Raw genomic sequence first — 55,440 nt, 5'->3', positions numbered from 1 at the left:
GTTAGCGAGACCTGGCTTCGCGAGGTGGACGATCAACCGCTCGACCTCGTCGACGCCGTCGAGTCCGAACTGGGAACCATCGACGACGGAACCCGGTTCGGCGACCGCGACGAGCGGTCGTTCGCCGTCGTCGATCTGCCGACGGACCTGGTCGACGCCGCCGAGGGTATCGATCCCGAGCGCGTGCGAGCTATTTTCGACGGTCACACCGTCGCCTTCGCGACCGAAAACGGCGGCAGTCGCGTCGGGTCGGCGGTCGCAGTTCCCGGCTCCGACCCCGGTCCCGACGACGGCGCGCCCGACGCGCGGGAGTCAATTATCTCCGAACTGGCAACGGTCCTCGAGGAAAAGTACGAAACGGTAACGGTCGAAGACGACGCTGTCGTCGCCGAGCAGACGGCTTTCGACCCCGAACTGGCCCGCACGACCGGCGTTCCCGAAGGCCCGAAGTTCGGCGCGCTCGCAAACGGCAAGTCCGTTACCGTCGACGGCGAAACCATCAGTCCCGAGAGAGTTCAGCGCGAACAAACGGATCGCTTCCCGATATAATTCGAGCGAACGCATGGTAATGGTGGGTATCGACGTCCTGTGTCGGGTTTCGTCGCACAACTCGAGTGACAGTAAGCCGCCCCTACCGTGTCAGACAGTCGTCTGACGTGTAGGGGAAAGGTAATTATGCTCCATCTTTTAGACACGGCCAAGAATGGACTCCATTATCGACGACGCCATCGACGAGGCCGAAGACGGGGAGCCGTCGGCGGTCCCGGACGAGGGCCAACCACAACAGTCGCCGAGCGGAGACGACGCAAGCAACCGAACGGGAACGATGACCGACGACGAACTGGAAGACGTCCTTCAGGACCTCCAGACAGACATTACCGTCGTCGGCTGTGGCGGTGCCGGCGGCAACACTATCAACCGCATGCACGAGGAGGGTATCCACGGCGCGAAACTCGTCGCCGCCAACACCGACGTCCAACACCTCGTCGAGATCGAAGCCGACACCAAGATCCTCATGGGCGAGGAGAAGACCGGCGGCCGCGGTGCCGGTTCGCTTCCCCAGGTCGGCGAGGAAGCCGCCCTCGAGAGCCAGCAGGACATCTACGACGCCATCGACGGCTCCGATATGGTCTTCGTCACGGCCGGACTCGGCGGCGGAACCGGAACCGGTTCGGCTCCGGTCGTCGCCAAAGCCGCCCGCGAGGCCGGCGCCCTGACGATTTCGATCGTCACGACGCCGTTTACCGCGGAGGGAGAGGTTCGACGCACGAACGCCGAAGCCGGCCTCGAGCGGCTTCGTGACGTCTCCGATACCGTCATCGTCGTCCCGAACGACCGCCTGCTCGATTCGGTCGGCAAACTGCCCGTCCGCCAGGCGTTCAAGGTCAGTGACGAGGTCCTGATGCGCTCGGTCAAGGGCATCACGGAACTCATCACGAAACCCGGCCTCGTCAACCTGGACTTCGCCGACGTTCGAACCGTCATGGAACGGGGCGGCGTCGCCATGATCGGGCTTGGCGAAGCCGACTCCGAAGCCAAGGCCGAAGACTCGGTCAAAACCGCGCTGCGCTCGCCGCTGCTCGACGTCGATATCTCGGGCGCGAGCTCCGCGCTGGTCAACGTCACCGGCGGCAACGACATGGCCATCGAGGAAGCCGAAGGCGTCGTCGAAGAGATCTACGACCGGATCGACCCCGACGCGCGCATCATCTGGGGGACCTCGATCGACGAGAGCCTCGAGGGCAGCATGCGGACGATGATCGTCGTCACCGGCGTCGAGTCGCCACAGATCTACGGCCGACCGGACGGCGAAGCCGTCCAACCCGAAGCGCCCGCACAGGGCGACGACATCGACTTCGTCGACTGATCGGCGCTCGGGACGCTGACGCGGTTTGCGATCTACGGAGGCGGAGGAGACCATCGGGAGGAGTCCATTTTCACCATCACCGGCGTTTTCAGCGCGATACCTGACAGCAACTGCCAACTGGTAACCTGCAACCGACTCGAGTCGCGCTTGCACGCTATGGCCGACGGCTCCCGAAAACGTTCTTGCGGACGACGCCAGTCGTGAGAGATAGATGGCTACACTCGAGCGATTGTGTCTACACGAATCAGTCGGAACGAAGCTGCCGGAGACGGCGTTTCTCGAGGCGTTCGACGACCTCGAGGTTCGCGTCGAACTCGTCGGCGACGGCGAACCCTACACCGAAGCGGACGCCGTCGCGTCGTTCGAACCGCGCCCGGAATTCCTCGAGGCGGGCTGGGTCCACTGCATTCGCGCGGGGTACGACGCGTTCGATACCGACGCCTACGAGGACGTCGGCGTTCCGCTGACCAACAGCTCCGGCATCCACGGCGACACCGTCGGCGAACTCGCCGTCGGATACATGCTCTCACTGGCGCGACTGCTCCACACCTATCGGGATCGGCAACGGGATCGAGAGTGGCACGACCCGGCCTACGAGCGCCCATTTACGATTTCGGGCGAACGACTCTGTGTCGTCGGGCTCGGAACCGTCGGCCAGGGAATCGCGAAACGGGCCGACGCGCTCGGCATGGACGTCGTTGGCGTTCGTCGCTCGGATGATCCCGTCCCATCCGTCTCGAAACTCTACGACCCCGGTGCGCTCGAGGCTGCCGTCGCCGACGCGCGGTTCGTCGCGCTCGCGGCCCCGCACACGCCGGCGACGGAGGGGATGATCGACGCGGACATTCTCGATGCGATGCGGTCGGACGCGTACCTGCTCAACGTGGCTCGAGGACCGCTCGTCGACGAAGGGGCGCTGATAACGGCCCTGGAGGCGGAAACCATCGCCGGCGCTGCACTGGACGTCTTCGAGCAGGAGCCCCTCCCCGCGTCGTCGCCGCTCTGGGGGTTCGAAAACGTCATCGTGACGCCACACCGCGGGTCCGCGACGAACCGCTACCACCACGATATCGCCGAGTTGGTCCGCGAAAACGTTCGCCGGTTCCGGGCGGGCGAGTCGCTGAAAAACCGCGTGGCGTGATGAGTGTGTTCCTGCCCCAGGATAGGTCACGTTCGGCCACGACGGGTCGGGAATCGTCCTGATTACGCACTCGAGGGGCGCGTCCAACGACGACAGAAGCGGCTAGCTAGTCGGTTACGGATCGGCTGGTTACAACTGGTCGTTGAACGGCCACAACTCAGTCATCCGCAGCCGCAGCCCCGCCCGCTTCACCGATCTCGCCCTCCAGATCGCTCTCGATGCTTGGCGGGTACTTCCCGCGGTCGAGTTTCAGATCCGACTGCGGCCGAGCCATACACGTAAGCGCATAGTTCTCGGCTTCTTCCTCGGTCAGTCCCCGCGCCGCGGGCTGGGTAACCTCGCCCTCGAGAATCTCGGCCGAGCAGGCCAGACACATCCCGACGCGACACGAGTACTCCTGGGCGATACCCTCCTCGAGACAGCGACTGAGAATCGTCTCCTTGTCGGTACAGGTGATCGTCTCACCCGTCCCGACGAATTCGATCGTGTACTCTGTCATACAGGCTGCTACGAAAGACCTCACTAAAACTCTTTATTCACATTTGTCGTGACAGAAGCAACGAAAATACCGTGAGAGGACCCGTCAGAACGGCTGCACTCCTCGAGCACGTCGCCGATCACGTCGAAATCGACCGGCGGAGCACGATTGTGCCCTCGCCGATCCCACAAATAACACATAAAACGTTTTCTTCCCGTGGGGTCCACACAGTTGATATGAGCACGCAGGAGCAGTCGACGGCCACCACCTCGTCCGACCGCCGGTCGCCGGACGTGGTCGTCGTCGGTGCCGGGACTGCCGGATGTTACGCCGCAGCGACCGTCGCCCGGGAGGGATACGATGCCGTCGTTCTCGAGCGCAAGACCGAGCACGAAGCCGGTCATATCGCCTGCGGGGACGCGTTGAAGGGTGCAGACGCCTTCCCCGATGCGATTCCCAAGTCGAAACTCGAGCCCGCATTTACGAACACGGGCGTCGACCACGGCCGCTTCGAGATTCCCCAAGAGGACACCGTCCTCGAGATCCCCGTCCCCGGCGAGTTAGCCGTCATCGACCGCTGGGAGTACGGCCGCCGAATCATCGGCGGGGCGGGCGATACCGGCGTCGAGTTTCACTACGACACCGTCGTCAAGAACGTCACGCAGGCCGACGACGGCCGCGTGACGGGCGTCGAAGCGATCCGAAAGGGCGATCCGATCACGTACGAGGCCGACATCGTCATCGACGCTGCGGGCTCGCTCTCGATCCTCCAGGACAACGTCGACTTCTCCGACTCCACGTTCGATACGAACGTCAACTACTCGCACTTCTGTTCGGCCTACCGCGAGATCGTCCACGTCGAGGAGCCGGTCGAGTGGGACGACGCGCTGGTGTTCAAGCCCACCGAGCGCGCGGCGGGTTACCTCTGGTACTTCCCGCGCACTGACACCGAGATCAACGCCGGTCTAGGTTTCCAGATGACCGAGGAGCCGATGCAGCTCGTTGAGGACCTCAAACGCGACCTCGAGAACCGTCCCGAGTTCGCGGGTGCTAAAGTCGAAGATAAACTCGGCGCTGCGCTTCCAACGCGTCGGCCCTACGACTCGGCCGTCCACCCGGGCTACATGGCCGTCGGCGACGCCGCGGGCCACGTCAACCCCACCACCGGCGGCGGCATCGCCGGGGCCGCTTACGCCGGCAAGTACGCCGCCGATCAGGCGATCGAAGCACTCGAGACGGGCGACTACAGCGAGGCAACCTTCTGGGAGTACAACGAGCGCGTGATGGACCACTTCGGGGCCCGCTACGCCGCGCTGGACGTCTACAACATCCTTTCGACGGCGGTCGACGTCGACGATCTGATGGGGCTGCTCGCGGCCATGCCCGGCGACAAACTCGCCGAGGCGCTCTACTCGGGGAGTACAGATATCGGCCTGAAACTCAAACTCGAGTCGCTGATCAAGAGCCGCGGCCACTGGGGCACCATCTGGAACCTCTACCAGACCAAGCGCTGTGCCGACGACCTGCTGGCTCACTACGAGCAGTACCCCACCAGCCCCGAAGGGCTCGCAGGGTGGCAGGATCGACGCGACGAACTGATGGAGACCGTCTACGAGACGACCGGAGCGGAGCCGAAGTACTAACGCCGAAATTCACACAGAAATTTTACTCTGTGGTCTTGCGCGTTCACGACACTGGCCCGATCGCGTTGTCCCTCGAAAATGACAATTAAAATCACCTTCGGGCTGTATTCCGATATCAATCAACTCATGACATAAATACATTTTGGCCAAAAACCTACTCAGTTAGGGCATATCGCTATTTCTGTCGTCTGCTTGTATCGTGTTGATGGTAGAAAACCACACACGCCGACGTGCACTGTCACTGATCGGCACGACCGGGGTCATCGCAGTTGCGGGTTGCTTGGGCGGCGACGACGCAGCGGACGACGATACGGGCGACCACGCCGACAACGGATACGACGATGACGAGCACAGCGACGACGAATACGCCGACGAGATGGACGACCACCAGGCGGGCGTCCGGGTCGCTCACCTCTCCCCCGACGCGCCGAACGTCGACGTCTGGGTCGACGGCGACCCCGTCCTCGAGGACGTCCCCTACCGCGCGGTCAGCGACTACCTCGAGCTTCCACCCGAGACGTACGACGTGATGATCACGGCCGCGGGCGACGCCGACACCGTCGTCTTCGACGACGCAATCGAGGTCGGCGACGGCGACTTCACGATCGCCGCTCTGGGCGAACTCGCCGAGGAGAACCAGCCGTTCGCGCCGGCCGTCCTCGAGGACGACTTGAGCGACCCCGGCGAGAACGCGCGGGTCCGCCTCGTCCACGCCTCGCCCGACGCCCCCGCCGTCGACGTCACCGCGGGCGACGGCGAGACGGTGCTGTTCGAGGACGCCGCCTTCGGCGACGCCGCGGCCGTCGAGGTTCCCCCTGACGCGTACACCCTCGAGGTCCGCCCCGCGACCGAGGACAACGACGGCGACGTCGTCGCGACGTTCGACGTCGAACCCGTCGCCGGAACCGTTTACTCGGCCTTCGCGGTCGGCTACCTCGAGCCCGAGACGGCTCCCGCTGACGAGCCGTTCGACCTCGAAGTCGTCGTCGATAACGAGATGGACGAACACGACGGTGAGATGGACGACGACAAGCACGACGACGATTACGAGGACGACAAGCACGACGACGATTACGAGGACGACAAGCACGACGACGAACACGCCGACGAAGACGACGGCTACTGATCGCCGGCCGCCGCCGAATCCGGCGTCTCGAATCGCAGCCGTTCGATCCGCTTTTTTGTTGGTGGATGCGTTCCGAGTAGCCGTCGCGCCACGAATCGCCTCGAGCGGTTGAAAAATCGGTGTTCCTCCCACGGCGGCGGCACGATCGAGAACGCGGCCGCGGTGCGGTGGCGTCGCAGATCACGCACGGGTCGCCTGGCGACCGACCGGTCGAGCGTCTCGAGCGCGCTCGCAAGCGCCGTCGAATCGCCTGTAATCGCGACGGCCCCGTCGTCGGCGGCGTACTCCCGGTAACGAGCGACGACGATCACACACCAGCGCGAAAGGGCCTGCAGCGCGAACGCGAGCAGTTCGAGGTAGCCGCCGCCGTCGTACCGCTCGATGAACGCCTCGGCTTTCGCCGCCGGAACGGTCATCACCGACATGACCGCAGCGTCGCGATTGGCGACGTGTGCGAGTTCGTGGGCCAGTACTGCCTCGAGCTCTCGGGAATCGAGTTCTTTGACCAACCCGCGGGAAAGGATGATCGTCGACGTCGCGGGCCGGTAGCCAACCGTGAGCGCCGTGGGCGTTCGCGTCACGGCGATTTTGACCGTCGGCGTCGGGACCCCGGCCTGCTGTGCCAGTCGGTCGACGCGGCGACGAACGTCCGCGAGTTCAGGATCCCGTTCGAGATCGTCCGAGAGGTCGACCGAGTCGTCGAGCGTGCGAAGCACGGCGACGTCGCCGGTCAGTTCGGACCGAACGGTATGTACGAAGTGCGACCCGACGACGACCAGGCTCGCGACGACCGGAAGGGGCAGGATATACAGTTCGACGCCCACCGACTCGACGAGCCAACGACTCGCGACGACGAGTGCGAGCAGCACGCCGCCGATCCCGACGAGTGCTCGAGGACTCAGCCGTCGACGAACGGACTCGAGCGCCGTTCCCAGTTCCGACGCGACGGTATCGATGTCGTACTCGAGGTCGTCCCTGTGAGCCACCCGGAACGCGTGGAAGCCCGCGAAAAGCACCGCGAGATAGCAAGCGACGCCGACGATCGCTGCGAGCGTCGGGACCGAGCCGAGGGCGGGGAGAACCGTCCCGAGTGCGGCCCAGTAGACGAGTCCCCCGAGCAGCATAACGAACAGGAACTCGACGACGAGCAGGATTAGTAACGCGGCGAGCAAGATCGTGCTGGCCACGAGCATACGGGCCCAGAGTCCGAATCGGACGCGGCGGGTGGAGGATCCTCGCATGGGGTCGACCGAGTTGCTCCCGACTACAGCCTCATCGTATATAATCGCTTCACTGTCACGTCTGCGTGTCCGCGGAGGAATCGGCTACGGATCCTGCCGACACCGAGCCTCATCGCAAAACGGGCCGATCAGCTCTGTTCGTGGCTGATCCGATCGATCGCACCGGCGAGGACGTCGATGCCGTGGCCGATACTCGGCTCGTCCACGTCGAAGGTTGCGGTGTGGTGGCCGCCGGGATGGTCCGTGCCGACGCCGACGTAACAGGCTTTCCCGCCGTTTTCCTGGACCGTCTGCATCAGGAAGGTCGCGTCCTCGCTGCCGCCGAGTTCGTCGCGCTCGAGGACGCTTTCGACGCCGGCGGTCGCCCCCGCGACGTCGGCGACGATCGAGACGAGTTCCTGGTCGCTCGTCGCGCTCGGAGCCTCCGCACCCGTCCCGAACTCGACCTCGCACTCGTGCATGTCGGCGGCGCTCCGAATCACGTGGCGCGCCTTGGAGTCCATGTACTCCATCAGTTCGGTCGTTTCACCGCGAACTTCGGCGAGAATGCGCGCCTCTTCCGGGATGACGTTAGCGGCGCTGCCACCTTCCGCGATCCCCGCGTTGACCCGCGTTTTGCCGTCGTTGTGCCGCGGAATCCCGTAGAGGTTTTGCACGGCCGTCGCCATCGCCTGGACGGCGTTGCGGCCTTGCTCGGGGTGGCCGCCCGCGTGAGCGGGTTCGCCGGTGAACTCCGCCTCGAGGTGTTTGACCGCGAGGAAGCCGTCGATGCCCGCCACGACTTCGCCGGTCGGGTGGTCGAGTCCGATGTGAGCCGCGAGCAGATAGTCGACGTCCTGTATGTGTTCCCCCTTGGCCATCGATTTCCCACCGCCGACGACCTCCTCGGCGGGCTGGAAGAACACCTTCAGCGTTCCCGAAAAGTCGCTCTCCGCGACCTGCTCGAGCACGCCGATCCCGATGGTTGCGTGGGCGTCGTGACCGCAGGCGTGCATCGCGCCCTCGTGTTCTGAGCGGAAGCCTTCCGCGGCGGGAACGTGGTCGGGATCCTCGCTCTCCGCACGCGGGAGGCCGTCGATATCGACTCGGAGCCCGACCGTCGGTCCCTCGCCGCGTTCGAGGACCGCCACCGCACCCGTGTAACCGCCCTCGAGCGATTCGAGGATCTCCTCGTCCGCTCCAGCCTCGCGGGCCTGCTCGTACCACGCGGTCAGTTCGGCGTCGCCGGGGACGGCCATCCGGTGGTCGCCCGCGATAGCGTCGGGGCCGATGTGGAGTTCGTCGAGATCGTCGCCCAGGCGCGCCTCGAGTTCTTCGACGATTCGTGCGGTCGTGTAAAACTCTCGCCAGGCGGGTTCGGGTCTGCGGTGAAGATCTCGGCGAACCGAGATCAAGTCGTCCGTACTCATACCCTGACTCTCGTCTCGGGTGGTGAAAATGGTACCGACCGCGGCGGCGTACGTCGTGTATCAGCTAACAGACACAACGAGAGAGCGAAGAGTCAGTTCCCACGACCCGCGCCGTGGATCTGCTCGACTTCCGCCTCGATGTGGACCGAATCCGGGAAACTCTGCTGGGCGATGTTGCGCGCGAGATTATCGTGACCGTGAATCTCGAGTTCGCGGGTGAAGACCGTGTAGTTCCACGAGGAAAACTGGCGGTCGTCGTCCGCGTGAAGCCGACACTGCTGGGGGACCGAGAGCTTCTCGGGCGGGTGGGAGTGGGGACCTTTCAGGGCGGCACCCTTGCGCTCGGCGTTTTCTTTGATGTCTTCGACAATGCCGTCGAGGGCGGCTCGATCGCCGCTCTGCAGCGTGAGCCGGGTAACGAAGGTCATGGATGTATTGTCCAATCGTCAACGGCCGGGGCGTAAAAGCTTGCTGAGATGGGGCCGCGAATCCGGCTTCAAGGAACGTATTTCGGGTTTCGACCGGTACTGTCGTCGCAATCGGTACGGCAAATTCCGTATAGACTGGACGAACAGTCCGATATTCTCTTAACGTCGCATCTATTAATCCACTTAATGGCAGTCGAAGCTACGAGCGCAGGCGCGATCCTCTTCCGCGATACGCGGGGCCGGCGCGAGTATCTTCTACTCAAGAGCCGCCCAGGCGATTGGGAGTTCCCCAAGGGCGGTGTCGAAGGAGATGAAGAGCTACAACAGACGGCGATCCGCGAAATAAAGGAAGAGGCAGGTATCGATCAGTTCCGACTACTCGACGGCTTTCGCGAGGACTACAACTACGTCTTCGAGGCGAACGGCACGACGATCCACAAGACCGTTCACCTCTTTATTGCGAAATCGTTCGAAGCGAGCGCGGAACTCTCAAACGAACACCGCGACCTCCAGTGGCGCGACTACGAACAGGCGGTAAACACCGTCACACAGGACGGTCCGCGCGAAATACTCGAGCAGGCTCACGGATTCTTAGACGAACACGAGCAGGAGGCAGAAGAGTAGGCCGCCGACGCTCGTCTTGCAGTCGGAGTCGATTCGCGACGAACGCCATCCCACAGCGTATCGACTGTCGATTTACGGCGTCGCGTCGTTTGATACTGTCTGCTCTCAGTCATTTCCGCTGGGACCGCAGGATGGCTTGCGGTCCCACCGGTACATCGTTACAGCAAACCGTATGACTCCGTCTCTCCGACGAGATCGGCTCTTCGGCGGTCTCCGATGGGGTTTCCAATCTCGCTCGATAGTCGGACGGGTCTCGGTCGCCGCCAGCAACTTTATCGGGTGACCGCGTGACCGTACGGCCGACACAGATGCACCCCGTCGAGGACGCGCGTTCGTCGCCGGGCCGCAGCGGTTGGCGCAAGCGGACGCTCATCGGCAGCGCCCTCGTCCTCGGCGCGATTCTCGTCGTTCCACTGGTCGCGCTCGTCGGCTACTACGTTCGCACCCTCGAGACGGCTCTCCGTGGCGCGGACGAACTCCCCGCATTCGACGACTGGGGATCGCTCCTCGCGACGGGTACAGCCGGTTTGGCGATCGCCCTCGCGTATCTGCTCGTCCCGCTGCTGGCTGGGGCCGTGCTGGCGTTTGCAGTCGGCGTGGGTGGCTACTACGGGCTCGCCGGGCTGGCACCGCTGGTCGGCGGAAACGAGGACCTAATCTGGGGACTTAGCGCCATCGCAGCGCTGCTCGCTGCTCTGTTCGCGTTCAGTATTATCGGCGCGACACTGCTGCTTTATTACGTCCTGCCGGCGGCGTTAGCACAGTACGCGGCGACGGGATCGATTCGCGCGTCGTTCGACCGGAGGGCGTTGTGGCCCGTCGTCTCGAGTGGCGACTACTTCCTCGCGATGGCCGCGTTCCAGGTCGTGGCGCTGGTGGTTCCGATCCTCGTCGCGGCGGCCCTCCTGACGGTCCTCGGCGCGGTCGCGGTCCCGCCGATGCTCTTTTTCGTCGGACTCGTTAGTTGCCGGTTCCTCGGACGCTCGATCGCTGGAACGCTACCCACGAAAATGGAAACGACGACTGTAGGTCCCGCAGACACGCCTGTTTCGGTGGACGATTGACGCAGGTCGCTCGACTATCGTCCTAACCGAGCCTGTGTACCACAGACCCCCAGCTATCGTCCGCTCAAGTATCCACTGCCTGTCAGTGGCTACGATGGCAACCCGCCCCGGTTGGGGGTCGACCACGACCTATCGAGTAGCGCTTTTACTCGCTCGCTACGAACGTCTTCCGTGGACCACACTGCCGAGTTCGGATTCGAACTCCGGACCTGTCGCTGGGCTGAACGCGAGTGGTCGCCCGACGGATCGGCCGGCGACGCTGCCGTCCTCGTCGCTCGCCAACTCGGCACCAAACGACGCCGATGGGATACCATCGTCCTCGAGTGCGACCCCGACGCCCTCCTCGAACGAGCGAAATTCGGCGCGGATCGACTCGATGGCGACCTCCTCCACATCGTCCGGAACGCCCCCGACGAATGGTCGTACTACCGCGATTGTCTCCCGGATCCCGGCTACCCGTGGCGCTACGTCCGCGAGGCGATTCATCGGGCCGACGACCGTGACATCCTCGAGACCCGAAAGAACAGTAATCGCATCGAGATCCGCCGAAAGTGGCCCTATCCCGACTGGCTCGAACGAATCGTCGCGATCGAGAACAAGCCGGATCTCGACGGCAGCGCGGCCCGCGCGCTCGGCTCGCAACTCGAGTACGACGTCGCGGTGGGGCTGGCCGACGAGGTCTGGGTGGCCACCCGCGAGACGGGCGACGCCGTCGAACCCGCGCTGTTCGAGGGGCTGCCCGTCGAGGCGGGAATCCTCGCGCTCGAGCCCGAATCCCTCGAGGGGTCGGTCGAGTGGTACCCTCGAACGCTCGCGGTCGAGGAGCCCGGAACGCGCATTCTCGAGCGACCCGCCGGCGGCGAGCGAGACGGGTCCGCGGCTCGGTTCGAGTACGTCGATCCGGAAACGAAAGCCGAGACGCGCCTCGCCATCGCCGAACGCGCCTACGAACGCGGCTGGCGCTCGTTCGTCGATACCATGCGTCCCGACTGCCGTCACTTCGAGTTGCGCGCTCGAGACGGCAGCCAGTTGCGCCCCTACTGCGGTGCGAAAGGGCGGTGTCAAACGGCCGCCGAGTGTTCCGGGAACTGCCCCGAGTTCGAGCCCGAGCCGCCGGTCTGGCGGACGCAGGGGTGGCCGATCGAGGGCGGGCCGGGAACGCGCTGTCGACGACTCCTCGAGGATCGACGGCGGCGACGGCGACCCGGGCTCGAGCCGACGAACGAGTGACGCTCATTTGGCCTCTTTTCTCCCGTGGGGAAACTCCGTTCCCGTCCGCGTGATGGTGTACCGCTGGTGATCAACAATCTCGTCACCGATCGGCGCCCAGCTTCGAAGACGGTCGTGGTTCTGCCTTCCGATATCCTCGGTGAACGTCTCTATCCCCCGCCAGCGGCCGTTTCCCCTCATTGCTGATCGCGACGACCTCGATCTCGAGACGATCGAATGCGAGCCCAGTCGGTGCGATCGCACACTCGCCCGCGTAGCTGTTCCCCATCCAGTATGGCTTGCCGAGTACGAACCCGATCCGTCCCGTTTCCCGGACCCACTCGAGGAACAACTCGGTGTAGCTCGCAAGCTTGTCGCCGATCGTAATAGCATACTGCGGCGCTTCGCGGTCGTTTCAGCTGTCTTCTGCGCCGCTCAGTTGCTCGTGGCTTACAGTTCGTAGCCGTCCACGCGATCGTGATCGAACCGTCCTCGGACGAGCAAGTCGGTCTCGAGCGTTTCGGGGAACATGCGACGTTGAGTCGTAACGACTACACAAATAGCTACGTGACCCTCAAATAACGGGTGAGAGTGCATAAAACGGCTCTCGAGGCCGTCGATGCCTGCTCAGGTTTCGTTACTTCGTTGACGAGCCGACGATCCCTGGAACCTCCGCAGGCGACGCGTCCCGGGTATCCCCCGTTCGCGACTCGAGTTCAACCTCTCCTGTCTCGCGGTAACGGTTCCCGAGGATGACCTTCCAGGGCACACCCAGCAGATCGCTTTCGGCGAACCGTTCGCCGATCGTCCGGTCGGTGTCGTCGAACAGGAGCACGTCGCCCTCGAGACGCTCGTACAACTGATCGGCCACCTCGCGAAGGTCACCGTCATACTCGAGGGGAACGATCGCGATGTCGAAGGGGCCGACGGTGCCGACAGCGGTGTCGGGCCAGCGACAGCCGTCTTCGTCGCCGTGCTGTTCAACGAGGGTGTGAACGAGTCGTTCGATACCGATGCCGTAGCTTCCCATCACCACGTCCCGCTCGCCGCCGTCGGCCGTGTCGATCGTCAGATCCATCGGTTCGGAGTAGCGCGTCCCGAGTTCGAAGACGTGGCCGATCTCGATTCCCTCGCCGGCCTCGAGCCGACGCCCGCAGTCGGGACAGGCGTCGCCGGCCGACAGGTCGCTGCGGGGTGACTCGTCGGTGACGCCGAACCGGCAATCCGTGGCAGGACACCACCGAAGGGCGACGGTCCCCTCGTCGGCGACTGCGACGAACTCCTCCGAACTCGAGCCGCCCATGATGCTGTTGGCGGCCGTCGTGATGGCGAACTCGAGGTCGAGCGCGTCGAAGATCCGGACGTAGGCCTCGCGAACGCCGTCGTAGTACTCGGCGAGCGAGTCGCGGCTCGCGTGGAGGCTGTAGGCATCTTTCATCGTGAACTCTTTCGTCCGAACGAGGCCGTTTCGTGCGTGGTCGTCGCGATACTTGGTCTCGACTTGATACAGCAACAGGGGGAGGTCGTCGTAGGAGCGAACGATCCCGTCGACGAGGTGTGCGACGCCCTCCTCGTGGGAGGGCGCCAGACACATCCGTTTCCCGTCGCGGTTCTCGACGGTGAACATCTCTCCCTCGAAGCTTTCCCAGCGACCGCTCCGTCGCCAGACCTCACTGGCGTTTAGCGAGGGGAGGCCGATTCGCTGGCCGCCGATGGCATCCATCTCTCGCTGGACTACGGAGACGACGTTCTCGCGGACGCGCTGTCCCGTGGGGGTAAAGCCGTAGAGCCCGCTGCCAAATTGGCGGATGAGACCGGCCCGTAACGTCCGTGCGACGGTCTCGTTTTCGTGGCTGTCCGCGTCGCGACTCGTGAATAGGAGCGTCTCGCTACGTCGCATCGAGATCACCCTCGTTACTTCGCCTCTCGCCACCACAGCAGTCGCTGTGGGCGTTTGGGACCAACCGGTTGACTACTCGAGGAGAACCAGTACTGTCGTTACGATCGTCGCGGAACCCAGCCGCGGGCCGCGCCGGACCCGCGGTTGCTGAGCCGTACAGTTCGAGACATGCAACTCACATGTCGAAAGCCGACGGGAAATAGATTGGGGTAACTGGGGATCAGTCGGAGATGTCGACCTCGAGGTCCTCGCGCTCGACGGTGAGTCGGAACGTCGGAACGGTGCGGTACTCGACCTCGACGACGCCCTTGCGTCGGAGACTCTGAAGTCCGGAGCGGACGGCTTCGGACTCGGGATCGACGTCAAACTCGTCTCGGAGTTTGTGCAACACCGAAACGACACTCTCGGACTCTTCTTTGGGGCCGGCCAGTACCGCGACGATCTGCGATTGGAGTTCAGGCACGCGAATTCGCGACGGAACGCCGTCGTCGTCGGGATGGCTCTCGATACCTGGTTCGACGTCGACGAGGTCGGCCGCTTCGGCCGTCGCGCGGATCAGGCTGTTGTCGTCCCGGTAGTAGTAATCGCCCAGTTCGTTCTCGAGATACTGGTGGACCTCGCTGCCGCTCTCCATGCTCCACCGGTCCTGGAGCTCCGAGTTCTTCGTCGGCTGTAGTTCCACTACATCTGCCAACCGTTCCGTGGCCTCCTCCGAGAGCGTCATTGTCGAAGCGTATGCGGATCCGCTACTTTTGCGTTGCGTCCCGGCGTCGCTCGCCTCGACGGGGGGTCGGCACCCGGTAGCTGGTTACCGGTTGCCGGTTCCCGATCGACCTCGAGTCCGAACGCCGACGCTCGAGCCCGAACCGCCGGTTTCGCGAGCGCTGGCGGCGAACCCGTACACCGCTATCCGCCGGCAACAATGGGACCCGGTCAGTCACCGCCGACGACCGGCACCGGTCTCGTCGCCTCGAGGGTCTCCTCGATCTGCGTGTACACGAGGATCGCCCCGAGGGCGGCGAGCGCGGTGCCGAAGACGAAGGGTACTTCGAAACCGTAGCCGACGAGCGCGCCCGAGGAGAGCGGTCCGATGGCAATCCCGAAGCCGAAGGCCATCGTGAGCACCGACAGCTTCGACCCGGACTCACCCTCGCCGGCGAGATCGCCGGCCAGGGCGAGCGACGGCGCGAACACCATCGCACCGGCGACGCCCTGGAACAGACGAGCGCCGAACATCAGTTCCGAGGACGTGATGAACCCCTGGACGAGCGTCGACGGCACCAGCAGGAACATCCCGCCGACGATGAACGGCCGTCGGCCGTACTGGTCACACGCCCGACCGATCGGGGTCTGTAACAGAATCTGAGCGATAATAAAAGCCGCAAACTGGAGTCCGAACCAGGTTGCACCCTGCTCGAGGCGGGCGTTGACTTGCGGCTGGATCGTCGCAAACAGCGCGATCGCCGTCGCCATAAACAGCGAGGCGACACCGAGCGTGAAGATCGGATCGAACAGCTTCGACCCCGTGGTATCCCAGATCGGAATCGAGAGGTCCGCGCCCGCGTTTTCCGCCGTCCTGTCGGGATCCGAGATCAGGACGGTCACGAGCAGGTAACTCGTCACCGCGGTGATCGTGGCGATGTAGAACGCCGCATCGAACCCGGTGATCGTCGCCCCGCCGGGGAGCGCGTACGGCCCGAGGGTGACGATGGTTCCGGCGACCGCCGGTCCGGCACCGAACCCGATCAGTCGAAACGTATTGTAGACGCCCATGTTCCCCCCGCGGTCCTGACTCGTCGCGAGTTCGTTGACGAGGGCGACCGACGCCGGGACGATGAACGCGACGCTGACGCCCTGAAGGGCGCGGATAACGACCAGAGCGAGGTACGACTCCGCGAAGACGTAGGAGAGATTCGTCACCGCGAGTCCGCCGAGTCCGATCAGAATGAACGGTTTGCGTTTTCCGGTCCGGTCCGAGAGCCGGCCCGTAAACGGCTGAAAGCTGCTGTTGAGAAAGCCGAACAGCGAGAGGATGACGCCGATCACCATCGCCTCCTCGAGCCCGAACGTCGCCCCGCCAACGACGTCGCTCGCGATGTAGAGCGGAATAACGACGATCAGAAACGAGTTGCCGATGCCGTCGGCCATCCGCGCGAACGCGAGCGCCAGCACCTGTCGATCGACAGCGAACTGGGCGATAACCCGCCGGAGGAGATCGCGCATCGGCCGTATCTGCGTTATCCCGTCCGATTATAGTTTCGAATCGAAAGCCCCTCGTCCATCTCCGGTCGCAGGTTAGTATATTTGAAGTTCTCCATAACTGTATTATATTCCCGTCAAGTCAGTATCGTGTATGCCCAACGGCCCCGTCCGACGGCAGTTGCTGAAAGCAGTCGCAGCCTCCAGTTTCGTTGCCCCCATCGCCGGCTGTCTGGACACGCTCGAGTCCGGAAGTGACGACGGTACTGCAGCGTCCGGCGATACCGGCCCGAGTAGTAACGAAGCCGACGCCGACCAGGCCGCGTGTACCGTCGGAGAAGCGCTCATCGCTGCACTCGGCGACGGCGACTTCGAAACCGCTGCGTCGTCCTATCCGTACTCCCACTTCGAGGACGGAGACAAGGACGAGGACGAGGACGCTCTCGACGAGGCGGACATCGCTGCTGATCTCGAGAACGGCGACGTAGCACAACTCGAGTGGGTCGACACCGATATCGAGGATATCTCCTGTGAGTGTGTCGAACCGTACTCGGACGACGCCCGAACCGAACTCGACGAGGATGTCGTGGGCGACGTGACGACCGTCGTGGAACTCCGATTTTCGATCGCGTACGACGACGGTACCGAGACTGGTACTGAATCGGCGTTCGTAAACGGCGTCGAGATCGACGGCGAGTGGTACGGAATGATTTCACAGTGGGGGAGCCGCGATCTCTGTGCAGACGGCGAGGTTCCCGATGAACACGAAGACGACAGTGCGAGCGACGACCACTCGGCTCGCGAACAGGCGCTCGAGCCGACCGACTGGGAAGACGTCGACGAGATCGTCCTCGACGGAGAGATCGCCAGCTGGGTCGGCGTCGAACCGGCACCGATCGAGGACATCGAGAACCCGACACTCCTGCTCTTCGAGGGCCGCGAGTATACGATCGAGTGGCGAAACGCCGACGGGATGCCCCACAACCTCAAGATCCGCGACGAAGCCGACGACGGACTCGCTGAAACCGAACTCATCGAAGGGGAGGGCGAATCCGCCTCGCTTACCGTCGACGCAACCGCGGCGATGGACAACTACGTCTGCGAACCGCACGCACAAACTATGGTCGGCGACATCGACGTCCGGGACAAAAACTAACGTTCCAGATTCTTCGGCCCAGGTATCGACGCTTTCGAGACGTCGTTCGGGCCGAGACCGTCGAGAAACTGAAAATAAAAAACGAACGTCGCGCGTTCGCAGATCGGTACCCCTCGACCGCAGTCCGTTTCAGTTGATTGTCGTGTGTTCGGACTCCTCGTTCAGCGCGAGGTTCGCCGCGATTTCGGCGTTTCGCATCGCGTACTGGGCGGTCTGTTGCAGGCTGACGAGCACTTCGCGGACGCGGAGCAGATCCTCGTTGGCCATCTCCGGCAGTTCAGCCAGGATTTCCTTTTCACGATCGGAGATTTCGTGGAACAGCGATCGAACCTGATTGGATTTGTCGTAATCGCGTTCGACGGCCGCTTCGACGGCGATGGAGGTGATCTCGTCGACCGACTCGTTCAGTTCGCGGATGTCACGCATCACCGAACTGTCGACGTCGAGCGTGTGCCCCTCGGTCTCGATGACGATATCGGCGATATCCTCGGCGTTATCCGCCGTCAGCTCGAGGTTCTTGGCGATCGAGCGGTAGCCGATCAGCGGGAAGCCGCTGTTGAGGTCGACAGCGCGAGCGAGGTTCGGGTTCTGGTAGGCCGTAAAGATGAGGCGCAACAGGAGGACGAAGATCTTGTTCGCCTGGCGCTCTCGGTTCAGGGCTCGCTGAGCTAGATCCGGGTTGCCGTGGGCCAGTGCCTTGATCCCCTCGCCGCGCATCGTCTGTCCCGTCCGCTCGAGGCGCTCGAGTAAGTTATCGAGCGTGAAGTCTTCGGGATCGACCGAACAGCGAATCGAGATGCTTTCGGGGGTCTCTTCGATGACGCCGAGTCCCATCAGCTGGGTTTCGGCCTGGTAGACCGCGTTGATGTGATCCGATTCGAGAGCGCCGTCTTCGGTATCGATGCGGATGACGCGTCGCCCGAGGACGTACTGAGCGACGATCGCGCGTTCGACGGCGTTGGCGTCGAGATCGTCTGCATGAATGATGGCTTCCGTCTCTTCCGAATTCGCGGATTCGGGCATGACGGTCAGCGTTCCTTTGCCGCTGGTGCGCAGGGAGACTTCGTCCCCCTTTTCGACGTTGTGTTCGCTCGCCCATTCGGCCGGGAGGGTCATGGCGAGCGTCGACGGACCCAATCGTTGCACTTTCCGCGTTTCCATATCGCTCTCTTCGGTAGGACCGACCTTAATCTTGACTATATGGCCATTATGTCTGACCGAGATAGTTATATGGTTGATTACGAGACAACATCTGTCCTTGCCCTTATACAACCTTCACCAGACGGGTAGTGAACCGTCCCGTCCGAACCTGCGTCCAGCCACAGAGTTCCTCGTCGATCGTCTCGTCGTCGGTATCGACGCGCAACGAGTCGATACCGTCTAATTTCGCCCCCGAAGCGACGATCTCTATCTCGTCGGCACGACGGATCACCGCCGGCGAAATCTGGTGGTTTCCGCGACCGAAAACGAATCCCTGGCCCCCGATCGGTGAGACGACGATCGTTACCGGCTCCTCGAGTACGTCGAGAATCTCGCTTTCTGAGGCGTCGCGGGCAAGCAGGTCCCCGTCCCGCCAGACGTCGACGCCGAGCGGCGAGGGATCGACCCCCAGTTCCGTTTCGATCGCCCCGACGGTGCCGCCGGGACCGAAGACAAAGGTTCGATCGCGATCGATTTCGCGCGCGAATCCCGCAGCCAGCGAATCGACGGTGCCGCTCGAGACCTGCTTACTCGACTGGACGTCGGACGCGACGGGTACCGTAGCGATGGCCTTGAGTTCCGTGCGAACCTCCCCGTCGCGATAGGCCGCTTCGTCGATGTCGTTGACTTCGCGGGACGTGACGCGATCGAACTCGGCGACGATCCGGCCGGCGTCGGCGGGCGTCACGGCGAACACGGACGAGTATATTTTGACGCCGGCTGGCACGCCGAGCATCGGCGTTGGCTCCGCATCGTCCTCGCGTTTCGCCTCGAGGGTTTCCGCAACGTCGACCGCGGTGCCGTCGCCGCCGACGAATAGGACGAGATCGACATCGTGCTCGAGAAAGGCCCGGACGGCCGCTCGCGTATCGGCTGCGGTCGTTTCGGCGGTTGCGGGCTCCGGTTCGGACTCGGGATTTGATTCGGATTTAGAGTCGGATTCCGTTGCCGGCTCGTAGACGACGACGGGCTCGTAGCCGGCATCGCGGACCGCGCGTTCGCCGAGGACGTTTGCGGCCGTGTAGACGGTCAGGTCGGGTTCGCGTCGGAACAGTGCTCGGAGCGCTTCCAGCGCGCGGTCGGGCGCTCGCGGTTCGGCTCCGCGCTGGCGCGCCTCCTCGAGTTTCCCATCGGTTCCCTTCAGCCCCACCCGGCCGCCCATGCCGGCGATCGGGTTGACGACGACGCCGAGAGACTCCATGACGGAAGTACGGAGAGCCGGTCCAAAAGCCGTGTGGTGTTTCTGGGCGACGAAGACGCCGATCGTCGAGCAGACTTTCTGAAAGATTAAGAGGGACGGCGACAGACCGCCGAACATGAACGAACTGACGTACGCCGTTCTCGAAGCGGAACCGGAACTCCCGATGGAACTCGCCGGCTGGGGCGTGCTGGCCCTGAGCCTTCTCGTAGCGATCGTCTGGCTGGTCTATCTCTATCGGTAGTCTGTCGTCGCCAGGGTCGTCGGCGCGGGCCGTCGGAACCGCTGCAGTCGCCGCATCGTCGCGCTCGCGGGTCACCGCTACTCGGGCGTCTCGACGCGCTCGCGGAGCCACGCGGCGGCGTCCGTAACGGCTTCCTCGTCCGGGCTCTCGAGCTCCAGCCGAACTGACTCGCCCGGGTAACTCCCGACGGCGACGGCGAATCGCTCGCGAACCACCGCGATGCGGTCGAGCAGTGCGCTTTCCGGCTCATCGGCAACGACCGCCTCGCGGTAGGTTTCGGCTCCCGAAAACTCGTCCTCGATCGACTCGAACATCGCCCGCATCTCAGATGGGACGCCGGGCAGTACGTAGACGCCTTCGAGGGCCGCGCCGGGGGCGACCCCAGTCTCGTTGTGCAGCGCCCGTGCACCCGCGGGCAGGTCGGCCGTCCCCTCGGTCAGGTCGGCCCGCGAGTAGCCGTCGTCCTCGAGCCAGGCGAGCGCCCCGCTGTGCTCCTCGAGCGAGCGTCCCAGTGCGGCCGCGACACCCTCCATCGTCACGTCGTCGTGCGTCGGGCCGAGGCCGCCGGTGACGATGACGGCGTCGTACTCGGCGCGATACTCGTTGACGACGCGGGCGATGTCGGTGATCCGATCCGGAACCGTCGTGACGCGTTCGACGGAGACGCCACGCTCCGCGAGTCGCTCACAGAGCCAGGTGGCGTTGGTGTTCGTCGTTCGACCGGCGAGCAGTTCGTCTCCGACCGTGACGACGGCGACGTTCATACGTGGAGTTCGGGCCCCGGCGTCAAACGAGTATCGAGAACTCGGCCTCGACCTCCGGTAGACATGTATCCTCATTGCACTTTAGATGCCTAAAAGCGTCACTCGAGTAATATGCATATAAATGAGCGGGCCAGATAACCACAAGATTCAATTCTGATAATTCAGAACAAGGTGACAATGTCTCAGAGTTGGACGGAGAACACCGAGTCGGACTCGACGATGGTCCTCTCAGCACTCGGGAGCAAGTACAGCGCAGAGATCCTCTGCGCCGCGGGAACGCCGAAATCAGCGCAAGCGCTCAGCGAGGACATCGAGATCCCGATCGCGACGTGCTATCGACGGATCGAGGAACTCGTCGATGCCGGATTGTTGACCTGCGAGGGGCGTCAGCTCTCCGAAGAGGGACGACGAACGAACATTTATCGTCGGACGCTCGACGAGATCGAAATCGACTTTTCGGACGGCGAACCGGAGTTCTCACGCAAACGTCGAACCGAGGCGAAAAACCGGCTGGAAGACCAGTTGAAAGACTGAGCCGGCTGCGGCGGTGACCGTGTTGTTGCAGCGACAGGATTCTCACTGTCGTCGACGGACCGGAACGCGAACTCGAGTTGCAACGTCTTCAAACAGTGCTTTCATACGGATTGCTGTAACTATGTACCGCCGATCACCAGGAACGGGGTCGGTGATCAGCGGTCATTGACTACAGTAAACCGTATCAGACTGGGAGCAGGCTCAACGCTTCCACTTCCGGGCGGGAACGTACAGTACTCCTTGCCAGATGTTCCCACACGTAGCGTCGACTCCCTTCTTGCTACCGCCAGTCGGTCATCCTTAAGTATTCTCAGAAGAATCCCTGAGTATGACTAACCGAATCGATGGTGCCGAACGCGGGGTCTCTGAGGACGGCGCTGACGCGGTTATCGGGACCGAGCGCGTCCTCCACGTCGGCCGTGATCGACCGATCAGAATCAGTGCGGGTCACCGATTACTTCACCACGACGGGAAGTGTTCGCGTCCCCACGGCCACAACTACGAGGTCGCCGTTACCGTCACCGGCGACCTGACCGAAGCGGGGTGGGTCGCCGACAAAGGCGATATTACCGAGGTAATAGACGAGTGGGATCACATGTTCCTGCTCGAGGCCGGCGACCCCCTCGTCGAGGCGTTCGAAGCGGCGGGTGACGACGACGCGGTCATCGTTCTCGAGCAGCCGCCGACGGCGGAGGTGATGAGCGTCATTCTGGAGCGAAAACTCGCGGACGCACTTCCCGAAACCGTCACCGACGTCGCGGTTCAGGTCAACGAAACCAGCGAACTCTGTGGCGGGGGCCGGTTCTGAAATGCCCGTCTCCGACTCTGTCGATCGAGAGGAGACCGACGACGACGCTGCGGGCAAGGGGCTCCCGATTAACGAACTATTCTACTCGCTGCAAGGCGAGGGAACGCTCGCCGGCGTTCCATCGGTGTTCGTCCGTACGAGCGGCTGTAACCTTCGCTGTTGGTTCTGTGACTCCTATCACACCTCCTGGGAGCCGACCCACGCTTGGCAGGATCTCGAGGAGATCATCGCGACGATCGAATCCCACGAGAACGCGGAACACGTCGTCCTCACCGGCGGCGAACCGCTGATTCACGAGGAAAGCGTCGAGTTGCTCGAGGCGCTCGACGAGCGGGGGTATCACACCACCGTCGAGACCAACGGGACGATCCATCGCGACGCGCCGATCGATCTCGCCTCGATCAGTCCGAAACTCGAGAGCAGTACGCCGACGCCCGAGCGCGATCCGAAGGGTGACGGCGAGTGGGCACAACGCCACGAGAACGACCGGATCGATCTCGAGGCGCTCTCCCGCCTCGTCGAGAGCTACGAGTTCCAGCTGAAGTTCGTCGTCACCGACGACGAGGACGTGCCGGAGATTCTGGAGTTGTTGGCGGAACTTCGCGAGATGACTGACGCGCGGATCCGTGACGACGACGTCCTGCTTATGCCCGAGGGAGCCACGCAAGCGCGCCTCGAGGAGACCCGCAACCGCGTCGCGCGGTTGGCGATGGACCACGGCTTCCGATACACACCACGGCTGCACGTCGACCTCTGGAACGACGCACCCGAGACGTAGCGACTGCGACTGCCCATTCAGATCACACGATGACCGACGATACGATGTCCGAATCCGCGACCGACGAATCGACTTCCAAACGCGCCGTTGTCCTCCTATCGGGCGGAATGGACAGCGCCACCGCCGCCGCGGTGGCCCGCGAACGCGGCTACGAAATCTACGCCCTGCACACCTCCTACGGCCAGCGCACCGAGAATCGCGAACTCGAGTGCGCCCGCCGACTCGCTGACGAGTTCGACGCAGCGAACTTCCTGCAGGTCGAGACCGGCCATCTCTCGGCCATCGGCGACTCGAGTCTCACCGACGACGAAATGGACGTCGACGACGCGGACTTGGCGAGCGACGAAATCCCGTCGTCGTACGTCCCGTTCCGGAACGCGAACCTGCTCTCGATGGCGGTCTCCTACGCGGAGGCCAACGACTGCGAGGCGGTTTTCATCGGCGCACACAGCGAGGATTTCTCGGGGTATCCCGACTGTCGGCCCGAGTTCTTCAAGGCCTTCGAAAGGGTGGTCGACGTCGGAACGAAGCCGGAGACGGAACTCGCGATCGAAGCGCCGTTCGTCGAGTGGTCGAAGACCGATATCGCCGAGCGAGGTGTGGAACTCGAGGTACCCTACGAACACACCTGGAGCTGTTACCGCGAGAACGAACCCGCCTGCGGGACCTGCGATGCGTGTGCGTTCCGCCTGCAGGCGTTCCAGAATATTGGCGTTCGCGATCCGATCGAGTACGCCGAGCGGCCGTCGTACGCCGACGGAACATAGCCGCTCGAGCGCCACGACGGCGATATTCGGGTGCCGTCCGATCCGGGGAAAATCGATTCTCTCGATGACTCTTCCGACACTGGCGGCTCGCGAGAGCCGACGAAACAAAAGTTTCAATTCATTCAACATGAAACAGACCGTTCATGGCCGTTCCGTTCCTCGAGTGGTTCCGCGACGACGACGGATGGGCGGTGCCCGACGGTCGTCGCGGCGAACTCGTCGGAATCGTCCTCTGTCTTCCGGTGTTCCTCTTCCTGCTCTCGACTGAAACGGGGATTCCGAACCCGGCTGAGCACCCGGTCGCCGTCGTTCTCGGCACGCTCTGTGGGTTCTGCTACGCCGTCTACTGGCGTCGACAACTCCTTTCGGCCGTCTCCGAACGAATCCGAAATTTCGCCATCAGCTTCTTCTTCGGCGGCCTCGGGCTGTCACTGCTCCGAATCATCCACATCGCAGAAACGACAGCCGTCTTCGTCCTCGCGGCGTGTGGAACGGTCGTCGCGATATACGCCGTCTGGCTCCTCTCACCGATGCACGACGGTGTCCGTCCGCCGCGGCGCGGCGTCGAACCGCCGGCGGCGGCCGACCTCGAGCAGTGACCCGACACGTCGTCGCCGCTCGGTTCTCCGGACTCGAGGGGCCGAACCAGTGAACCGACGATGTCTCGAACCCTACCACGCTTCCTCGAGAATCCCTTCGATCTCCGCGACCGACGGATCCAGCCCCGGCGGTGCGTTCGCCATGAACGGATCGGCGAGGATCGATTCCGCAACCGCCGTAAACTCGTCGGGTTCGGGGCCGTCGACGTCGCGCAGTCGGGAGGGAAGACCGAGCGCGTCCCGTATCTCGCCCACTGCTTCGACGACCGCAGCACCGTGATCCGCCGCGTCGTCGACTCCAAGCGCGTTCGCGAGCATCCCCGCTCGCGTGTCCACCGTGTCCTGTTCGAACAGGTACTCGAGAACGTAGGTGACGACGACGGCGTGGGCGGCCCCCTGCTGGACGTCGTACGTGCGCGTCAGCCCGTGTCCGAACGCGTGGATGATCGAGAGCATCGTCTCGTCGGGCCGCGAGATACCGTACTGGACCAGTACGATCCCTTCCAAAATCGTCTCGTAGGTATCGATCTCGCGGTCTCCCTCCCCGAACGCGCGGAGGCCGTCCTCGAGTTTCTCCACTCCGTGTCCGGCCGTCGCGTCGGTCACCGGCGTCGCGTTGCCGGCGTAGAGCGCTTCGAGGCCCTTATCGAAGCCGTTCATGGCCGACCCCGTGAGAATCGGTTCGGGCGTGGTTGCAACGAGTTCGGGATCGTAGACGGCCGCCGCGGGCATGAGTCCCGGATCGGAGAGCCCGCCGCTGACCCCGTTGTCGACCAGTCCGGAGTCAGGAGCGGCCGTGACGCCGGCGCCCATCGAGAGGTCCGCACCGGCCAGCGTCGTCGGAATCGCGACGATCGGCACGAGCCCCTCCTCCGGGACGGTGATCGTGTTGCGCTCGGCGAACTCGCTCGCTACGTCTTCGGCCGAACGGTCGCTCGCCGCGAGCGCACTGATGACCTTCGCGACGTCGAGGCTGCTGCCGCCGCCGAGGCTCACGAGCGCGTCCGCGGTTTCGGCCTCGAGACGCTCGAGCCCGTCGAACGCCGTCCCCAGGCGTTTTTCGGGCGTGGTTTCGTCGAATACACCCGCGAGTCGGTCGCCGAGGCCGTCTGTGACCGGGTCGATGACCGCGGGTGTACTCCCGACCGTCGAGCCACAGACGACCAGCGCGTTCTCGAGGCCTTCGCTCTCGAGTTCGGCCTCGAGATCGGCGACACAGCCGGAGCCGAATCTGATCGTCGCCGGGTCGTAGTCGAATCGAAACGCGGGGTCGCGGTCGCTCGAGGGGTCGTCAAACATGGAACGTCGTACGGTCCGGTCGAAGTTATACTGTCGGCCGTGCTTTCTGTCGTGAGGAACATATAATAGATGTAAGAACTATCGTGCGAGTAGAGAACACATGAAAGAACGTCCGAGTCCCGACTTCGAGTACGAATTGCGACCCGTTCTGTGGGCGGCAGCGGCGACGGTCGTTCTCAGCGCCGTGGCTATATTCGTCCTCGACAGACCGGCGTGGATCCTGCCGATCGCGTTCGTCGCCGGCGGCGTCGCAGTTGCGAGAAGCGGATTCTACGATACCCACGCCAACAACGGATTCCTCGGCGTGGTCGTTGCTATCGTTCCGCTGTATCTGCTCATCGTTCTGTACCGAGTGTTACTGACCGGCGGTCCCGTAACCGATCCGAACACGATATTCGTCGCGGTGACGTTGGCGTTGCTGGATCTCATTGCCTACATCCCCCTCATGATGGTCATGGGGTACGTCGGGGGTATCGCCGGTGATCGCCTCCGGAGACGGGCCGGCGGACCGATTGGATACTGACCGAAAAGCGGGTCCCCTCGAGTAGGTTAGTTCGAATTCAGTAGTCGAGCGCACCGGTTCCTGAACAACTGGGGGCTCGAACGCACGCAAAAACGCGCGAACACACGCGGTATGGCACCCGGAAAGCGATCGTCCATACGGATTGGTGTAACTAGTTACCGCCGATCACCAGGGACGGGGTCGGTGATCGGCGGTAATTGACTACAGTAAACCGTCTCAGGCGTGTTCCTCGACGAACGCCTCGATTCGGGCCAGCGCTTTTCGAAGGTCCTCAAGCCCTGTCGCGTACGACACTCGAAGGTGACCCTCTCCGCCCTCGCCGAAGACGTCTCCCGGAACGACGGCGACGCCCTGCTCGCGGAGCACTTCCTCGGCGAACTCCTCGGCGGTGAACCCCTCGGGAACCTCCGGGAAGCAGTAAAACGCCCCATTGGCCTCGAATACGTCCATGCCGATCTCGCGGAATCGCGAGAGGACGAATTGGCGTCGCCGATCGTACTGAGCCACCATCTCCCGGACGTCGTTCTCGCAGGACTCCAGCGCCTCGAGAGCCGCGTACTGGGCCGTCGTCGGTGCCGACAGCATCGTGTACTGATGGATCTTGTTCATCGCGCCGATGGCTTCTGGGGGGCCGAGCGCGTAGCCCAGTCGGAGGCCGGTCATCGCGTGGGCCTTCGAGAAGCCGTTGAAGACGATGGTTCGTTCGCGCATGCCTTCGAGCGTTGCGATGGAGGTGTGTTCGCCCTCGTAGGTGAGTTCCGCGTAAATCTCGTCCGAGAGGACCGTCAGGTCGTGCTCGCGGGCGAACTCGGCGATCGGCTCGAGATCGGCTTCGGTCATGATCGCCCCCGTCGGGTTGTTGGGGTAACAGAGGACGAGCATGTCCGCCTCGTCGGCACCCGCTTGCTCGAGTCCGTCCGCCGTGAGCCGAAAGTCGTCTTCACGCGTCGTCGGGACCGACAAGACCTCGCCGCCCGCGAAGATCACGCCCGGTTCGTAGGAGATGTACGACGGCTGGGCGATGGCGGCCGTGTCGCCGGGGTCCACGAACGCCCGGAACGCTAGGTCGACCGCCTCGCTCGCGCCCGCGGTGACGATGATCTCCTCGTCGGGGGCGTACCCGAGATCGAATCGGTCGCCGACGTACGCCGCGATCGCTTCGCGGAGTTCGCGCTTGCCCCGGTTTGCCGTGTAGGACGTTTTGCCCTGCTCGAGGGAGGCAATCGCGGCGTCGCGGGCCGCCCACGGCGTCGCGAAGTCGGGTTCGCCGACACCCAGCGAGATGACGTCGTCGCGCTCTTCGGCGATTTCGAAAAATCGGCGGATTCCCGACGGCGGCACCGTCTGGACGCGCTCGGAGAGTTCGAACGTCATGATCAGGGTGAGAACGAGAGTCTGTCGTCGTCTTCGCCGTCGCCGAGTTCGATCCCGTTTTCCTTGTAGGAGGTCATCACGTAGTGGGTGACCGTCTGGGTGATCTCGGGGACGGGCGCGACCTTTTCGCTGATGAACTGGGAGACCTCGCGGATGGAGTCGCCCTCGACTTCCATATCGAAGTCGTAGTCGCCGCTGACCAGCCGCAAGGCCGTGACCTGCGGAAACCGTGCGAGGCGCGCCGCGATATCGTCGTAGCCCGTCTCGCGGTCGAGTCGGACGTTCAACTCGACCTCGGCGCGGACGCGCTCGTCTTCGAGTTTGTCCCAGTCGACGACCGCCTGATAGCCCCGAACCACGCCTGCTGTCTCGAGTTCCTCGATTGCTGCGTCGACCTCGTGGCTCTCGAGATCGGTCATTCGCGCGATATCGTCGGTCGAATAGCGCGCGTTCTCACGAAGCAACTCGAGTACCTCGCGTTCGCTCATATCTCTCCGAAACGCGAGCGCGAGTAAAGGTCTACCGTTGTTCGCCCGTCAGTCGTCGCGAGCGGACCCGTCGACTAGTGGAGCGACGACTCACACCGCGGGCAGATTCGCGACTGCATCGGAATTTGGCGCTGGCAATCCGGGCAGGTGATGTCCTCCTCCTGTTGAAACGGGTATGCTCGGCTCATAATTTGCCCTCGTGAAACTCTCCACCGAGTACTACCATAAACTACATCGATAGAGATGGTGACTGTCACGAACTGGAACCCGTCCGGAACGGAGAACGGATCCCGACGAGTGTGAGACGCGGGCCGCTCCCGACTGTAAGACAGCGCCGAGACCAGTTGCTGACCCGTTCCGAGAGCCGATCGCGGGTTCGGTCGTGAGCCGACGGCGCTACCGGTAGTTCTTGAACAGCAGCGCTCGAACGTCGTCTTTCGTCTGGACCTGTTCGGTCGAGCCGTCGGGCAGTTCGACGCTGTACCGATAGTCCGCCGACGACGATTCGCCCCACTTGTCGTCGTGGGTTTCGAGCAGGCTCATCATCTCGTCGAGCATGTCGTCGTCGTCGGCCTCGCCGCCATCCTCCGAGTCTGTGTCCGAGTCCGAATCGGGATCGCCGTCCGCACCCGTCGTCTCGTCATCGGCTGTGGCGTCGTCAACCGAATCGTCGATATCCGGCTCCGACTCGGCTTCGTCCGCCGCAGACTCGTCGACCGAATCGTCTTCGATATAGGAAACCTCCTCGAGTTCGTTCGGGTCCGACTCGCCGTTGATCGCGGCTCCGACGGACGCGGCGACGTCGTCGGTCGCCGAGAAATCGAGATCAGCATCGGGGTCGATATCGATATCGATGTCGGGATCCGTATCGCCGTCGAGGGTGTCGATCAGGAACTGGACGGCGTCGCGTTCGCGGACGAAGCCGTACTTTCCGACGACCTGTCCGGAGATTTCCTCGCGGAGCTGCTGGATGACCGCGTACTGTTCGTCGGTGACCTCGAGCGTCTTCATACCACATCGATATCGCGGGGGGTACAAATATGTAGGGCGCGCCGGTTTTCCGATCGGGTTCACCCACGCTCGCGAAAACCCCCCAAAGACCGGGAGCGACTACCGGGAGCGAACGGCTACAACACTCGCGGCTCGCCGCAGCGAGAACCTACTGATCGAGAGCGACGCTGCCTCGCAATCGAACGCGGCAGTTAAGGGACCCGGTCGAAAACCGTCGGTTATGGTACTCGAGGAATCCGACACTGAACTCACGGCCGGCGACGCCGCCCCCGAATTCGAACTCGAGGGCGCAGACGGGGAATCGTACACGCTCGACTCGTTCGCCGACAACGAGGCGCTCTTGCTCGTCTTTACGTGTAATCACTGTCCGTACGCCAAGGCGAAGTTCGACCTGCTGAACGAACTGGCCGCCGAGTACGACGACGTCGCGGTCGTCGGGATCAATCCGAACGACGCCGAGGAGTATCCGGAGGACTCACTCGAGGCGATGCGCGAGTACGTCGACGACGGAACGATTCAGTACGACGCCTACCTGCGCGATGAGAACCAGCACGTCGCCCGAACGTACGGCGCGGTCTGTACGCCGGATCCGTTCCTGTTCGAGTCGGCCAACGGCAAGGAGTTTCAGCTGGTCTATCAGGGCCGTCTCGACGACGCGCTCAACCCCGACGACGAGCCGTCGCGGTACCACATCCGCGAAGCCATCGACGCGGTCCTCGCCGGCGAGTCGGTCGATCTCGAGTGGCAGCCGTCCCAGGGTTGTTCGATCAAGTGGACCGACGAGTGATGAGCGACGAGCAAAGAGAACGGGTACGGAACACCGAGTAACGGGAGCGAACTGAGACGAACCGCTATAGTCGATTCCTACCGATCGTCGACCCCGGTACTGGCGACGACGGTAAATCGTTGCAGCAACCCGCATGAAACCAACCGACCGGGTTGCGTCTGCCGGGCTTTGGCTCAAATAGACTGCGTTGGTATCACCGACGCCGAATGCTCTGGCCCGTCGTCACGTCGCTCTCGCAGGAATCGCCGCTTCGACCGGATCCGGTTCCCTGGATCCAGGAGACGTATCTCGCGACGACCGAACTGCAACTGCTTGCAACTCTGCTGCTGGCCGTCTTCGTCGTCGCGACTCTCAGCTGGACCTCCCGGTTCCAGGAACTCCTCCGTCGACGGTACGGAACGCAACTCGCCGAAGCTAGCTCCGTCGTCCTTCTCGGGGCCGTCGTCATCGCCGGCGTCTACGCCTTCAGCGTGATCTGGCACGTCACGTACGTCCTCGAGTACACCCTCTCGACGATGGCGATCGATCGGTGGCTCGCCGCCCAACAACTCGTTACGGGAGCGATCGTCCTGACCGCCTACCTCGCGATCAGATTCATCAACCGGTCGATCGACAAGCTCGCCCAGACCCGAGCGGTCACGAAACACCAGAGTGAAGTTGCCTACCACGTCGCAGACGTCGCCATCGTCGCCTTTGCAGCGACGGTCATTCTGACCCTCTGGGGAATCGATCTCACGAACATCTTCATCGGTGCGGGCGCGATTACCGCGATCGTGGCGCTGACGGCCCGCGAGACGCTGACGGCGATGCTCGCCGGCTTCATCCTGCTGTTCTCGCGCCCGTTCTACGTCGGCGACTGGATCGCGGTCGAAGACACCTCCGGCATCGTCACCGACGTGACGATCTTCACCACCAAGATACAGACCTTCGACGACAGACACGTGCTGATCCCCAACGACGAGGTGACAAACAGTCCGCTGACCAACTACTCGCAGAACGACCAGCTCCGTGTCGAAATCGACGTCGGTATCGATTACGAGGACGATCCGGCGCACGCTCGGTCGGTCATCGTCGACGCCGTCAGCGACCTCGAGTCTATTAAAACCGCGCCGGCTCCACAGGTGGTCACGAAGGGATTCGGCGAATCGGCGATCTTGCTCGAGTGTCGGGTCTGGATCGCCGATCCGACGATGCGCCGCCAACTCACCGCACGAACGGACGTGGTTGAAGCGATTACGAGCGCGTTCGATCGGGAAGGAATTACGATCCCCTACCCACAGCGTGTACATACGTCTCGTAACGACGCGTTCCAGATCGACGGACGAATGCAGGAGGGGGAGAATATGCCAGCGGTGGACGACTGACCGAACGATGCCGAGTGGCTGAGACCGTAGCCACCCGAAGCCGCTCGTCGGATGCGATGGGTGCGTGAAACGATGCTATGGGAGCGGTGGGGCGTCTTCGGTGGGGTGGGTGCGTAGACGTAGCGCGTCGGGATTACTCGACCTGGATTTCGCCGCGCATCGCGTTGTCGTGGGGTTCGCAGACGTAGTAGGCCATCTCTTCGGTGGCCGTGATGTCGATCATCTGGTCGTCACCGGGTTCCGTATCGGTGGTCGTATCGGTCTGGTAGTCCTCGACGAGTTCGTCGTTTTCGTCCCAGATCTCGATGTTGTGATCGTTGCCGTCGCCCTCTGGCCAGCCAATCTCGTAGTCCTCGCCGTCCTCGAGGATGAGCGTTGGATTCTCTTCGCCTGCGATTTCGTCCGGCGAAATCCCTTCCCAGCCGCCGATCAGGCCGTTGAGTTCGATCGTTTCGCCGGCTTCCATGTTGAAGCCGCCGTTGCCGTTCCCGTTTCCGTTGCCATTATCGTCGTCGTCGGAACATCCGGCGACGAGTGCGGTTGCCGCTGCGGCGCCCGTGAGCTTCAGCATAGTGCGTCGACTGTGAGTGGAATCAGTCATCTGTTCTCGTAGAATAGTAATAAACGACGACAATTGAAGGGTGTAGCCCGTTCCCACCGACTGGGAGATGAGGCGACCATGTTCGGTAGTTTAAATTCAGAGTCCTGGTCAGTTCGGGCCGTTACCGGACGGCCCGCCGATACTGGATCGGCCATGCATCGGCCGACTCGGACTCGAGTTCCTCCGCAGCCCGGACGCCGAAGTACGGGTCCCGGAGGAACTCGCGACCGACGAGGACGAGGTCGGCTCGCCCGTTTCGAACCAGCGCATCGGCCTGTTCGGGCTCGGTAATACCGCCGACGGCACCGACGGCGACGTTCGTCCCCTCGCGGACAGCCTCCGCCAGCGGCACCTGGAAGTTCGGACCGGCAGCGACCTGCTGGTCCGGGTGGAGTCCGCCCGAACTGACGTCGATCAGATCGACACCGAGATCGGCGAGGTCGCTCGCCAGCCGAACGGACTGATCGATGTCCCACGCCGCTTGCCCCTCGAGCCAGTCGGTTCCGGAAATTCTGACGAAGACGGGCTTATCGTCGGGCCAGACGTCCCGGACGGCGTCGACGACCTCGCGGACGATCCGCGTCCGGTTCTCGAAGCTGCCGCCGTACTCGTCGTCGCGACGGTTCGTCGCCGGTGAGAGGAATTCGTGAAGCAGGTAGCCGTGAGCCGCGTGCACTTCGGCGATTTCGAATCCCGCCGCGAGCGAGCGTTCGGCCGCGGCCCGATAAGCGTCGATCACACCCACTATGTCGTCCGTATCGGCCTTCGTCATCGCCGGCCGCTCACCGTCGAACGGCGGATAGGCCTCGGGCGACGGCGAGAGCACTTCCCACCCCCCGTCATCGGGGGCGATCGGCACGTTACCGTCCCACGGCCGCGTCTTGCTGGCCTTGTGACCCGCGTGGGCGAGCTGGATCGCCGGCACTCCACCCTGCTCGCGAATGAAGTCGGTCGTCGGCTCGAGGGCCTCGGCGTGGTCGTCGCTCCAGATCCCGAGATCGTGGGGCGTGATCCGACCGCGCGGCTCGACGGCGGTCGCCTCGGTCATCACGATGCCCGCGCCGCCGACGGCGCGACTGCCGAGGTGGACCCGATGCCACTCGGTCGGGAGCCCGTCGGTCTCGCAGGAGTACTGACACATCGGCGAGACCGCGATCCGATTCGGTATCTCGAGGCCGCGCATCGATAGCGGCGAGAACAGTTCGGTCATCGACGTCACTTGCGACGGTCGGGAGAAAAGGCCAGTGAACGGGGCGGCTTTGCCGGCTCGGACTCGAGTCCAAGCTTCAGCCAGGTCGAGTCGCATCGACTTTGTCCGTTCGAGACGACACCGTCGGTATGTCCACGCCGCCGCCGCTGCTCGACCGATTCGACGCGCGCCATCCCGTCGTCGGGATGATCCACCTGCCACCGCTTCCCGGCGCGCCAGCCTTCGACGGCGATCGAGACGCCCTCCACACTCGACTGCTCGAGGACGCGCGCCGCCTCGAGACGAACGGTATCGACGGCATCGTCCTCGAGAACTTCGGTGACGCGCCGTTCTATCCCGAGGACGTCCCGCCCCACGTCGTCGCGGAAATGACCGCGCTCGCGACGAGCCTGACGAGCGCCGTCGACGTGCCCGTCGGGATCAACGTGCTCAGAAACGACGCCGAAGCGGCGCTTTCGATCGCCGCCGCGGCGGACGCCGCGTTCGTTCGAGTGAACGTCCACGTCGGCGCCGCGGCGACCGATCAGGGCGTACTCGAGGGCCGCGCCCACGAGACGCTGCGGCTTCGGGACCGACTCGAAGCCGACGTGTCCATCCTGGCGGACGTCCACGTCAAGCACGCGACGCCGGTCGGCGAAGGCAATATCCAGCAAGCCGCACTCGAGACGGTCGAGCGCGGCCGAGCCGACGGCGTGATCGTCTCGGGGCGGGGAACCGGAGCGGAGGCTGCGCTCGAGGACGTCGAACGGGTCTCGTCGGTGGTGGAAACTGAACGAGCTGTAGACGACCGCGCCGCCGTCTTCGTCGGTAGCGGCGTCACGACTGAGACGGTCGGCAACTGCCTCGAGTCGGGCGCAGACGGCGTCATCGTCGGAACGGCGCTCAAGGAGGGCGGTGAGACGACGAACCCTGTCTCGAGCGACCGCGTCGCGGAACTGGTGGCGGCTCGGGACTCGAGCCTCGAGTGACGGCTATCCGTTCCCGGTTCCACTCGTTGGCCGTGGGGCAGTGAACTCACGTTGCGCTTCGGTTAGAGAGCGAACAGCAGTGGCCCGATCAGCACCCCCATCAGATGGACGCGTCGGGCTCGAAACCGCACCGGAACCATTCCGATCGCAGCGGCGACGACGAAGACGACGATACCGAGGGCACCCGTGAAGAGATACGAGAGGACGAGCAGGAGTGAGAGCACGGCGACCGATATCTTCCAGTACGGCATTCGACCGACAATTTCGAGATACGCGTCGCCGACGACGATCACGAGCACGAACCCGAACAGGCCCGCGAAAACGATTCCGGCGAGCAATATCGGGAGCTCAAGCGGTGCGTTTACGCTGTCGAAGGCGACCATCACGCCGGTTCGTGGCTGGCCGATAGCAACCAGCGCGAAGAGCGCAAAGATGGTGTTCGCCGTGTCGACGCCGCTGGTCGCGACGATGTAGCCACGATCACCGGAGCGACCAGGAACGAAGACGAGAACCGCGACGGCGGCGATCGCCGCCGAAATTCCCGGGATGTAGCCGACGACCGCACCCGCGAGCGCACCGGCGATTGCCGTCACCCCGACGAGCGGTCCGGACATTTCGATCGCATCATCGCGCTGTGGCGGAATCCCGCTCCCGACGATCGCGTCGAGTAACACCGGCGCGCCGAACAGTCCGGCGAAAAGCGGTGCGAGCATGCCACCGGCTTCGAGGGGCGCGTCGGTCGCGAGATCGAGCGTAAGCACTCCAAGCCCGGCTGCGAGGGCGAACGAGCAACAGCCGCCGAGGCGGGCCCGCCAGGTCGGCTCCGAGGCGACCAGTGCGATGACGACCATCGAAAGCAAGAGCGCAAGATTCGAACGAATCGTCGGATACGCGGCTGTCACACCCCACGTGATCGGCAGCGCCAGCGGGATCGCGACGAGAACCGCGAGGATGCTCCCGAGCGCCGAGAGCCGGATCGCTTCGTAGCCCCGGCCCTCGAGAACCATCCGGTGGGCCGGGAGTGCCGTCACGGCCATCTCCGCGTCGGGGACGCCGAGCGCCATCGCGGGCACGGCGTTGAGAAAGGTATGCACGACGCCCGCGGCGAGCATCCCGCAGCCGACGAACAGCGGCGGCCCGGGAATCGACGGCGCGAAGCCGGCGAGCAGGAGGGCGAAGTTGTTGGCGTGCAGTCCCGGTACGAGCCCGCTCACGCTGCCGAGCAGCGAGCCGGCCAGGATCCAGCCGAACAACTGCAGCGAGACCGACGGGTCGGCGACGAACTCGATCGGGGCGACAGCCATCGGCCTGTCTGGCCGCGGCCTCCGTGTTAAACTCGCGGCTCCGTCGTCGCTCGAGGATCAGGTCCGTAGCGCTTCGACGCCCGCCGGTGCGACGATCTCCATCCGCAGGTCGTACCGATCGGTTGGCGGGTCCCGGGGTAGTGACACCGTCTCGCCGCGCGCGGTCACGGCGAGGACGAACGCGTCGAGCAAATCGTCCCGATTCCCCGCTCGGAGCCGACGGGCGTGGACCGGCCGGTCGTCGATGTGCTCGCGTTCGAACGACTCGAGGTCGAGCGCGTCAGCACCTTCCGCCTCGAGCAACTCGCGTCGCCGCTTGAGTCCCGCCTCGGTCGACTTTTTCGGGAGTCCCGACTCGCCGGCGAGCGCGGCGAAACACACCTCGGGATGCGATTCTCGAACGGTTCCTCGCGCTTCGGCGAGTTCGCGGAGCAAGCCGTCGACTTCCCGGATCGCCGGACAGATGTGGTAGGCCTGCGTGGAGATGCGATTCCCGGTCGCCGCCTCGTTCCTGTCGCCCGCCGTCTCGTACTCGTCTTCGTAGACCGCGTCACGAACGGGCGCGTAGAAGACGCTGCTTCGGCTCTCGCCGAGTACTTCTCGAGCCTCGACGTCACACTGTCGACGAGCGTCCTCGGCCAGTCCGATCGGGATATCTACGAGGATCCGCTCGGCGGGACGGTTCGCCCGCCACGCGTTCAGGATCGAGGGATAGAACGCGGCGGTGTACGGATGCTCTCCCTCGCGGTCGTCGTCGTCGATCACGGCGACCCAGCCGGAACCGGCCCAGTCGAGTCCCACGTATCGGCTCATACCGGAGTCTCGAACGGCCGGCTGTTAGGTTTTGGTAAGGGCGTTGTCCCTGGGGCCAGAGCAAGCGGAACAGCGCAGTCGCTGTTCGAACACAGCGGCCAAGAAAAATGGGATCGGTCGAAATCGTCGCGTCGCGACTTAGCCGAAGAGTTCGCCGAGGCCCTCGCCACCGGCGTCGTCGTCTTCGTCGTCGTCCTCGTCCGTCGTGTCCGGGACGTCGCTGGTCTCTTCGACCTCTTCGTCGTCGCCACCCTCGTCGGCTGCGCCACCGGCTGCAGCGCCGCCTGCGGCGGCACCGCCGGCGGGGACGGCAGCAGCTTCCGAGACTGCCTCGTCGATGTCGACGTCCTCGAGTGCGGCGACAAGCGCCTTGACTCGGGACTCTTCGACGTCGACGCCGGCAGCGTCGAGTACGTTCGTCAGGTTGTCTTCGTTGAGCTCTTCGTCCGCTTCGTTCAGGATGAGTGCAGCGTATACGTATTCCATTGTTAGATCCTCCGTTGGGAGTCGTTATCCGAACATCTCGCCGAGACCGGATGCGCCGTCACCGTCGTCTTCGTCGTCTTCGTCGTCATCGTCGGTGTCGGCGTCAGCGTCGGCCTCCGCATCGTCTTCGGTGTGGTCGTCTGCCGATTCGTCCTCGCCGTCGCCCTCGTCGCCGGCTGCCGAGCCGGCAGCCACGTCGACGTCCTGCAGTTCCTCAGGCAGGGCTTCCTCGTCGTCGATCTGGGCCGCGAGCGCACGCAGCTGTGCGTCGGCCTTGGAGACGAGGTCGGGCATCAGCTCTTCGTCCTCGATCGCAGCGTGCAGGCCGAGGCTCTTGGCCTCGCCCGTCGCTTTGGCGATGAGCGTCGGCGCGGTGGCCTCGGTCGGGTAGCTCGCGTTGATCGAGAGGTTTCGAGCGCGAGCGGCGGCCGTCGCCACGTCGCTCTCGTAGGCCTCGACGTCGATGTCGAGGTCCTCGGGGTCGAAGAGCACGCCGTCGGCGATGACGGCGCGAAGGTCGAGACCGACCTCCTTCGGTTCGATACCCAGCTCGTTGAGGACGTTCGACAGGTCCGCAGAGACCTCTTCGCCGGCCTCGAGGACCGTCGAATCCTCCATTACCTGGATGGAACCGTCTTCGATGCGCGCGTTCGCACCGATGCTCTGGAGTTCGCCGACGAACGGCCCCGGATCGACACCCGTGTCACCCTCGGGGATGACGATGTCGTTCGGGGCGACCTCGCCCTCGTTGATCGGAGCGGGCGTCTTCGACGCCTCGAGCTCCTTGTAGAGCGAGAACGGGTTTTCGTTCGTGCCGACGAGTCCAACCTGGCCCTCGATCTGCTCGACGAGGTCGTCGAGTCCGGCGTCCTCGAGTGCACGGACCTGCAGCGTGTTGCGGCTGACGCGCAACTCGGCGGTGCCGTGCAGGTCGCGACGCATATCCTGCAGCTGTTTGCTCGGAATGCCGGTGATACCGACGATGCCGACGCTCTCGTAGCTCTCGATGAGCTCCGAGAGTTCGTCGACTTCTTCTTTCTTCCACTGTGGAAGGTTCTCGGTTTTGCGTTCAGCCTGTGCGCTCATTCTAGGCCACCTCCTGAGACGGCCCCATCGTCGTCTTTACGTAGACGGCATCGATGTTCTGTGGGCCCTTCTCGAGGTCGGCGTGCAGTCGTCGCAGGATGACGTCGATGTTGTCGGCGATCTTTTCGGCATCCATATCTTCGGCGCCGACGAGCGTGTGGAACGTTCGGCGGTCACCGGAGCGAAGCTGCACGGTATTCTTGAGTCTGTTGACGGTCTCGACGACGTCGTCGTCGGGCGCGAGCGGGTCCGGCATCTTCCCCCGGGGACCGAGAATGGTACCCAGGTGCCGGGCGATATCTTGCATCATCGCCTCTTCGGCGATGAAGAAGTCCGTCTCGTCGGCCATATCTTTGGCCTCGTCGTCGTCCAGATCGGCCACGTCGCTTTCCGAGAGGACCTCGTCCGCTGCCTCCTCGGCACGGACTGCGGTTTCACCCTCGGCAATAACGACGATACGGGTTTCCTGGCCGGTTCCGGACGGCAGGACGATAGACTCATCTACACGGTTCGACGGTTCGTTCAGGTCAAGGTCGCGCAAGTTAATCGCGAGGTCGACCGTCTCGGTAAAGTTCCGATCGGGCGACTCCTCGAGTGCGCGAGCCACTGCGGTTTCAATATCCGAATCTGCCATCGTTCACCTCCGTAGTACGCAGGAGTGCTCCTACGGGTCAGTGAAACAGGCAACGCCTGTCTCCCTTGAACGAAGTGGCATGCCGAACTTAAACCCGTCGAACTGGTCCGAGCGCACGCCTCGGCGCCTTTCGCGTGATTGACTAGCAAATGGGATGGATCTCGCCTTCAGATCGGTCCCTCGCTGTCAAAAGTCACTGTACACCTGATCGGACGACGGCTCTGTGATTACTGTGTCGTTCGTTTTGATAACTACTCTAGACAGTTTCGTGAGAGCGTTGCCGTCTCTCAGTGATGCTAACCGCAAATACTATCATCCACGACAGTATCTACTTGCTATATGTGGCCAGCAGATTTTTATACGGGGTTCGAGATAGCCGCCGTTGAGTGGGTGGTACCGCTCGCGCTCAGCGGTGTCGGTTTCGAAACGTACCAGACGCTCGGCGCGCTCGAGCGAGCGGGAATCCAGTTCGGCGCGACGCTCGTCGTCGCGATGGTTTTTCTCGGACTCGCTCAAGGATACGGGCCGAAGACGGTCGGAACGTCCCGCCGAAGTCCGGTCATTTCGCTCTGCATCGGCCTGCCTGGCCTCCTCATCGTCAGCGGAATCACGGCCACGGGGTACCTGATCATCGGCACGAGTCTCGGCACGTTCTTCGGAATTCCGGTCGTCATCATCGGCGCGACGGTACTGCCGATACTGACGGTGCTCGGCTTCGTTGCCATCGGCCAATCCATCGCGACGCGACTCGGCCGCGACCAGCTCTGGGCCGGCGTCATCGTCGGAAGCGTCCTCAGCGGCCTCGTCGGCGTCTCGGTGGCGACTACCATCCTCGCCGCCATCGTAGCCGGCGCACTCGGCGTCGGCGCTGGGGTTCGCGTCCTGTTCCGGTCCGGTGGAACGACCCAACCCGACGAACGCACCGTTCCCCCTGCGAACAAGATTTAGGCCGACCGCTTCGGCGAAAGGTGTTTTTCGACCCCTGTTGATAACGCCAGTATGACGGCTTCGAGCGACCGACTCGGTGACGGCCTCGAGCCGCTCTCGACGCGACACTGGGTGGGGATCGGACTGGCGGTCGTGACCGCCGCCGTCCACCTGGTGCTCGGTCTCGGCTTTCTCCCCCACTGGATGGGCGGTGCCTTTCTCGTTGCGACCGCCGGCTTCGGCCTCGGCGTCGTGCTCGTCGTACTGGACTACCGCCGCCGGCTCGTCTACCTGCTCGGGATTCCGTTCACCGGTGCACAGGTCGTCCTCTGGTACGTGCTCAATCGGCCCGCCGGCGTGGGTGACCTCTCGGGACTCGAGGCCGTCGATAAGATCGCACAGGCCCTGTTACTCGTCGCACTGGTGGTGCTCTATCGCCGTGAGTGATCGCGTACACCCTGCTACAGGCCCCTTCTGCACCCGTACCCGTCTTCTCCCCTCTCGGCACTCTTTGGCCCCGGGAGACCGCTCGAGTAGACTCCCTCGAGGAGGGACACGGCGATGACTGACGACTCGGTCCTGACCGTTCGTCGGCGGGCGCGCTCGCGGTGGGCTCGCATTAGCGCCGGAAACGCAGCGATGGTCGCGCTCGCGGTCGTCGCCCTCGAGTCGCTGTGGACCGACGGTCCACCGCCCGGTTTCCTCGTCGCCGTCGGCGTGATGCTGACGCTCGAATCGGCGTTCGTTTACCGGCTGCTCGGCGGTCTCGAGCGCACACGGCGACCGGCGAATCGACCCGTCACAATCGCAACGTGGGTGACCGTCGCTCGGGGTGCGGCAGTCGCCGTGCTCGCGGGCTTCGTTGGAACGGAGCCGCCGTCGGGAATCGCGTGGGTCCCGGCGGCGCTGTTCGCCGCCGCAGCGGCGTTCGACGCGGTCGACGGAGCGATCGCCAGAGCGACTGACACCGTCACCGATTTCGGCGCACGACTCGACGTCGAGACGGACGGGCTGGTCGTCCTCGTCGGGACGCTCGTCGCCGTCGTCGACGGCGCACTGCCGCGGTTCTTTCTCGCCGTCGCCGTCGCACGATACCTGTTCGTCGCCGGTCAGTGGTGGCGAGAGCGGCAGAGCAAGCCCGTATTCGACCTCCCTCCGAACCGGCTTCGCCGGCCGCTCGGAGGGCTGGCGATGCTCGCGGTCTGGCTCGCGCTGTTGCCGATCCCCGGTGACACCGTCTCGCGCGCGTTCGCAACCCTTCTGGTGGTCCCGTTTCTCGCCAACTTCTGCTGGGACTGGCTCGCCGTGACCGGCCGCGTCGGGCCATCCGCACGCCCGTGATCGGTCGTTCTTCCGCACAAGGGCCACTCCGACAGTGGCTCGTCGCCGTCCGTACGGATCCCCTAGGATCAGCCGTACGGACGGCATACCCGTTTCTACGGGGGCGGTACTTCCCTCGATCGTACAAACGACCAAGTGGCCCCCCGTGGAACGTCGATCCAGCGTGACCGATTACGTCCGTCGTCATCGAACCGAACACCCCCAGTCTTCCCGCCGCCGGTGGCGAGCCAAGCGATGAGCGCGCGCACGCTCTACTTCACGGGCCCGGAGACGGTCGCCGTCAGGTCCCGACCGGTTCCCGACCCCGGGCCGGAAGAAGTCCGCGTTCGAACCACGGTCTCGGCGATCAGCGCCGGCACCGAGGGGTTGATCTACCGCGGTGAGGCGCCCACCGACCTCCCGGCCGACGAGGAACTCGAGGCCTTCGACGGGGACCTCTCCTTTCCGCTCCAGTACGGCTACGCCGCGGTCGGCGAGGTCACCGCCGTCGGCGAGAACGTCGCCGACGACTGGCTCGAGCGGCAGGTCTTCGCGTACAACGGCCACGAGAGCCACTTCCTCGCTCGGCCGGACGACCTCCTGACGATTCCCGCGGGCGTCTCGGCGCGGGAAGCCGCCCTGTTCGCGAACCTCGAGACGGCGGTCACCTTTCTGCTCGATGGCGAACCGCTTCTGGGCGAACACGCCGCCGTCGTCGGGCAGGGTACCGTCGGCCTGTTGACGACGGCGCTGCTCGCACGGACTCCCCTCGAGACGCTCGTCACGTTTGAGCCGTACGCGAAGCGGCGGTGGCGCTCCGAATCGTTCGGCGCGGATCGGTCGATCGATCCGGCCGAGGCCGCGTTCCCCGCGGACTTCGAGGAGATCGCCGGCACTCGCGCGGACCTGACCTACGAACTCTCGGGCGATCCCGACGCGTTGAACGACGCCATCGCCACCACCGGTTTCGACGGGCGCGTGCTCGTCGGCTCGTGGTACGGCACGAAGCCGGCGCGTCTCGACCTCGGCGGGCGCTTTCACCGCGACCGGATCGAGATCCGAAGCAGTCAGGTGAGCACGATCGATCCGCGCCTCTCCGGACGGTGGTCTCGCGAGCGCCGCCACAACCTCGCCTGGGACTGGCTCCGACGGCTCGAGGTCTCGTCGCTGTTCACCCACGAGATTCCGCTCGAGGACGCCGGCGAGGCCTACGAGTTGCTCGAGGAACGGCCCGACGAGGCGATTCAGGTGTTGTTGACCTACGACTGAACCGCTCCCCGCTTCAACCAGCCGCTACTCCCGCTTGGCTCACTAACTGCAGATCACGGCCGGAATTTAGTCACTCCCCGTCGTCGCTTCGAGCATGTACACCGTCTCCGTCTCCCGCACCGTCGTCGCCCAGCACTATCTGACGGTGCCCGCTCCGGGGCCCGAAGGAGACCCACACTCCCATCGGTTCACGATCGACGCGACCGTTCGCGGCCCGGAGCTAAACGAGTACGAGTATCTCGTCGATATCGACGATCTGACCGCCGCGATGGATCACCTCGCTGACTTCTACCGCGACCGAACCCTCAACGACCTCCCCGCATTCGAGGGCGCGAACCCGAGCGCCGAGCGATTCGCGCGCGTCTTCGGCGACCGACTGCTCGAGCGCCTCGAACTCGAAGCCCAGGGAGTGACCAAACTCAGGATCGAGATCGAAGAGGACGACGTAGCCCGCGTGGCCCACGAACGGTCGCTCTGAGGATCAGGCTCTCACTCGCAGTCACGGTCACAACGACAACCACACCCACAATGAAGATCGGACTGGTCGTCTACGGCGGTCTCGAGCAAACGTCGGGCGGCTACCGCTACGACCGTCAACTCGTTTCCGCCCTCGAGGATCGAGGGGACGACGTCGACGTGATCTCGATCCCTCGGCGGCTCGAGGACGATCCCGCCGGAGTCGTTTCCGACCGAACGACCTCTGCCCGCCCCAATAGCGACACCGCCCCGTCGATCCGCGAGCGCCTGGACCGACCGTACGACGTGCTCTTACAGGACGAACTCTGCCATCCCGCGCTGGTCCAACACAACCCCCACCTCGAGGGGCCGGAGACGATCGTCTCGCTGGTTCACCTCCTTCGATCGCCCGACCCGACGAAAGACGACCCGGCAGTGCGGGCGCGCGAACGCCGCTACCTCGAGTCGGTCGACGCGGCGATCTGTACGAGCGGTTACACCCGCGAGCGGACGACGGCGCTCGTCGACACCGACCTCCCCACGCTCGTCGCCCCGCCCGCAGGACGCCACGAGGAACCAGCGCTCTCGAGCGAGGCCGTCGCGAAGCGCGCTCGCGCGGACCCGCTGGAGGTCGCGTTCGTCGGAACCCTCGTCCCGAGAAAGAACCTCGTGACGCTGCTCGAGGCGCTCGCGCGGATCGACGAGGCGGGTCGTGACTGGCACCTGACCGTCGTCGGCAGACACGACGCCGACCCCGCGTACGTTCGCGACGTCCGCGACCGCATCGGTGCGCTCGAACTCGGCGACCGGGTAACGATCACCGGCAAGGTCGAGACCGCCAGACTCGAGTCGATCCTCGAGCGTTCGCACGTTCTCGCGGTGCCGGCCCGCTACGAAGGGTTCGGAATGGTCCATCTCGAGGCGATGGAGTACGGCGTCGTCCCGGTCGCCGGCAGCGTCGGCGGCGCGAGCGAGTTCGTCGCGGACGGCCGGAACGGGGTCGTCGTCGAGCCGACCGATCCGTCCTCGCTCGCGGACCGACTCGGCGCGCTCGCGGCCGACCGCGATCGGCTCGCAACGCTCGGGATGCGGGCGCTCGAGACGGCGGCCGCGCATCCCTCGTGGGCGGAAACGATGGACGAAATACGGGCGTTTCTGGGCCGGCGTCTCGACGAAGCCGACGACGCCAACGGAGGTGACTCGCCGTGATCGAGTCCGCACAACCGTACCTCGAGGCCAAGCGAACGCTCGACGACCGCGCACTGAACCGTCGGGTCCTCGAGCAGTTCGCGACGGCGCTTTCGGCTCGCGGGGAGCCCGTGCGGATCGTCGAACTCGGAGCCGGCGTCGGTACGATGATCGCGCGGCTCGCCGACTGGAGCCTGCTCCCGGACCGCGTTTCGTACCGCGCCGTCGACCGCGACGCGGCCAGTATCGAACGGGCTCGAGAACTGGTTCCCGCGCACCTCGAGTCGACGGGGTACGATGTCGAGTGGCTCGAGTCGCCCGCCGGGGCGACGGTCGAGGGCGGGGGCGGGGACGACGTTCCGAAATCGACGACTCTCGTCGCGCGACCCGCGGACGAACCGGCTTCGGACTCGAATCAGCGTCTCGAGATCACCCTCGAGGTCGCCGACGCCCTCGATATCGATGATCGAGCTGACGCCGTCATTGCGGCCGCACTACTCGATATCGTCGACCTCGAGAACGCGATTCCGGCGCTCGAGGGACTACTCGTCGACGGCGGCGTTTGCTACGCGCCGATCACGTTCAACGGCGGGACCACGTTCGCCCCTCGAGACCGACTGGACGAGCGGATCGAACGCCAATACCATCGCCACATGGACGAGATTCGGGACGGCGGACGCAGCCGCGCCGGGTCGGCGCTGCTGGCGACGCTTTCGCGATCCGACTGGGACGTACTCGCATCCGGCGGCTCGGACTGGGTCGTGGTGCCCGCCGACGGCGGTTACTCTAGCGACGAGAAACGGGTGGTTGTGCACGTCCTCGAGACGATCGACGAGGCGCTCGCGGACGTTGCGTCGGACGCTCTCGAAGCCGACGAGCGAACGCGCTGGCTCGAGCGCCGTCGCCGCGAACTCGAGGCCGGCGACCTCGTCTTCGTCGCGCACAATCTGGACGTTCTGGCGCGGATCAAAGAAACACAAACGCCGTAGCTCCCGGTGAAACGCTCGAAAAAACCGTCTCGCCCGGTGTCGACGTTCGAGACGACTACGCTTCGGCGCCGTCGAGGAGCACGTCGTCGTACTCGCCGCCGTCGACCTTCTCCTTGAACTCTCGAGCGTCGTCGCCTTCGATGGTGACGCCCATCGAGGCGCAGGTGCCGACGACTTCCTTCGCGGCGTTGATCGTATCGTAGGCGAGCAGGTCGGGGTGTTTCTGCTCGGCGATCTTCTTGACCTGATCGACGGAGAGGTCGGCGACGAAGTCCTTCTGGGGTTCGCCGCTGCCGGTCTCGAAACCGGCCTCGTCCTTGACGAGCGCCGCCGTCGGTGGGACACCGACGTCGATCTCGAAGGAGCCGTCGTCGTCGTAATCGACGGTGACGGGCACTTCCGTGCCGTCGAACGCTTCCGTCTGATCGTTGATCTGCTGTACGACTGCCTGCACGTCGACGGGTGTCGGTCCGAGCTCGGGACCGAGCGGCGGGCCAGGGTTGGCCTGGCCACCCGGAACGAGCACTTCGATGGTTCCAGCCATACCCGTCACAACCCGTGCGCGAGTTTTAAGGGTTGCTTTTTCGGGCAGTCGTCGCCTGTGACGGTCTCACGCACCGCGGATGGGTTCGGGACGGTTCCCGCGCTCACTCGACGCTTTCTGCACGCCACTCGGCGAACGACTCGAGGACATCACTCTCGTCGAAGCGCTCGATACACGGGACGTCGTAGGGGTGGAGCTCCCGTACTCGGTCGACGAGTTCCGGGTAGGCGTCGGCCGTCGTTTTCGCGAGTAAAATGATTTCCTCGTCGTGGTGAATCTCGCCGTCCCAGCGATACGTGGACGTGGTCGAGAGCCGGTTGACGCAGGCTGCGAGTCGCTCTTCGACTACCGCTGTCGCGATTTCGTCGGCGTGATCCGGTGGGGCCGTGATGTAGACGGTCGGCATACTCGAGCAGACGGGACAGAGAGCAAAAAGAACCGCACTCTCGGAGGGCGCCTCGGCGGCGCTTAACTTTTGTTCTGAACGACCGGGTTGAACGTGCCGTTGATATCCCACTCGTGGAGACAGTGTGGGTTGCCGACCTGCTTTTCGCCGTCCTTACGGACGAGTTGCCATGCCTCGAGGGTGGTATCCCAGTGTTCGGCTCGATCGCACCGTTCGCAGACGCGGGCGGTTGGCGTGCGTACCTGTGGACTCATTACCCGCCTGTGAGAACTACACACACATAACGCTATTCCCGTCCGGCAAGTACTGCCTCTCAACGGGGCGTACAGTCGCCGTCGCTAATAGGTTCTGGCCACTCGAGCCGCGGTCCGGATAGTTGCAAGGAAAGGCTACGAGACGCGATGAGAATCGCCTACCAGACGGCTATACCTGTCGCTGCTTCTGCTCGACCTGTCCGGACGCGGTCGCTTGTCCGTTCGTTTCGGGAGCGACACGACGACCGGGTGAGAACCGCTGGCCGCCAGGTGAGCGGTACCTCGCGACCAGCGCCCACATGATTCCGGTACCGAAGACGCCGACCGCGGCGAGAGTCATCCCCAAGGAGGCGAACGTCAGCGCGTAGACGACGCCCAACGCCATCTTGGGGACGCTCGTACCGAGCGGAATGCGCGCATCGACGTTTCGAACGGTGGGCGTGAGAAAGACGACCGTCAACAGACTCCCGAAGACGAAGATCAGATCCTGCCAGAGCATAACTAGACTACTCGTTGCTGAGTAAATATATACATCGATTGGCGTACTGACAGTCTACCGATCCGAACGGTCGTTTCGAACCGCGACCAGTCACTCGAGCGTCGGCAGATCACGCCCGTCGCCTACCCTCTCGAGTCCTCATACGATCCGTTGGCGTTCAGTACTGGGGATCGACGGTTTCGTTCGATCGATTCCCGGTATCACGCGACGACGATTCGTCTCAGTAGACCGCGTCGAGGATCTCGTCGCGGAGTTCGTCGAACTGCGCCAGATACTCGCGACGTTCGGCTCGCAGGTCCGCGACTGCCTCGTCGTAGTTCTCGACGTGGTCCGGAACGTAGTAGGCCTCGATATCGAGGCCGGGGACGGAGTCGGGGATCGTCAGCCCGGTTCGATCGTCGTCGGTCCACTCGATCGTCTCGCGGGCGGCTTCGGTGAGAATCGTCACGGATTCTTCGACGCCGATATCCGCGGACTGCTGGCCGAGATACCCCGTATTGATGACGTAACACTCGACGTTGAGTTCGTCGATGAGGTCCTGAAAGATGTTCCCCTCCTCGCCCTCGGGCCCGATGATGAACGGGTTCGTGCCGACGACGCGGATCGATTCGCCGGCTCTGGACGGATCGCCGGCGCTGGTCTCGATCGACTCGCCGAGCATGAACGCGACGGCGGCCTGCTCGTCGTCGAGTTTCGCGACCGGCGGCATCAGCGGATTGCGGGTGATGAAAAAGACCTGATCCATCCGCTCGAGGTCGATCCCCTCGTCGGCGCTCTCGAGGCACTCGCGCTGGACGATCGCCCGGGAGTTCGAGGTGTACCGGTCCTCATCGAAGTCGACCGTGCCGTCGTCGTCGACGGCGACGTTCTCGAGGATCGCGGAGTCGTCGGTCGCGGCCTCGTACAGTTCGGGCTGTTCCGCCTCGTCGAGGCCGATGGTCTTGATGAACAGCCCCTTGCCCTCGCTGCCGGGTACCGAGCCGTCCGGCAGGAGGCCACAGACGTCGTCCTGTAACATCGCGGCGTCTTCGGGGCCCTCGAGCCAGCAGCCGTGGGAGGTTAGCGTCGACTTGCCGGTCGCCGAGAGACCCATGAACACCTGACCGACGGTCTGCAGTTCGCCGTCGCCGTCGGCGTCGCGGACGCGGACGCGCTTGCTGCCGGCGTGGAGACCGAGGCCGCCCTGCTGTTTGAGATTGAACATGAACAGCCGCAGGAACGACTTCTTGGCCTCGCCGGTGTAGTCGCTGCCCAGTACGGTCGTCACGTTTTCGTCCGGCAGTACGCGGATCGCCGTTTCGTCGTAGTCGGGTACCTGAACGGTGTAGAGGTCGGGGTCGCGTCCGTCGGTCGGCTCGAACAGCTTCGCCCACGACAGCGCGATTCGGGCGTACTCGACGGGAACGAAGAGCCGACAGCAGAAGGTAGCCTCGGAGTGACGTCCCATGAGCCGGTCGACACAGAGCATCTCGCGATCGGCGGCGAGATCGATCGCTTCGTCGACCAGTTCGTGGTCACGGTCGGTGAACTCGTCGTCGACGGTGTTTTTCGTCCGATCGGCGCTCCGAGATCGATACTCGCTGACGTACGACGGCGACCCGAACTCGGTCGTCGTCTCGTCGTCGGCCGCGAGATCGCGAAGCTCCGCGAGCGACGGGTTGTACCGAACGTTCGACGCGGTTGTTGGATCGGGAAACTGTCGGACCAGCGGACGGGACTCCGCCCCGGTTTCGGACATATACGTGATTCACCATCATCCTGAGGTATAAACATGGAGGATTATGATCACTGTGTGTCACACCCTAGCCAACAATTAGGGTAACTCCCGAGAATATATGGGTACAGGGGCGTGAGTTGCCGATTCGTTACCCTATCAATAACTGTCTGAAAACACACACTTCTCAAAAACAACTCGAGTCAGAGTTATTTTACGTGCCTGTTATCGACGGCCGGCATTCGGATCTAGGTTGGCCCGAACCGCCGTCGAAGAACATCGAACTCGCCGCCAACGGTTACCGATCGAATGGATTCACTCGGTGACGACGACCGTTCCGATCATGCCGCCCTTGACGTGCGGTTCGCAGATGTAATCGTACCGACCGGGGATTTCGAAGGTGTGTTCGAACGTCGCTCGAGGGCCGAGGCGTCCGCCGGTGTGGTCGTGCCAGGCCTCGCGGGCGGTCTCCTCGTCGTCGTATCCGCCCGTCGCGAAGTACGTCGCGCCGTCGGGCATGCTTTCCTCGATCGCCGTGACGGTGTGGTCCGCGCCGCTCGTATTCTTCCAGACGACGGACTCGCCGACGCTCGCTTCGTACTCCGCGGGGAGGAACTCGTTGCGGCTCATTCCGATCGTGCATTCGTCGCCGCGACACGGCTCGTCGTCGAACACGCTACGGACGGTCGAACAGCCCGCCAGTCCGGCGGAAATCGAGGTTCCGACGGCGGCGAGATAGACGCGCCGGTTCATACGAACGGGTTGGGACAGTCGCGATATAACCGCCCCGGTTCGATCGTCGAAACCCGTTCGCGTCGACCGCGTGACGAAACGAAAACACGTAAGGTAGCTCCCCGTCGAATCCGCGAGTATGCTTCCCCGGTTCGTCGGGCGACTCGGCATCGCCGACGCAGTGACGATCGCCAACGCTGGACTGGGGTTCGTCGCGGTCGTTATCGCGTTCGTCGACATCGGTCTCGCCGCCCGACTCATCCTGCTCGCGGCCATCGCTGACGGCTTAGACGGTATCCTCGCCCGCCGCTACGGCGGCACCGACGCCGGCCCCTATCTTGATTCGCTTGCCGACGTCGCCTCCTTCGCCGTCGCGCCCGCCGTCCTCGCGTTCGTCGTCGTCACCGACGGCCTCGAGATCGGGTTCGACGCCGTGACCGGCGAACTGCTCCTCGTCACGGGCGTCTGTGCGCTGTTCGTCGCGATGGCCGTCACTCGGCTGGGCATGTACACGGCGTACGACGTCTCCGGCGACTACACCGAAGGTATCCAGACCACGCTCGCGGCGACGATCCTCGGCGCGGCGATCCTTGCCGGCGAAACCCAGCCGTGGCTCGTCCTCGCGGTCACGGGCGCGTTCTGTTACCTGATGGTCTCGCGCGTTCAGTACCCCGACCTGCTGGCTCGAGACGCCGGCATCATGGGCGTCGTTCACGCGCTCGCGATTCTCGTCCCTACTTTCGCCGGCCGGACGTTCCCCTACGCGCTGTTGACCCTCGGCATCGCCTACATGTTGCTCAGCCCGTGGTTCTACTGGGGTGAACGCGAACGGCGCACGGAAGCCGAACTGCATGGAAACGCTTAGGGCCTTCCTGGGACGACCGTAACGTATGTACACTGCCACGCGTCCGCGTTATCTCCAGATCAAGGTGGTACCATGAGCGATGACGAGGCAGCCGCTGACGGAGCGGACGACCCGACCGACGAGGAAGCGGAACCGGAACCGGACCCGATCGATCTCGAGGCCATCCGCGAGGCGCTCGAGGCGTTCGAAGACGACGTCGACACACTCGAGTCCGACCTCGAGGCGGCCGAGACCGAGGACGACCTGGACGTCGTCGAGGCGGACATCGAATCGTTCCGGGAGGAACTCGAGACGATCGAAATTCCGGACCCCCCGGAAACCGAAGACGACGACGAGGACGAGGACGAGGACGAGGAAGACGAGATCACGCCCGAAGAGGAACTGCAGGATCGCTACGACGACATCGAGAGCGACGTTTCGGACCTCGAGTCCGACCTGGAAGACCAACGCGGCCCCTACGGCGAAGACGTCATCGACGAAATCGACGGCGCCAGCGGAACGATCACGGGCACCCGCTGGACCGAGGAGGGCAAGGCCGAACTGATCGAAGTCGTCGAGGGATTCCTCGACGATCTGAATGGCCTGCTCGGTAGCTCCGTCGCCCTGGTCGACGAAGGCGACGACGTTCCCGATCAGCTCGATGCGACCCTCGACGAGGCGGCCGACGCCGTCGACGCCGCCGAACTCGGCGCCGACGACGACGCCGAGACCATCGCCGGTCTGCTCGAGGCGACCGACGACCTCGAGACCGGCATCGACGACGCCACGGAGTGGACCGACCTCGAAATCCGCGAACAGCTCCGCCGCGAGGGCTACTACGACGTCCTCGACCACGTCAAGGACTTCCCGCCGGAGTGGCACGCGCTCAAGGTCCACGAGAAACGCGGCAACGTCGACATGATCCTGTTGGCCCTCGAAACGTTCGATTCGGACTTCATGGAGGAACACTGCATGGAGGCCCTCGAGCGCATGGGTCCCGAGGAGGCCACCGATGCGATGCTCCAGAAGGCAAACCGGCGAGATCAGCCGGCGATGCGCATTCTCGGAAAGATCGGCATCGAAGACGACGAAGTCGTCGAGACCCTGCTGGACTACGTCGACTCCAATCCGAATCTCCAGAAACCGGCGTTCAGAGCGCTCGGCGAAATTGGGGCCGAGGCGGCCGTCCAGCCGATCGCCAACCAGCTGGTCGAGGACAACCCCGACGTCCGCAGCTGGGCCGCTCGCGCGCTGGGACTGATCGGCGACACTCGCGCCATCGAGCCCCTCGCCGATGTTCTCGAGGATGACGACGAAGACCGCGTCCGCGCCAGCGCCGCGTGGGCGCTCAACCAGATCGGCACGGCCGAGGCCCTCGAAATCGTCGCCGAATACGGCGACGACCGCGCGTATCTCGTGCAGGCCGAAGCAGAGAAGGTGAGCCTCGAGCCGGCGACCTGAGCGGTTTCTGATACGGATTGCTGTAGCTATTTACCGCCGATCACCGACTCCGGCTCTGGTGATCGGCGGTAATTGACTACAGTAAACCGTATGACGCCTTTTTCGAACGTTCTCGACGGTGACAGCTGGTAGCGACGCGAAGGATCGTCGCTTCATTGAACCCCGACCGACGCCGCGGACGACCAGCCGAGGCTTTATGTCCGAAGGCGCGGCCAGACCGGCCGATGCCCCTCCGACGAATTGGTCTCGTCGCGCTGGTCGTCGTCACCCTCGTCGCTAGCGGGGCGACGCTTGGATTCGTGGCCGGTGAGCGCGTGCTCGCCGACGCTTCCTCGACACCGGCGTCCGCTCGAGGGGCCGCCGATGCGCTCGACTGTCCCGCAGGCTTGCAGGGCCGGCCCGGCCTAACCGATGAGGCCACCGCATCCCGAATCGTCGAGCTCTATCCGAACCCCACTGTCCACGACAACGTCGGCGAGTATCTGGTCCTCGCGACGCCCCCCGAAACCCGCCTCGAGAACTGGACGATAACTGACGGTCACAGGACCGCCGCCCTGCCGAACGAGACAGTCTCCGGGCGAGTCGCGTTGAGCACCAGCCCGAACGTCACCAAGGGATTGACCGACGAGCCGGTCCTCGAACTCGAGGGAAGCCTGCGACTCGCCGTCGACGGCGATGATCTCGAACTACGGAACGGATCGACGACGGTCGATGCGGTTTCCTACGAGCGTGCACCGCTTGCGGAGCGGTGGTTCCGGGCTAACGGAGACCGTGACGGGACCCAAGACGGGAACGGAGACAACGACGCGGAGACAAACGGAAACGGGGCCGACGAAACCACAACGACGACGCCCGCGACCGGGGACTGGCACCCGCGAGGCGCGACCTGTCTCCCGGTCTCGAGCAGCGAGGTCAACGAGGCCACGGCGTTCGTCCTCCCGGACGCTCCGGAGGTCCCCGTCGAAACGATCCGCCAGGCCGACGACCGACTCCTGCTTGCGGGCTACACCTTCACCTCCAGCGAGGCCGCGAGCGTCCTCCTCGAGGCGGCCGACCGCGGGGTCGACGTCGCAGTCATTCTCGAATCCGGCCCCGTCGGCGGCACTCCTGAAACGACCGAGCCGGTTCTCGAACGACTCGAAGACGGCGGGGTCGACGTTCGCGTCACCGGCGGCGAGGGCGCTCGCTACCGGTACCATCACCCGAAGTACGCGGTCGCCGACGACCTGGTGCTGGTCACCAGCGAGAACTGGAAGCCGTCGGGTATTGGCGGCGCCTCGAGTCGCGGCTGGGGCGTTCGCCTCGAAGACGAAGCGCTCGCGGCCGACCTCGCGTCGGTGTTCCGCGCCGATCACGAGGGGTGGGATACCCAGTCGGGCGCGGCGTTCCGGGCGAATACCTCGTTCGTTGACGACGACAGCGCGGCGACGCCGTCTCGTTCGTTCCCCGCCGAACACGAACCGGCGACCCTGCCCGTCGACTCCGCGGAACTGCTCGTCGCCCCGGACAACGCCGAGGAGCGACTGGTCGAACTGATAGCCGCGGCCGAGGACGACCTCCTCATCAAACAAGCCAGCATCGACGGCGACGTGTCGGTTCTCGAGGCGTCGGTCGACGCGGCTCACCGCGGCGTCGATGTGACGATTTTGCTCGATTCCACCTGGTATCACGAAGACGAAAACGACGCGCTGGCGGACGACCTCGAACGGCTGGCTGCCGACGAATCGCTCCCGCTCGAGGTCGCCCTCGTCGACGAGACAGATCGATTCGAGAAGATCCACGCGAAAGGCGTCGTTATCGATCGGGAGACCGCCGTCGTCGGAAGTGCAAACTGGAACGAGAACGCGTTCACGAACAACCGTGAGGTCCTCCTGGCGTTGCACGGCGAGGAGATCGCAGCCTACTACGCCGCCGTCTTCGAGGACGACTGGGAGGGCGACGGCGGCCCGTGGACGCTCCCGTACGGACTGAGTGTCACCGTCGTCGTCGCGCTCGCGCTCGCAGCGCTCGTCGGCCGTCGGTACGTCCACTTTGGCGACCCGCAGTAGTCAGACGGTCTCCCGTCCGTCAGTACCGGCACACCCACAGTCGCCGTGGTTGCACCGCGAACTCGGTACAGTAGCTCGTATCATACGGTTTACTGTAGTCAACTACCGCCGATCACCAGGGACGGGGTCGGTGATCGGCGGTACATAGTTACAGCAATCCGTATCAGTCGTCGTCGCGCTTGAGAGCGGAATCGACGGAAAAGATGCGTTTCGGGACTGGAACTGGGACAGGGACCGTTCGAGCCGACAGTTCAGTCCGCACAGCCGTCGGGGCCAACCTCGAGATGCTCGCAGTAGTCCTGCTCGGCGTCGAAACAGTCGGGACACTCCGCGGGTCGATCGATGATCGTATCGAGACGGTCGGCGACCGTGTCGTCGATGACGCTCTCCAGGGCGCGGGCCTCGTCGCGAAACTCCTCGACCTCGAGGACGTTCGCGAGAAACCGCTCGATGATACAGTAGGTCTGGAGAGCGTTGTGGGCCCGCTCGATCCCCTCGTCGGTCAGGCTCGCACCCTTGTACTTCTCGTGTTCGACGAGTTCCCGTTCCTCGAGTTTGCCGATCATCTCGTTGACGCTTGCCGGACTGACCTCGAGTAAGTCCGCGAGCGTGCCGGTCGATGCGGGTCCCTCTTCGATTCGTTGTGCGAGATAGATTGCCTTGAGATATTGATCTGCGGTATTCATGGCCTCCCTCCGTCGTGACCGTTTGTCGCGGTGTTCGTTCCCCGGTGCGTTCGGTCCCGGGGACCCGTACTCGTACTTGTACCCGTACCCGTACCCGTACCCGTACCCGTATGAGTACGGGCTTGCGCTCGTCGAATTCCGGTCAGAAACCCGGTGCCGTTCGAGTCAGATCCTTCGTAAAGCGGCCTGCTCATGCTCTGTGCTCCATGATCTCCGTTACCTCTTCGACGCCCTCTTTCTCCTCTTCGCGAATGTCGTACAGCGTTTCGAGCAGCCGATCCCGATCGATGGCGTACTCGGCGTCGGACGCCTCGATCGCGTCGATCAGGTCGTCGTAGAACTTGTAGGCCGTCTCCTCGTTTGCCAACTGATCGTAGAGTACACCGTCGGTATCTTCCGGCGGGCCGTACTGGGCGTCGACCAATGCGTTAATTTCCTCGTAAGCGACCGTTTCCGCGTCGAGATCGTCGATCAGCGCCTCGAGCCGCTCGCGGTGCTCGGCCGACTCTTCGGCTGCCTCCGTAAGCAACTCTCGCACCGCCTCGTCGACTGCAGCCTGCTCGGATGGCGGCAGGGTTTCGAGGTGGTGGGCGGCGCGTGACTCGACGACCTCCTCCAGTACCACGCCGATCTGGAGGAGTCGAGCGAGTTGGTGGTCGCTCGAGACACGCTGTCCCAAACTCATACCACGTCGTCGGGGCCGCTGATACTTAATCGTCCCTACTCGATACCGACACGTTCTGGCCGTGTCGCTTCCGTTCGGGTCCCGCGTCAGCGATAACGTGGCCGGCGCTCCGCACAGCTATCGTAGCCACTGCGAGCCACTGGACACCTGATCGCACAGTTGTCGTGCGATCAGTTGTAAATAGGTGCAGTTGTCACTACGCCGCTGAGCGGCCAGTCGCCTGGATCGCCGTCGGCGGGAAACCGTTACCGAACGATCGGTATGGAGTCATTAGCTAACTGGGCCGGCGCTGATCGGCAGCTATGGACGTGACCCTATTCGTTGGCAGTCTTCTGGTCGTCAGCGGTGTGATCGTCTATCTATTCCGCGACGCCATATTCTGGCTCCTCCTGTTCGGAATGTTCGACAGATCGGATCTCAGTGAGCTGGGACATTCGCTATTTAAGGGGGCCGGACTGTTCCTGATATTCGAAGGCGGGCTGATCGTGGTGCTCAGCTGATTGGTCTTCGTAACCGAGCGACTTATTTACGGTACCGCCAGACGCGCGCTCCGTCGCCACCGTCGACTGCGTCGACCTGTTTGAGCCCGGATTTGAGACAGCGCCACCAGCCGTCGGTCGTCTCGTAGCCGGCGGGACACTCCGCGTACAGCGCCTCCACGAAATCGGACCGTCGTGCCCGCTGCTCGTCTCGCAGATAGGCCAGGGCGCGACCGACGGCGCGACGACGCCGTTCGACCGTTTCGGTCGAACGACCCGGGATCGACAGCGCATCGAGGTCGGCGATATCTTCGCCGGGACGAACGCTATCCCCGGCGAGTCCCGTCGAAGACGCGTACTCGAGGCCGGTCTGGACGTCCCTGTCCAGCCGCTTTCGCGTGGTCGCGACCGCCCGCCGGGACAGTTCGTCGAGTCGCTCGGCTTCGACGTTCCCGAGGACACCCGCGTCTTCCAGCACGGGGTCTTCCCGAATGCGTGCGACACGCTCGGGGGTCAGCCTCGATGTCGATTTGCCTTGTTGAACGCAAGACGGCATCGGGGTGGGGTTGCTGATCTACAATTTTACGGCGTTAGAGACGACTTTTCGACCTCAG

Annotated in this window: 60 protein-coding genes and 1 pseudogene (1 of these 61 only partly in view); 30 read left to right on the top strand and 31 right to left on the bottom strand. The window is 64.0% G+C overall.

Annotated features, from left to right (window positions below; translation table 11 throughout):
* From GS429_RS17150 to ddh, 3 genes are all read left to right on the top strand, one after another.
* Positions 1–549: the 3' portion of a D-aminoacyl-tRNA deacylase gene (locus GS429_RS17150; protein ID WP_160066611.1), read on the top strand. The gene continues 804 nt to the left of window position 1, outside the view; the window shows 549 of its 1,353 coding nt (coding positions 805–1,353); its start codon lies off the left edge, out of view; the stop codon is at positions 547–549.
* Between the two features lie 154 nt (positions 550–703).
* Complete coding sequence (gene ftsZ / locus GS429_RS17145) at positions 704–1,867, top strand: cell division protein FtsZ (protein WP_160066570.1); 1,164 nt, start codon at positions 704–706, stop codon at positions 1,865–1,867.
* 211 nt (positions 1,868–2,078) lie between these two features.
* Positions 2,079–3,008, top strand: coding sequence for a D-2-hydroxyacid dehydrogenase (gene ddh / locus GS429_RS17140; RefSeq protein WP_160066569.1), 930 nt, complete (start codon positions 2,079–2,081; stop codon positions 3,006–3,008).
* Positions 3,009–3,165: 157 nt separating this feature from the next.
* Here ddh and GS429_RS17135 read toward each other — a convergent pair whose 3' ends face one another.
* Positions 3,166–3,507 carry a 2Fe-2S iron-sulfur cluster-binding protein gene (locus tag GS429_RS17135; RefSeq protein ID WP_160066568.1) on the bottom strand — a complete coding sequence of 114 codons (342 nt, stop codon included), beginning with the start codon at positions 3,505–3,507 and terminating at the stop codon, positions 3,166–3,168.
* A 215-nt stretch (positions 3,508–3,722) separates the two neighbouring features.
* Between GS429_RS17135 and GS429_RS17130 the strand changes: the two genes are divergently transcribed.
* Both GS429_RS17130 and GS429_RS17125 read left to right on the top strand, forming a co-directional pair.
* Positions 3,723–5,129: a geranylgeranyl reductase family protein gene (locus GS429_RS17130; protein WP_160066567.1), complete on the top strand. Its 1,407-nt coding sequence runs from the start codon at positions 3,723–3,725 to the stop codon at positions 5,127–5,129.
* A 205-nt stretch (positions 5,130–5,334) separates the two neighbouring features.
* Positions 5,335–6,255 (top strand): DUF4397 domain-containing protein, encoded by a 921-nt coding sequence (locus GS429_RS17125; protein ID WP_160066566.1) that lies wholly within the window; start codon positions 5,335–5,337, stop codon positions 6,253–6,255.
* Here the strand turns inward: GS429_RS17125 and GS429_RS17120 are convergent.
* The 3 genes from GS429_RS17120 to GS429_RS17110 all read right to left on the bottom strand — a co-directional run bounded on the left by GS429_RS17120 (position 6,249) and on the right by GS429_RS17110 (position 9,333).
* Positions 6,249–7,496 carry a M48 family metallopeptidase gene (locus GS429_RS17120; protein ID WP_235920846.1) on the bottom strand — a complete coding sequence of 416 codons (1,248 nt, stop codon included), beginning with the start codon at positions 7,494–7,496 and terminating at the stop codon, positions 6,249–6,251. The genes GS429_RS17125 and GS429_RS17120 overlap by 7 nt on opposite strands.
* Positions 7,497–7,624: 128 nt before the next feature.
* Positions 7,625–8,905, bottom strand: a complete 1,281-nt coding sequence (locus tag GS429_RS17115) for an amidohydrolase (RefSeq protein WP_160066565.1) — start codon at positions 8,903–8,905, stop codon at positions 7,625–7,627.
* A gap of 92 nt (positions 8,906–8,997) precedes the next feature.
* Entirely contained in the window at positions 8,998–9,333 is a 336-nt protein-coding gene (locus GS429_RS17110) for an uS10/mL48 family ribosomal protein (RefSeq protein WP_160066564.1), read from the bottom strand.
* 186 nt (positions 9,334–9,519) lie between these two features.
* On the opposite strand from GS429_RS17110, the gene GS429_RS17105 reads away from it, so the two are divergent.
* The 3 genes from GS429_RS17105 (at position 9,520) to GS429_RS17095 (ending at position 12,251) form a co-directional block, all read left to right on the top strand.
* A complete protein-coding gene (locus GS429_RS17105; RefSeq protein ID WP_160066563.1) occupies positions 9,520–9,957 on the top strand; it encodes a bis(5'-nucleosyl)-tetraphosphatase in 438 nt (145 codons plus the stop codon).
* Between the two features lie 287 nt (positions 9,958–10,244).
* Positions 10,245–11,021, top strand: coding sequence for a DUF4013 domain-containing protein (locus tag GS429_RS17100; RefSeq protein WP_160066562.1), 777 nt, complete (start codon positions 10,245–10,247; stop codon positions 11,019–11,021).
* 171 nt (positions 11,022–11,192) lie between these two features.
* The gene (locus tag GS429_RS17095) at positions 11,193–12,251 is read left to right on the top strand and encodes a DUF5787 family protein (RefSeq protein ID WP_328821451.1); all 1,059 of its coding nucleotides are present in this window, start codon (positions 11,193–11,195) and stop codon (positions 12,249–12,251) included.
* A gap of 3 nt (positions 12,252–12,254) precedes the next feature.
* Here the strand turns inward: GS429_RS17095 and GS429_RS22265 are convergent, their stop codons facing one another.
* The 4 genes from GS429_RS22265 to GS429_RS17075 form a co-directional block, all read right to left on the bottom strand.
* Complete coding sequence (locus GS429_RS22265) at positions 12,255–12,431, bottom strand: hypothetical protein (RefSeq protein ID WP_235920845.1); 177 nt, start codon at positions 12,429–12,431, stop codon at positions 12,255–12,257.
* Between the two features lie 436 nt (positions 12,432–12,867).
* Complete coding sequence (locus GS429_RS17085) at positions 12,868–14,130, bottom strand: aminoacyl--tRNA ligase-related protein (protein WP_160066560.1); 1,263 nt, start codon at positions 14,128–14,130, stop codon at positions 12,868–12,870.
* 220 nt (positions 14,131–14,350) lie between these two features.
* Positions 14,351–14,854: a DUF5797 family protein gene (locus tag GS429_RS17080; protein WP_160066559.1), complete on the bottom strand. Its 504-nt coding sequence runs from the start codon at positions 14,852–14,854 to the stop codon at positions 14,351–14,353.
* A 209-nt stretch (positions 14,855–15,063) separates the two neighbouring features.
* Complete coding sequence (locus GS429_RS17075; RefSeq protein WP_160066558.1) at positions 15,064–16,353, bottom strand: MFS transporter; 1,290 nt, start codon at positions 16,351–16,353, stop codon at positions 15,064–15,066.
* A 130-nt stretch (positions 16,354–16,483) separates the two neighbouring features.
* Between GS429_RS17075 and GS429_RS17070 the strand changes: the two genes are divergently transcribed.
* Positions 16,484–17,485, top strand: coding sequence for a cupredoxin domain-containing protein (locus GS429_RS17070; protein WP_160066557.1), 1,002 nt, complete (start codon positions 16,484–16,486; stop codon positions 17,483–17,485).
* A 129-nt stretch (positions 17,486–17,614) separates the two neighbouring features.
* Here GS429_RS17070 and GS429_RS17065 read toward each other — a convergent pair whose 3' ends face one another.
* A complete protein-coding gene (locus GS429_RS17065) occupies positions 17,615–18,646 on the bottom strand; it encodes a phosphate uptake regulator PhoU (RefSeq protein WP_160066556.1) in 1,032 nt (343 codons plus the stop codon).
* Between the two features lie 103 nt (positions 18,647–18,749).
* Positions 18,750–19,886 (bottom strand): ATP-NAD kinase family protein, encoded by a 1,137-nt coding sequence (locus GS429_RS17060; RefSeq protein ID WP_160066555.1) that lies wholly within the window; start codon positions 19,884–19,886, stop codon positions 18,750–18,752.
* 115 nt (positions 19,887–20,001) lie between these two features.
* Between GS429_RS17060 and GS429_RS22430 the strand changes: the two genes are divergently transcribed.
* Positions 20,002–20,127, top strand: a complete 126-nt coding sequence (locus GS429_RS22430) for a hypothetical protein (protein ID WP_268892310.1) — start codon at positions 20,002–20,004, stop codon at positions 20,125–20,127.
* Positions 20,128–20,204: 77 nt separating this feature from the next.
* On the opposite strand, the gene GS429_RS17055 is transcribed toward GS429_RS22430, so the two are convergent.
* Positions 20,205–20,891 carry a competence/damage-inducible protein A gene (locus GS429_RS17055; RefSeq protein WP_160066554.1) on the bottom strand — a complete coding sequence of 229 codons (687 nt, stop codon included), beginning with the start codon at positions 20,889–20,891 and terminating at the stop codon, positions 20,205–20,207.
* A gap of 177 nt (positions 20,892–21,068) precedes the next feature.
* Between GS429_RS17055 and GS429_RS17050 the strand changes: the two genes are divergently transcribed.
* The 5 genes from GS429_RS17050 (at position 21,069) to GS429_RS17030 (ending at position 24,377) form a co-directional block, all read left to right on the top strand.
* The gene (locus tag GS429_RS17050) at positions 21,069–21,425 is read left to right on the top strand and encodes a winged helix-turn-helix domain-containing protein (protein WP_160066553.1); all 357 of its coding nucleotides are present in this window, start codon (positions 21,069–21,071) and stop codon (positions 21,423–21,425) included.
* A 328-nt stretch (positions 21,426–21,753) separates the two neighbouring features.
* Positions 21,754–22,233 (top strand): 6-pyruvoyl trahydropterin synthase family protein, encoded by a 480-nt coding sequence (locus tag GS429_RS17045; RefSeq protein WP_160066552.1) that lies wholly within the window; start codon positions 21,754–21,756, stop codon positions 22,231–22,233.
* 1 nt (position 22,234) lies between these two features.
* Positions 22,235–23,011, top strand: coding sequence for a 7-carboxy-7-deazaguanine synthase QueE (locus GS429_RS17040; RefSeq protein ID WP_160066551.1), 777 nt, complete (start codon positions 22,235–22,237; stop codon positions 23,009–23,011).
* A gap of 29 nt (positions 23,012–23,040) precedes the next feature.
* A complete protein-coding gene (queC, locus tag GS429_RS17035) occupies positions 23,041–23,778 on the top strand; it encodes a 7-cyano-7-deazaguanine synthase QueC (protein WP_160066550.1) in 738 nt (245 codons plus the stop codon).
* A gap of 143 nt (positions 23,779–23,921) precedes the next feature.
* The gene (locus GS429_RS17030; RefSeq protein ID WP_160066549.1) at positions 23,922–24,377 is read left to right on the top strand and encodes a hypothetical protein; all 456 of its coding nucleotides are present in this window, start codon (positions 23,922–23,924) and stop codon (positions 24,375–24,377) included.
* Positions 24,378–24,449: 72 nt separating this feature from the next.
* Here GS429_RS17030 and GS429_RS17025 read toward each other — a convergent pair whose 3' ends face one another.
* Entirely contained in the window at positions 24,450–25,676 is a 1,227-nt protein-coding gene (locus GS429_RS17025) for an iron-containing alcohol dehydrogenase family protein (protein ID WP_160066548.1), read from the bottom strand.
* 100 nt (positions 25,677–25,776) lie between these two features.
* Between GS429_RS17025 and GS429_RS17020 the strand changes: the two genes are divergently transcribed.
* Positions 25,777–26,199 carry a DUF5518 domain-containing protein gene (locus tag GS429_RS17020; protein ID WP_160066547.1) on the top strand — a complete coding sequence of 141 codons (423 nt, stop codon included), beginning with the start codon at positions 25,777–25,779 and terminating at the stop codon, positions 26,197–26,199.
* Between the two features lie 216 nt (positions 26,200–26,415).
* On the opposite strand, the gene GS429_RS17015 is transcribed toward GS429_RS17020, so the two are convergent.
* From GS429_RS17015 to GS429_RS17005, 3 genes are all read right to left on the bottom strand, one after another.
* Positions 26,416–27,573, bottom strand: a complete 1,158-nt coding sequence (locus tag GS429_RS17015) for a pyridoxal phosphate-dependent aminotransferase (protein WP_160066546.1) — start codon at positions 27,571–27,573, stop codon at positions 26,416–26,418.
* A 2-nt stretch (positions 27,574–27,575) separates the two neighbouring features.
* On the bottom strand, positions 27,576–28,061 hold the full coding sequence (locus GS429_RS17010; protein WP_160066545.1) for an Lrp/AsnC family transcriptional regulator: 486 nt from the start codon (positions 28,059–28,061) through the stop codon (positions 27,576–27,578).
* Between the two features lie 396 nt (positions 28,062–28,457).
* Positions 28,458–29,072 (bottom strand): hypothetical protein, encoded by a 615-nt coding sequence (locus tag GS429_RS17005; protein WP_160066544.1) that lies wholly within the window; start codon positions 29,070–29,072, stop codon positions 28,458–28,460.
* A gap of 220 nt (positions 29,073–29,292) precedes the next feature.
* On the opposite strand from GS429_RS17005, the gene GS429_RS17000 reads away from it, so the two are divergent.
* The gene (locus GS429_RS17000) at positions 29,293–29,859 is read left to right on the top strand and encodes a thioredoxin family protein (protein ID WP_160066543.1); all 567 of its coding nucleotides are present in this window, start codon (positions 29,293–29,295) and stop codon (positions 29,857–29,859) included.
* 206 nt (positions 29,860–30,065) lie between these two features.
* A complete protein-coding gene (locus GS429_RS16995) occupies positions 30,066–31,223 on the top strand; it encodes a mechanosensitive ion channel family protein (RefSeq protein ID WP_160066542.1) in 1,158 nt (385 codons plus the stop codon).
* 133 nt (positions 31,224–31,356) lie between these two features.
* Here the strand turns inward: GS429_RS16995 and GS429_RS16990 are convergent, their stop codons facing one another.
* Positions 31,357–31,794 carry a plastocyanin/azurin family copper-binding protein gene (locus GS429_RS16990; RefSeq protein WP_235920844.1) on the bottom strand — a complete coding sequence of 146 codons (438 nt, stop codon included), beginning with the start codon at positions 31,792–31,794 and terminating at the stop codon, positions 31,357–31,359.
* A gap of 151 nt (positions 31,795–31,945) precedes the next feature.
* A complete protein-coding gene (locus GS429_RS16985) occupies positions 31,946–33,034 on the bottom strand; it encodes an NADH:flavin oxidoreductase/NADH oxidase (protein ID WP_160066540.1) in 1,089 nt (362 codons plus the stop codon).
* 128 nt (positions 33,035–33,162) lie between these two features.
* Here GS429_RS16985 and GS429_RS16980 point away from each other — a divergent pair, with 128 nt between their 5' ends.
* Entirely contained in the window at positions 33,163–34,002 is an 840-nt protein-coding gene (locus GS429_RS16980; RefSeq protein ID WP_160066539.1) for a BtpA/SgcQ family protein, read from the top strand.
* Positions 34,003–34,064: 62 nt separating this feature from the next.
* On the opposite strand, the gene GS429_RS16975 is transcribed toward GS429_RS16980, so the two are convergent.
* The 5 genes from GS429_RS16975 to GS429_RS16955 form a co-directional block, all read right to left on the bottom strand.
* On the bottom strand, positions 34,065–35,306 hold the full coding sequence (locus GS429_RS16975) for a tripartite tricarboxylate transporter permease (protein ID WP_160066538.1): 1,242 nt from the start codon (positions 35,304–35,306) through the stop codon (positions 34,065–34,067).
* Between the two features lie 57 nt (positions 35,307–35,363).
* Positions 35,364–36,119: a DUF429 domain-containing protein gene (locus tag GS429_RS16970; protein ID WP_160066537.1), complete on the bottom strand. Its 756-nt coding sequence runs from the start codon at positions 36,117–36,119 to the stop codon at positions 35,364–35,366.
* 138 nt (positions 36,120–36,257) lie between these two features.
* The gene (gene rpl12p / locus GS429_RS16965; RefSeq protein WP_160066536.1) at positions 36,258–36,605 is read right to left on the bottom strand and encodes a 50S ribosomal protein P1; all 348 of its coding nucleotides are present in this window, start codon (positions 36,603–36,605) and stop codon (positions 36,258–36,260) included.
* A 24-nt stretch (positions 36,606–36,629) separates the two neighbouring features.
* Positions 36,630–37,691, bottom strand: coding sequence for a 50S ribosomal protein L10 (locus GS429_RS16960; protein WP_160066535.1), 1,062 nt, complete (start codon positions 37,689–37,691; stop codon positions 36,630–36,632).
* Position 37,692: 1 nt separating this feature from the next.
* A complete protein-coding gene (locus GS429_RS16955) occupies positions 37,693–38,325 on the bottom strand; it encodes a 50S ribosomal protein L1 (RefSeq protein WP_160066534.1) in 633 nt (210 codons plus the stop codon).
* 339 nt (positions 38,326–38,664) lie between these two features.
* Here GS429_RS16955 and GS429_RS16950 point away from each other — a divergent pair, with 339 nt between their 5' ends.
* The 7 genes from GS429_RS16950 (at position 38,665) to GS429_RS16920 (ending at position 44,474) form a co-directional block, all read left to right on the top strand.
* Positions 38,665–39,273 (top strand): hypothetical protein, encoded by a 609-nt coding sequence (locus GS429_RS16950; RefSeq protein ID WP_160066533.1) that lies wholly within the window; start codon positions 38,665–38,667, stop codon positions 39,271–39,273.
* A 51-nt stretch (positions 39,274–39,324) separates the two neighbouring features.
* Positions 39,325–39,699 (top strand): DUF7475 family protein, encoded by a 375-nt coding sequence (locus tag GS429_RS16945; protein ID WP_160066532.1) that lies wholly within the window; start codon positions 39,325–39,327, stop codon positions 39,697–39,699.
* Positions 39,700–39,813: 114 nt separating this feature from the next.
* Positions 39,814–40,593, top strand: a complete 780-nt coding sequence (locus GS429_RS16940) for a CDP-alcohol phosphatidyltransferase family protein (protein WP_160066531.1) — start codon at positions 39,814–39,816, stop codon at positions 40,591–40,593.
* Positions 40,594–40,827: 234 nt separating this feature from the next.
* Entirely contained in the window at positions 40,828–41,841 is a 1,014-nt protein-coding gene (locus tag GS429_RS16935; RefSeq protein WP_160066530.1) for a zinc-dependent alcohol dehydrogenase, read from the top strand.
* Between the two features lie 94 nt (positions 41,842–41,935).
* Positions 41,936–42,319, top strand: coding sequence for a 6-pyruvoyl trahydropterin synthase family protein (locus tag GS429_RS16930; RefSeq protein ID WP_160066529.1), 384 nt, complete (start codon positions 41,936–41,938; stop codon positions 42,317–42,319).
* Between the two features lie 50 nt (positions 42,320–42,369).
* Positions 42,370–43,506 carry a glycosyltransferase family 4 protein gene (locus GS429_RS16925; protein ID WP_160066528.1) on the top strand — a complete coding sequence of 379 codons (1,137 nt, stop codon included), beginning with the start codon at positions 42,370–42,372 and terminating at the stop codon, positions 43,504–43,506.
* Positions 43,506–44,474, top strand: coding sequence for a class I SAM-dependent methyltransferase (locus GS429_RS16920; protein WP_425438206.1), 969 nt, complete (start codon positions 43,506–43,508; stop codon positions 44,472–44,474). The genes GS429_RS16925 and GS429_RS16920 overlap by 1 nt, the downstream gene beginning before the upstream one ends.
* A gap of 55 nt (positions 44,475–44,529) precedes the next feature.
* Here the strand turns inward: GS429_RS16920 and GS429_RS16915 are convergent, their stop codons facing one another.
* From GS429_RS16915 to GS429_RS16890, 6 genes are all read right to left on the bottom strand, one after another.
* Positions 44,530–45,018, bottom strand: a complete 489-nt coding sequence (locus GS429_RS16915) for a 50S ribosomal protein L11 (RefSeq protein WP_160066527.1) — start codon at positions 45,016–45,018, stop codon at positions 44,530–44,532.
* A 103-nt stretch (positions 45,019–45,121) separates the two neighbouring features.
* A complete protein-coding gene (cutA, locus tag GS429_RS16910; protein WP_160066526.1) occupies positions 45,122–45,424 on the bottom strand; it encodes a divalent-cation tolerance protein CutA in 303 nt (100 codons plus the stop codon).
* A 62-nt stretch (positions 45,425–45,486) separates the two neighbouring features.
* The gene (locus tag GS429_RS16905) at positions 45,487–45,678 is read right to left on the bottom strand and encodes an HEWD family protein (protein WP_160066525.1); all 192 of its coding nucleotides are present in this window, start codon (positions 45,676–45,678) and stop codon (positions 45,487–45,489) included.
* Between the two features lie 169 nt (positions 45,679–45,847).
* A complete protein-coding gene (locus GS429_RS16900; RefSeq protein ID WP_235920843.1) occupies positions 45,848–46,177 on the bottom strand; it encodes a hypothetical protein in 330 nt (109 codons plus the stop codon).
* A gap of 220 nt (positions 46,178–46,397) precedes the next feature.
* The gene (locus tag GS429_RS16895) at positions 46,398–47,915 is read right to left on the bottom strand and encodes a phosphoenolpyruvate carboxykinase (ATP) (RefSeq protein WP_160066524.1); all 1,518 of its coding nucleotides are present in this window, start codon (positions 47,913–47,915) and stop codon (positions 46,398–46,400) included.
* 291 nt (positions 47,916–48,206) lie between these two features.
* Positions 48,207–48,644, bottom strand: coding sequence for a cupredoxin domain-containing protein (locus tag GS429_RS16890; RefSeq protein WP_160066523.1), 438 nt, complete (start codon positions 48,642–48,644; stop codon positions 48,207–48,209).
* A 118-nt stretch (positions 48,645–48,762) separates the two neighbouring features.
* On the opposite strand from GS429_RS16890, the gene GS429_RS16885 reads away from it, so the two are divergent.
* The 3 genes from GS429_RS16885 (at position 48,763) to GS429_RS16875 (ending at position 52,976) form a co-directional block, all read left to right on the top strand.
* Complete coding sequence (locus tag GS429_RS16885) at positions 48,763–49,488, top strand: protein sorting system archaetidylserine synthase (RefSeq protein ID WP_160066522.1); 726 nt, start codon at positions 48,763–48,765, stop codon at positions 49,486–49,488.
* 72 nt (positions 49,489–49,560) lie between these two features.
* Entirely contained in the window at positions 49,561–50,928 is a 1,368-nt protein-coding gene (locus GS429_RS16880) for a HEAT repeat domain-containing protein (RefSeq protein ID WP_160066521.1), read from the top strand.
* A 224-nt stretch (positions 50,929–51,152) separates the two neighbouring features.
* The gene (locus GS429_RS16875; RefSeq protein WP_160066520.1) at positions 51,153–52,976 is read left to right on the top strand and encodes a phospholipase D-like domain-containing protein; all 1,824 of its coding nucleotides are present in this window, start codon (positions 51,153–51,155) and stop codon (positions 52,974–52,976) included.
* A gap of 251 nt (positions 52,977–53,227) precedes the next feature.
* Here GS429_RS16875 and GS429_RS16870 read toward each other — a convergent pair whose 3' ends face one another.
* Positions 53,228–53,662, bottom strand: coding sequence for a metal-dependent transcriptional regulator (locus tag GS429_RS16870; protein ID WP_160066519.1), 435 nt, complete (start codon positions 53,660–53,662; stop codon positions 53,228–53,230).
* A gap of 190 nt (positions 53,663–53,852) precedes the next feature.
* Entirely contained in the window at positions 53,853–54,347 is a 495-nt protein-coding gene (locus tag GS429_RS16865; protein WP_160066518.1) for a ferritin-like domain-containing protein, read from the bottom strand.
* A gap of 302 nt (positions 54,348–54,649) precedes the next feature.
* Between GS429_RS16865 and GS429_RS16860 the strand changes: the two genes are divergently transcribed.
* Positions 54,650–54,847, top strand: coding sequence for a hypothetical protein (locus GS429_RS16860; RefSeq protein WP_160066517.1), 198 nt, complete (start codon positions 54,650–54,652; stop codon positions 54,845–54,847).
* Between the two features lie 22 nt (positions 54,848–54,869).
* On the opposite strand, the pseudogene GS429_RS16855 reads toward GS429_RS16860, so the two are convergent.
* Positions 54,870–55,343 (bottom strand): annotated as a pseudogene (locus GS429_RS16855) (hypothetical protein); the annotation flags it as partial.
* Positions 55,344–55,440 lie beyond the last annotated feature (97 nt).

Origin of the sequence: Natronorubrum halalkaliphilum (assembly GCF_009834785.1) — an archaeon.
GTDB lineage: Archaea > Halobacteriota > Halobacteria > Halobacteriales > Natrialbaceae > Natronorubrum > Natronorubrum halalkaliphilum.
Note: the sequence above shows the minus strand (reverse complement) of the source record. Positions and strands in the feature narration are given on the sequence as shown.

Coding starts and splice junctions, on each gene's coding strand:
- GS429_RS16865 (WP_160066518.1), bottom strand. CDS start 54,347: ATGAGTTTGGGACAGCGTGTCTCGAGCGACCACCAACTCGCTCGACTC.
- GS429_RS16900 (WP_235920843.1), bottom strand. CDS start 46,177: ATGCTCTGGCAGGATCTGATCTTCGTCTTCGGGAGTCTGTTGACGGTC.
- GS429_RS17040 (WP_160066551.1), top strand. CDS start 22,235: ATGCCCGTCTCCGACTCTGTCGATCGAGAGGAGACCGACGACGACGCT.
- rpl12p (WP_160066536.1), bottom strand. CDS start 36,605: ATGGAATACGTATACGCTGCACTCATCCTGAACGAAGCGGACGAAGAG.
- GS429_RS17070 (WP_160066557.1), top strand. CDS start 16,484: ATGCCCAACGGCCCCGTCCGACGGCAGTTGCTGAAAGCAGTCGCAGCC.
- GS429_RS16870 (WP_160066519.1), bottom strand. CDS start 53,662: ATGAATACCGCAGATCAATATCTCAAGGCAATCTATCTCGCACAACGA.
- GS429_RS16970 (WP_160066537.1), bottom strand. CDS start 36,119: ATGAGCCGATACGTGGGACTCGACTGGGCCGGTTCCGGCTGGGTCGCC.
- GS429_RS16905 (WP_160066525.1), bottom strand. CDS start 45,678: ATGAGTCCACAGGTACGCACGCCAACCGCCCGCGTCTGCGAACGGTGC.
- GS429_RS17075 (WP_160066558.1), bottom strand. CDS start 16,353: ATGCGCGATCTCCTCCGGCGGGTTATCGCCCAGTTCGCTGTCGATCGA.
- GS429_RS17080 (WP_160066559.1), bottom strand. CDS start 14,854: ATGACGCTCTCGGAGGAGGCCACGGAACGGTTGGCAGATGTAGTGGAA.
- GS429_RS16930 (WP_160066529.1), top strand. CDS start 41,936: ATGTACACCGTCTCCGTCTCCCGCACCGTCGTCGCCCAGCACTATCTG.
- GS429_RS17130 (WP_160066567.1), top strand. CDS start 3,723: ATGAGCACGCAGGAGCAGTCGACGGCCACCACCTCGTCCGACCGCCGG.
- GS429_RS16950 (WP_160066533.1), top strand. CDS start 38,665: ATGTGGCCAGCAGATTTTTATACGGGGTTCGAGATAGCCGCCGTTGAG.
- GS429_RS17010 (WP_160066545.1), bottom strand. CDS start 28,061: ATGAGCGAACGCGAGGTACTCGAGTTGCTTCGTGAGAACGCGCGCTAT.
- GS429_RS16895 (WP_160066524.1), bottom strand. CDS start 47,915: ATGTCCGAAACCGGGGCGGAGTCCCGTCCGCTGGTCCGACAGTTTCCC.
- GS429_RS16985 (WP_160066540.1), bottom strand. CDS start 33,034: ATGACCGAACTGTTCTCGCCGCTATCGATGCGCGGCCTCGAGATACCG.
- GS429_RS16915 (WP_160066527.1), bottom strand. CDS start 45,018: ATGGCTGGAACCATCGAAGTGCTCGTTCCGGGTGGCCAGGCCAACCCT.
- GS429_RS17110 (WP_160066564.1), bottom strand. CDS start 9,333: ATGACCTTCGTTACCCGGCTCACGCTGCAGAGCGGCGATCGAGCCGCC.
- GS429_RS16880 (WP_160066521.1), top strand. CDS start 49,561: ATGAGCGATGACGAGGCAGCCGCTGACGGAGCGGACGACCCGACCGAC.
- GS429_RS16995 (WP_160066542.1), top strand. CDS start 30,066: ATGCTCTGGCCCGTCGTCACGTCGCTCTCGCAGGAATCGCCGCTTCGA.
- GS429_RS17135 (WP_160066568.1), bottom strand. CDS start 3,507: ATGACAGAGTACACGATCGAATTCGTCGGGACGGGTGAGACGATCACC.
- GS429_RS22265 (WP_235920845.1), bottom strand. CDS start 12,431: ATGAGGGGAAACGGCCGCTGGCGGGGGATAGAGACGTTCACCGAGGAT.
- GS429_RS16890 (WP_160066523.1), bottom strand. CDS start 48,644: ATGAACCGGCGCGTCTATCTCGCCGCCGTCGGAACCTCGATTTCCGCC.
- GS429_RS16860 (WP_160066517.1), top strand. CDS start 54,650: ATGGACGTGACCCTATTCGTTGGCAGTCTTCTGGTCGTCAGCGGTGTG.
- GS429_RS16925 (WP_160066528.1), top strand. CDS start 42,370: ATGAAGATCGGACTGGTCGTCTACGGCGGTCTCGAGCAAACGTCGGGC.
- GS429_RS17085 (WP_160066560.1), bottom strand. CDS start 14,130: ATGCGACGTAGCGAGACGCTCCTATTCACGAGTCGCGACGCGGACAGC.
- cutA (WP_160066526.1), bottom strand. CDS start 45,424: ATGCCGACCGTCTACATCACGGCCCCACCGGATCACGCCGACGAAATC.
- GS429_RS17105 (WP_160066563.1), top strand. CDS start 9,520: ATGGCAGTCGAAGCTACGAGCGCAGGCGCGATCCTCTTCCGCGATACG.
- GS429_RS16875 (WP_160066520.1), top strand. CDS start 51,153: ATGCCCCTCCGACGAATTGGTCTCGTCGCGCTGGTCGTCGTCACCCTC.
- GS429_RS16980 (WP_160066539.1), top strand. CDS start 33,163: ATGTCCACGCCGCCGCCGCTGCTCGACCGATTCGACGCGCGCCATCCC.
- GS429_RS17120 (WP_235920846.1), bottom strand. CDS start 7,496: ATGCGAGGATCCTCCACCCGCCGCGTCCGATTCGGACTCTGGGCCCGT.
- GS429_RS17025 (WP_160066548.1), bottom strand. CDS start 25,676: ATGTTTGACGACCCCTCGAGCGACCGCGACCCCGCGTTTCGATTCGAC.
- GS429_RS16945 (WP_160066532.1), top strand. CDS start 39,325: ATGACGGCTTCGAGCGACCGACTCGGTGACGGCCTCGAGCCGCTCTCG.
- GS429_RS16990 (WP_235920844.1), bottom strand. CDS start 31,794: ATGCTGAAGCTCACGGGCGCCGCAGCGGCAACCGCACTCGTCGCCGGA.
- GS429_RS17030 (WP_160066549.1), top strand. CDS start 23,922: ATGGCCGTTCCGTTCCTCGAGTGGTTCCGCGACGACGACGGATGGGCG.
- GS429_RS16940 (WP_160066531.1), top strand. CDS start 39,814: ATGACTGACGACTCGGTCCTGACCGTTCGTCGGCGGGCGCGCTCGCGG.
- GS429_RS16935 (WP_160066530.1), top strand. CDS start 40,828: ATGAGCGCGCGCACGCTCTACTTCACGGGCCCGGAGACGGTCGCCGTC.
- GS429_RS17050 (WP_160066553.1), top strand. CDS start 21,069: ATGTCTCAGAGTTGGACGGAGAACACCGAGTCGGACTCGACGATGGTC.
- GS429_RS17005 (WP_160066544.1), bottom strand. CDS start 29,072: ATGAAGACGCTCGAGGTCACCGACGAACAGTACGCGGTCATCCAGCAG.
- GS429_RS17060 (WP_160066555.1), bottom strand. CDS start 19,886: ATGGAGTCTCTCGGCGTCGTCGTCAACCCGATCGCCGGCATGGGCGGC.
- ftsZ (WP_160066570.1), top strand. CDS start 704: ATGGACTCCATTATCGACGACGCCATCGACGAGGCCGAAGACGGGGAG.
- GS429_RS17045 (WP_160066552.1), top strand. CDS start 21,754: ATGACTAACCGAATCGATGGTGCCGAACGCGGGGTCTCTGAGGACGGC.
- GS429_RS16955 (WP_160066534.1), bottom strand. CDS start 38,325: ATGGCAGATTCGGATATTGAAACCGCAGTGGCTCGCGCACTCGAGGAG.
- GS429_RS17000 (WP_160066543.1), top strand. CDS start 29,293: ATGGTACTCGAGGAATCCGACACTGAACTCACGGCCGGCGACGCCGCC.
- GS429_RS17020 (WP_160066547.1), top strand. CDS start 25,777: ATGAAAGAACGTCCGAGTCCCGACTTCGAGTACGAATTGCGACCCGTT.
- GS429_RS17115 (WP_160066565.1), bottom strand. CDS start 8,905: ATGAGTACGGACGACTTGATCTCGGTTCGCCGAGATCTTCACCGCAGA.
- GS429_RS16960 (WP_160066535.1), bottom strand. CDS start 37,691: ATGAGCGCACAGGCTGAACGCAAAACCGAGAACCTTCCACAGTGGAAG.
- GS429_RS17125 (WP_160066566.1), top strand. CDS start 5,335: ATGGTAGAAAACCACACACGCCGACGTGCACTGTCACTGATCGGCACG.
- GS429_RS17065 (WP_160066556.1), bottom strand. CDS start 18,646: ATGGAAACGCGGAAAGTGCAACGATTGGGTCCGTCGACGCTCGCCATG.
- GS429_RS16885 (WP_160066522.1), top strand. CDS start 48,763: ATGCTTCCCCGGTTCGTCGGGCGACTCGGCATCGCCGACGCAGTGACG.
- GS429_RS22430 (WP_268892310.1), top strand. CDS start 20,002: ATGAACGAACTGACGTACGCCGTTCTCGAAGCGGAACCGGAACTCCCG.
- GS429_RS17055 (WP_160066554.1), bottom strand. CDS start 20,891: ATGAACGTCGCCGTCGTCACGGTCGGAGACGAACTGCTCGCCGGTCGA.
- GS429_RS16975 (WP_160066538.1), bottom strand. CDS start 35,306: ATGGCTGTCGCCCCGATCGAGTTCGTCGCCGACCCGTCGGTCTCGCTG.
- ddh (WP_160066569.1), top strand. CDS start 2,079: ATGGCTACACTCGAGCGATTGTGTCTACACGAATCAGTCGGAACGAAG.
- GS429_RS17015 (WP_160066546.1), bottom strand. CDS start 27,573: ATGACGTTCGAACTCTCCGAGCGCGTCCAGACGGTGCCGCCGTCGGGA.
- queC (WP_160066550.1), top strand. CDS start 23,041: ATGACCGACGATACGATGTCCGAATCCGCGACCGACGAATCGACTTCC.